Origin of the sequence: Kocuria nitroreducens (assembly GCF_042879195.1) — a bacterium.
Taxonomy (GTDB): domain Bacteria; phylum Actinomycetota; class Actinomycetes; order Actinomycetales; family Micrococcaceae; genus Kocuria; species Kocuria nitroreducens.
The window spans coordinates 55902-113179 of record NZ_JBHZTC010000007.1 but is presented as its reverse complement, the minus strand read 5'-3'; the positions used below and the strand labels follow the sequence as shown (position 1 = coordinate 113179).

At 74.0% G+C, this 57278-nt stretch carries 53 protein-coding genes (1 of these 53 only partly in view); 14 read left to right on the top strand and 39 right to left on the bottom strand.

The features are described from left to right. The 3 genes in view from ACFYE1_RS06565 to ACFYE1_RS06555 are tightly spaced (at most 35 nt apart) and all read right to left on the bottom strand, a layout consistent with a single transcriptional unit that may run on beyond the window. On the bottom strand, positions 1–683 hold the 5' portion of the coding sequence (locus tag ACFYE1_RS06565; protein WP_387741163.1) for a Sir2 family NAD-dependent protein deacetylase. The gene continues 220 nt to the left of window position 1, outside the view; 683 of the gene's 903 nt are visible here — the first part of the coding sequence; its start codon is at positions 681–683; the stop codon falls past the left edge of the window. A 31-nt stretch (positions 684–714) separates the two neighbouring features. After that, positions 715–1173 (bottom strand): peroxiredoxin, encoded by a 459-nt coding sequence (locus tag ACFYE1_RS06560; protein WP_387741162.1) that lies wholly within the window; start codon positions 1171–1173, stop codon positions 715–717. A gap of 35 nt (positions 1174–1208) precedes the next feature. Beyond that, entirely contained in the window at positions 1209–1625 is a 417-nt protein-coding gene (locus ACFYE1_RS06555; RefSeq protein WP_387741160.1) for a DUF3052 domain-containing protein, read from the bottom strand. Positions 1626–2064: 439 nt separating this feature from the next. On the opposite strand from ACFYE1_RS06555, the gene aceE reads away from it, so the two are divergent. The 6 genes from aceE to ACFYE1_RS06525 all read left to right on the top strand — a co-directional run bounded on the left by aceE (position 2065) and on the right by ACFYE1_RS06525 (position 10181). After that, complete coding sequence (gene aceE, locus ACFYE1_RS06550; protein WP_387741159.1) at positions 2065–4803, top strand: pyruvate dehydrogenase (acetyl-transferring), homodimeric type; 2739 nt, start codon at positions 2065–2067, stop codon at positions 4801–4803. A 108-nt stretch (positions 4804–4911) separates the two neighbouring features. Further along, positions 4912–6186 carry a PucR family transcriptional regulator gene (locus ACFYE1_RS06545; protein WP_387741157.1) on the top strand — a complete coding sequence of 425 codons (1275 nt, stop codon included), beginning with the start codon at positions 4912–4914 and terminating at the stop codon, positions 6184–6186. A 78-nt stretch (positions 6187–6264) separates the two neighbouring features. Continuing rightward, on the top strand, positions 6265–7179 hold the full coding sequence (locus ACFYE1_RS06540; RefSeq protein WP_387741155.1) for an ACP S-malonyltransferase: 915 nt from the start codon (positions 6265–6267) through the stop codon (positions 7177–7179). Positions 7180–7290: 111 nt separating this feature from the next. Further along, positions 7291–8358: a beta-ketoacyl-ACP synthase III gene (locus ACFYE1_RS06535; protein WP_387741153.1), complete on the top strand. Its 1068-nt coding sequence runs from the start codon at positions 7291–7293 to the stop codon at positions 8356–8358. 205 nt (positions 8359–8563) lie between these two features. Next, entirely contained in the window at positions 8564–8809 is a 246-nt protein-coding gene (locus ACFYE1_RS06530; RefSeq protein ID WP_387741151.1) for an acyl carrier protein, read from the top strand. A gap of 112 nt (positions 8810–8921) precedes the next feature. Next, entirely contained in the window at positions 8922–10181 is a 1260-nt protein-coding gene (locus tag ACFYE1_RS06525; RefSeq protein ID WP_387741150.1) for a beta-ketoacyl-[acyl-carrier-protein] synthase family protein, read from the top strand. Positions 10182–10303: 122 nt separating this feature from the next. Here the strand turns inward: ACFYE1_RS06525 and ACFYE1_RS06520 are convergent, their stop codons facing one another. The 25 genes from ACFYE1_RS06520 to ftsY form a co-directional block, all read right to left on the bottom strand. Next, positions 10304–10807, bottom strand: coding sequence for a DUF3145 domain-containing protein (locus ACFYE1_RS06520; protein WP_387741148.1), 504 nt, complete (start codon positions 10805–10807; stop codon positions 10304–10306). A gap of 308 nt (positions 10808–11115) precedes the next feature. After that, complete coding sequence (locus ACFYE1_RS06515) at positions 11116–12066, bottom strand: tyrosine recombinase XerC (protein WP_387741146.1); 951 nt, start codon at positions 12064–12066, stop codon at positions 11116–11118. 9 nt (positions 12067–12075) lie between these two features. Then, positions 12076–13287 carry a DNA-processing protein DprA gene (locus ACFYE1_RS06510; RefSeq protein WP_387741144.1) on the bottom strand — a complete coding sequence of 404 codons (1212 nt, stop codon included), beginning with the start codon at positions 13285–13287 and terminating at the stop codon, positions 12076–12078. A gap of 41 nt (positions 13288–13328) precedes the next feature. Beyond that, positions 13329–14900, bottom strand: coding sequence for a YifB family Mg chelatase-like AAA ATPase (locus ACFYE1_RS06505; RefSeq protein WP_387741142.1), 1572 nt, complete (start codon positions 14898–14900; stop codon positions 13329–13331). Positions 14901–15065: 165 nt separating this feature from the next. Then, positions 15066–16367: a hypothetical protein gene (locus ACFYE1_RS06500; protein ID WP_387741140.1), complete on the bottom strand. Its 1302-nt coding sequence runs from the start codon at positions 16365–16367 to the stop codon at positions 15066–15068. A gap of 90 nt (positions 16368–16457) precedes the next feature. Then, complete coding sequence (locus tag ACFYE1_RS06495; RefSeq protein WP_387741138.1) at positions 16458–16826, bottom strand: YraN family protein; 369 nt, start codon at positions 16824–16826, stop codon at positions 16458–16460. Positions 16827–16935: 109 nt separating this feature from the next. Then, positions 16936–17280: a DUF2469 domain-containing protein gene (locus tag ACFYE1_RS06490; protein ID WP_387741136.1), complete on the bottom strand. Its 345-nt coding sequence runs from the start codon at positions 17278–17280 to the stop codon at positions 16936–16938. Next, complete coding sequence (locus tag ACFYE1_RS06485) at positions 17277–18056, bottom strand: ribonuclease HII (RefSeq protein WP_387741134.1); 780 nt, start codon at positions 18054–18056, stop codon at positions 17277–17279. Before ACFYE1_RS06485 ends, ACFYE1_RS06490 begins: the two co-directional genes overlap by 4 nt. Next, positions 18046–18951: a signal peptidase I gene (lepB, locus tag ACFYE1_RS06480; RefSeq protein ID WP_387741132.1), complete on the bottom strand. Its 906-nt coding sequence runs from the start codon at positions 18949–18951 to the stop codon at positions 18046–18048. The genes ACFYE1_RS06485 and lepB (ACFYE1_RS06480) overlap by 11 nt, the downstream gene beginning before the upstream one ends. A 62-nt stretch (positions 18952–19013) precedes the next feature. Beyond that, positions 19014–19694: a signal peptidase I gene (lepB, locus tag ACFYE1_RS06475; RefSeq protein WP_387741130.1), complete on the bottom strand. Its 681-nt coding sequence runs from the start codon at positions 19692–19694 to the stop codon at positions 19014–19016. Positions 19695–19710: 16 nt separating this feature from the next. After that, a complete protein-coding gene (gene rplS, locus ACFYE1_RS06470) occupies positions 19711–20115 on the bottom strand; it encodes a 50S ribosomal protein L19 (protein WP_387741128.1) in 405 nt (134 codons plus the stop codon). A 196-nt stretch (positions 20116–20311) separates the two neighbouring features. Beyond that, complete coding sequence (trmD, locus tag ACFYE1_RS06465) at positions 20312–21154, bottom strand: tRNA (guanosine(37)-N1)-methyltransferase TrmD (RefSeq protein ID WP_387741126.1); 843 nt, start codon at positions 21152–21154, stop codon at positions 20312–20314. Then, entirely contained in the window at positions 21154–21747 is a 594-nt protein-coding gene (gene rimM / locus ACFYE1_RS06460) for a ribosome maturation factor RimM (protein WP_387741124.1), read from the bottom strand. Before rimM ends, trmD begins: the two co-directional genes overlap by 1 nt. A 145-nt stretch (positions 21748–21892) precedes the next feature. Then, positions 21893–22135, bottom strand: coding sequence for an RNA-binding protein (locus ACFYE1_RS06455; RefSeq protein WP_387741122.1), 243 nt, complete (start codon positions 22133–22135; stop codon positions 21893–21895). A 2-nt stretch (positions 22136–22137) separates the two neighbouring features. After that, positions 22138–22572 (bottom strand): 30S ribosomal protein S16, encoded by a 435-nt coding sequence (gene rpsP, locus ACFYE1_RS06450; RefSeq protein ID WP_387741121.1) that lies wholly within the window; start codon positions 22570–22572, stop codon positions 22138–22140. A gap of 175 nt (positions 22573–22747) precedes the next feature. Next, positions 22748–23929 (bottom strand): ABC transporter permease, encoded by a 1182-nt coding sequence (locus ACFYE1_RS06445; RefSeq protein WP_387741119.1) that lies wholly within the window; start codon positions 23927–23929, stop codon positions 22748–22750. Continuing rightward, on the bottom strand, positions 23926–24867 hold the full coding sequence (locus tag ACFYE1_RS06440) for an ABC transporter ATP-binding protein (RefSeq protein ID WP_387741117.1): 942 nt from the start codon (positions 24865–24867) through the stop codon (positions 23926–23928). The genes ACFYE1_RS06445 and ACFYE1_RS06440 overlap by 4 nt, the downstream gene beginning before the upstream one ends. A 162-nt stretch (positions 24868–25029) precedes the next feature. Beyond that, positions 25030–25734: a response regulator gene (locus tag ACFYE1_RS06435; RefSeq protein WP_387741115.1), complete on the bottom strand. Its 705-nt coding sequence runs from the start codon at positions 25732–25734 to the stop codon at positions 25030–25032. Beyond that, positions 25731–27386 carry a sensor histidine kinase gene (locus ACFYE1_RS06430; RefSeq protein WP_387741113.1) on the bottom strand — a complete coding sequence of 552 codons (1656 nt, stop codon included), beginning with the start codon at positions 27384–27386 and terminating at the stop codon, positions 25731–25733. The genes ACFYE1_RS06435 and ACFYE1_RS06430 overlap by 4 nt, the downstream gene beginning before the upstream one ends. A gap of 64 nt (positions 27387–27450) precedes the next feature. Next, entirely contained in the window at positions 27451–28758 is a 1308-nt protein-coding gene (locus ACFYE1_RS06425) for a hypothetical protein (RefSeq protein ID WP_387741112.1), read from the bottom strand. Positions 28759–28829: 71 nt separating this feature from the next. After that, positions 28830–29315 carry an NUDIX domain-containing protein gene (locus ACFYE1_RS06420; RefSeq protein WP_387741110.1) on the bottom strand — a complete coding sequence of 162 codons (486 nt, stop codon included), beginning with the start codon at positions 29313–29315 and terminating at the stop codon, positions 28830–28832. Positions 29316–29322: 7 nt separating this feature from the next. Continuing rightward, positions 29323–30906, bottom strand: coding sequence for a signal recognition particle protein (ffh, locus tag ACFYE1_RS06415; RefSeq protein WP_387741108.1), 1584 nt, complete (start codon positions 30904–30906; stop codon positions 29323–29325). A gap of 200 nt (positions 30907–31106) precedes the next feature. Continuing rightward, positions 31107–31445 carry a P-II family nitrogen regulator gene (locus ACFYE1_RS06410; protein ID WP_017833766.1) on the bottom strand — a complete coding sequence of 113 codons (339 nt, stop codon included), beginning with the start codon at positions 31443–31445 and terminating at the stop codon, positions 31107–31109. Positions 31446–31496: 51 nt separating this feature from the next. Continuing rightward, positions 31497–32810 carry an ammonium transporter gene (locus tag ACFYE1_RS06405; protein ID WP_387741106.1) on the bottom strand — a complete coding sequence of 438 codons (1314 nt, stop codon included), beginning with the start codon at positions 32808–32810 and terminating at the stop codon, positions 31497–31499. Between the two features lie 208 nt (positions 32811–33018). Continuing rightward, positions 33019–34164, bottom strand: coding sequence for a signal recognition particle-docking protein FtsY (gene ftsY / locus ACFYE1_RS06400; protein ID WP_387741104.1), 1146 nt, complete (start codon positions 34162–34164; stop codon positions 33019–33021). Between the two features lie 82 nt (positions 34165–34246). Here ftsY and ACFYE1_RS06395 point away from each other — a divergent pair, with 82 nt between their 5' ends. Continuing rightward, positions 34247–35479 carry an MFS transporter gene (locus tag ACFYE1_RS06395; RefSeq protein WP_387741102.1) on the top strand — a complete coding sequence of 411 codons (1233 nt, stop codon included), beginning with the start codon at positions 34247–34249 and terminating at the stop codon, positions 35477–35479. A gap of 71 nt (positions 35480–35550) precedes the next feature. Here the strand turns inward: ACFYE1_RS06395 and smc are convergent, their stop codons facing one another. Further along, positions 35551–39231 carry a chromosome segregation protein SMC gene (gene smc, locus ACFYE1_RS06390; RefSeq protein WP_387741100.1) on the bottom strand — a complete coding sequence of 1227 codons (3681 nt, stop codon included), beginning with the start codon at positions 39229–39231 and terminating at the stop codon, positions 35551–35553. Between the two features lie 297 nt (positions 39232–39528). Here smc and ACFYE1_RS06385 point away from each other — a divergent pair, with 297 nt between their 5' ends. The 3 genes from ACFYE1_RS06385 to ACFYE1_RS06375 all read left to right on the top strand — a co-directional run bounded on the left by ACFYE1_RS06385 (position 39529) and on the right by ACFYE1_RS06375 (position 44555). Beyond that, complete coding sequence (locus ACFYE1_RS06385) at positions 39529–40554, top strand: 3-oxoacyl-ACP synthase III (protein WP_387741098.1); 1026 nt, start codon at positions 39529–39531, stop codon at positions 40552–40554. A gap of 135 nt (positions 40555–40689) precedes the next feature. Then, positions 40690–43377: an alpha/beta fold hydrolase gene (locus ACFYE1_RS06380; protein ID WP_387741251.1), complete on the top strand. Its 2688-nt coding sequence runs from the start codon at positions 40690–40692 to the stop codon at positions 43375–43377. Then, on the top strand, positions 43374–44555 hold the full coding sequence (locus tag ACFYE1_RS06375; RefSeq protein WP_387741096.1) for an NAD-dependent epimerase/dehydratase family protein: 1182 nt from the start codon (positions 43374–43376) through the stop codon (positions 44553–44555). Before ACFYE1_RS06380 ends, ACFYE1_RS06375 begins: the two co-directional genes overlap by 4 nt. A 22-nt stretch (positions 44556–44577) precedes the next feature. Here ACFYE1_RS06375 and mutM read toward each other — a convergent pair whose 3' ends face one another. From mutM to coaD, 5 genes are all read right to left on the bottom strand, one after another. After that, positions 44578–45519: a bifunctional DNA-formamidopyrimidine glycosylase/DNA-(apurinic or apyrimidinic site) lyase gene (gene mutM, locus ACFYE1_RS06370; protein ID WP_387741094.1), complete on the bottom strand. Its 942-nt coding sequence runs from the start codon at positions 45517–45519 to the stop codon at positions 44578–44580. A 20-nt stretch (positions 45520–45539) separates the two neighbouring features. Beyond that, on the bottom strand, positions 45540–46238 hold the full coding sequence (rnc, locus tag ACFYE1_RS06365; protein WP_387741092.1) for a ribonuclease III: 699 nt from the start codon (positions 46236–46238) through the stop codon (positions 45540–45542). A gap of 5 nt (positions 46239–46243) precedes the next feature. After that, a complete protein-coding gene (gene rpmF / locus ACFYE1_RS06360) occupies positions 46244–46447 on the bottom strand; it encodes a 50S ribosomal protein L32 (protein WP_031282896.1) in 204 nt (67 codons plus the stop codon). 2 nt (positions 46448–46449) lie between these two features. After that, positions 46450–46962, bottom strand: a complete 513-nt coding sequence (locus ACFYE1_RS06355) for a YceD family protein (RefSeq protein WP_387741090.1) — start codon at positions 46960–46962, stop codon at positions 46450–46452. A gap of 169 nt (positions 46963–47131) precedes the next feature. Continuing rightward, positions 47132–47599 carry a pantetheine-phosphate adenylyltransferase gene (gene coaD, locus ACFYE1_RS06350; RefSeq protein WP_387741088.1) on the bottom strand — a complete coding sequence of 156 codons (468 nt, stop codon included), beginning with the start codon at positions 47597–47599 and terminating at the stop codon, positions 47132–47134. A 333-nt stretch (positions 47600–47932) separates the two neighbouring features. Here coaD and ACFYE1_RS06345 point away from each other — a divergent pair, with 333 nt between their 5' ends. The 4 genes from ACFYE1_RS06345 (at position 47933) to ACFYE1_RS06330 (ending at position 50663) form a co-directional block, all read left to right on the top strand. Further along, positions 47933–48496 (top strand): dihydrofolate reductase family protein, encoded by a 564-nt coding sequence (locus ACFYE1_RS06345; RefSeq protein WP_387741087.1) that lies wholly within the window; start codon positions 47933–47935, stop codon positions 48494–48496. A gap of 119 nt (positions 48497–48615) precedes the next feature. Continuing rightward, positions 48616–48945 (top strand): Mu transposase domain-containing protein, encoded by a 330-nt coding sequence (locus tag ACFYE1_RS06340; RefSeq protein ID WP_387741085.1) that lies wholly within the window; start codon positions 48616–48618, stop codon positions 48943–48945. A 10-nt stretch (positions 48946–48955) separates the two neighbouring features. Further along, positions 48956–50188: an aminotransferase class I/II-fold pyridoxal phosphate-dependent enzyme gene (locus ACFYE1_RS06335; RefSeq protein ID WP_387741083.1), complete on the top strand. Its 1233-nt coding sequence runs from the start codon at positions 48956–48958 to the stop codon at positions 50186–50188. 229 nt (positions 50189–50417) lie between these two features. After that, on the top strand, positions 50418–50663 hold the full coding sequence (locus ACFYE1_RS06330) for a hypothetical protein (protein ID WP_344123277.1): 246 nt from the start codon (positions 50418–50420) through the stop codon (positions 50661–50663). Between the two features lie 96 nt (positions 50664–50759). Here the strand turns inward: ACFYE1_RS06330 and ACFYE1_RS06325 are convergent, their stop codons facing one another. The 5 genes from ACFYE1_RS06325 to thiL form a co-directional block, all read right to left on the bottom strand. After that, positions 50760–52085, bottom strand: coding sequence for a UDP-glucose dehydrogenase family protein (locus ACFYE1_RS06325; protein ID WP_387741081.1), 1326 nt, complete (start codon positions 52083–52085; stop codon positions 50760–50762). Positions 52086–52174: 89 nt separating this feature from the next. After that, positions 52175–52774, bottom strand: coding sequence for a 16S rRNA (guanine(966)-N(2))-methyltransferase RsmD (rsmD, locus tag ACFYE1_RS06320; protein WP_387741079.1), 600 nt, complete (start codon positions 52772–52774; stop codon positions 52175–52177). A 94-nt stretch (positions 52775–52868) separates the two neighbouring features. Continuing rightward, complete coding sequence (locus tag ACFYE1_RS06315) at positions 52869–55169, bottom strand: ATP-dependent DNA helicase RecG (protein ID WP_387741077.1); 2301 nt, start codon at positions 55167–55169, stop codon at positions 52869–52871. A 12-nt stretch (positions 55170–55181) separates the two neighbouring features. Next, positions 55182–56141, bottom strand: a complete 960-nt coding sequence (locus tag ACFYE1_RS06310; protein WP_387741076.1) for a DAK2 domain-containing protein — start codon at positions 56139–56141, stop codon at positions 55182–55184. Continuing rightward, on the bottom strand, positions 56131–57237 hold the full coding sequence (gene thiL / locus ACFYE1_RS06305) for a thiamine-phosphate kinase (protein ID WP_387741075.1): 1107 nt from the start codon (positions 57235–57237) through the stop codon (positions 56131–56133). The genes ACFYE1_RS06310 and thiL overlap by 11 nt, the downstream gene beginning before the upstream one ends. Positions 57238–57278: the final 41 nt, after the last annotated feature.

Below are 57278 nucleotides of genomic sequence, written 5' to 3'. Positions count from 1 at the left end.
GCGCGCAGCACCCGGTGCCGGGGCGCGTTCTCCCCGAAGAACACGACGTCGGGCTTCAGGATCCCGCCGCAGACCGGGCAGTCCGGCACCCGGAAGCCGGCCGTGCTGGGCACCAGGGCGTCGGCGTCCGGGGCGAACTCGATGTCATCCGGGGACGAGATCGAGTCGTAGAAGCCGGCGTTGAGCTCGTCGAACAGGTCGGAGAGCACGGCCCGCGGGATGAGAGTGGCGCAGCGCAGGCACCCCACCTGCGTGTAGCGCCCGTGCAGGTCCACGACGTTGAGGGACCCCGCGGCCTGGTGCAGGCGGTCGATGTTCTGGGTGACCACGCCCGTGACGGACCCCGACTCCTCGAGGCGGGCGAGGGCCGCGTGACCGGGGTTGGGCCGGGCACGGGCCAGGTGGCGCCACCCGTACTGGTTGCGCGCCCAGTAGTGGCTGCGCATGGCGGCGCTGCTCATGAACTCGTCGAAGGTCATGGGAGTGCGCGGGGTGGAGCCGGGGCCGCGGTAGTCCGGGATCCCGGAGTCCGTGCTGATGCCCGCGCCCGTCAGGACGGCGGTCCGCCGGCCGCCCAGCAGCGCGGCCGCCTCCGCCAGGCCGACCTCGAGCCCGGTGGCGTCCGGATCGGGGAACTGGTCGGGGTGCTCGGGAGCGCCGTAGCCGGCGCGGACGGTGGGCATCGGTGCTCGATCGGGACCGGGCCGGCGTGGCTCAGCCGTGCAGCTTGGTGAGAGCGGTGCGGTAGGCCCCGATCTCCCGCGGCGTGCCGCGCTCGGACCGGAAGGCGTCGACGGCGACACCCTGCGCATCCAGCACGAACGTGGCCCGCTCCGCCAGACCGGCGACTGGGTCGAACACCCCGTAGCGCTGGGCCACCTCCCCGTGGGGCCAGAAGTCGGAGAGCAGGTCGAAGTCGAACGACTCCTCACGGGCGAACGCCCGCAGCGTGTACTTCGAGTCCACCGACACCGCGAGCAGTTTCACCCCTGCGTCGTCGAACACGGGGAGGCTGTCCTGCAGCCGGCAGAGCTCGCCGGTGCACACCCCGGAGAAGGCGAACGGGTAGAACACGATCGCCACGGGGCGGCCGCGGAGAGCGCTCAGGGTGACCGGCTCGCCGAACTGGTTGTTGAGGGTGAAGTCCGGGGCGGGGGCGCCGATCTCGAGCATGCGTGGTCTCCTGGGATGGGGTCCGTGTCGCCCGGTCAGACGTTGCGCTTGGGCATGAGCCGGGTCGCGGCCCAGTCCGCACTGACTCGTGCGGAGGTGGTCACGTGCAGACCCGCCGTGGGGGCGGCCTCCTGGACCTCTGCGGGCGGCACGTATCCGTCCCGCCCGGCCTTGGGGGTCAGCACCCACACCACGCCGCCGTCCTCGAGGGTGGTCGTGACGTCCACCAGGGTGTCCACGAGGTCCCCGTCGCCCTCACGGAACCAGAGGAGCACGGCGTCGACGACCTCCTGGTCGTCCTCGTCGAGCAGGTCCGACCCGATCACTTCCTCGATGCCGTCCCTCAGGTCGAGGTCGACGTCCTCGTCGTACCCGAACTCCTGGATGTAGTCGCCATCCTTGAAACCGAGCTGGACTACCGCGTCACCCGCGGTGGTCTTGGCCTCGCTCACTGTTCATGCTCCTTCTGGGATCGGGCCGACGAACGACGACCACGCACTGCGTACCGGTGCTGGGCTCCGCCTGCCCGTCGGCGGACCGCGGGGGCACGGTGGCGGGCCGGATACCGGCTTCACCGTCCAGACAACACCGGATCAGGGACTCTTTCAAGCTCCCGCACGGTGAGCGCCCTCGAATCGTGGGGTGACACTCCGTGTGACGGCCCGCCCCGGGTGTGGAAGCATGGTCCCCACAGACACCCCGCACGCCCGGGACGGCCCCGACGGCGCGATCCGCCCGACGGGCCGGCTGCCGGACGTCCGCCCCTCCCGGGTGGCGTCCGGACAGCGGAACGGGCAACGGGTATTTTGAGACTGTCGGACGACCCGGCCGCGTCCTCGCGCGCGTACCCGCCCGGGTTCCGTCGGGCAACTCGACGAAGAGAGGTTGAACGTGCCTTCATCCAGCAACCACCACATCCTCAGTGGCTTGACCAACAACCTGAAGGACTCCGACACCGAGGAGACCCGGGAGTGGATCGAGTCCTTCGAGGGCCTGATCGAGACGCAGGGCACGGAGCGGGCGCAGTACATCATGCGCGCCCTCCTCCAGCACGCCGGCGCGAAGAGCGTGGGCGTGCCGATGGTCACCACCACGGACTACGTGAACTCGATCCCGGTGGACCAGGAACCGGAGTTCCCGGGTGACGAGGACATCGAGCGGCGCTACCGAGCGTTCCTGCGCTGGAACGCCGCCGTGATGGTGCACCGGGCGCAGCGCCCGGAGATCGGGGTCGGCGGGCACATCTCCTCCTACGCCGGCGTGGCGACCCTCTACGAGGTCGGCCTCAACCACTTCTTCCGCGGCCCGGAGCATCCCGGCGGCGGCGACCAGGTCTTCTGGCAGGGCCATTCGGCACCCGGCAACTACGCGCGCGCCTATCTCGAGGGCCGGCTCACCGAGGAGCAGCTCGACGGCTTCCGGCAGGAGAAGACGAAGGCCCCCAACGGGCTGCCCTCGTACCCGCACCCGCGCTCGATGCAGGACTTCTGGCAGTTCCCGACCGTGTCCATGGGCATCGGCCCGATGAACGCGATCTACCAGGCCCAGTTCAACCGCTATCTGCACAACCGCGGGATCAAGGACACCTCCGACCAGCACGTGTGGGCGTTCCTGGGTGACGGCGAGATGGACGAGCCGGAGTCGCGCGGCCTCCTGCAGCTGGCCGCCAACGACAAGCTGGACAACCTCACGTTCGTGATCAACTGCAATCTCCAGCGCCTGGACGGGCCGGTGCGCGGCAACGGCAAGATCGTCCAGGAGCTGGAGGCCTTCTTCCGCGGCGCCGGCTGGAACGTCGTCAAGGTTCTTTGGGGCCGCGAGTGGGACGACCTGCTCGCCAGGGACGAGGACGGCGAGCTCGTGCGGATCATGAACGAGACCCTCGACGGCGACTTCCAGACCTTCAAGGCCGAGTCCGGCGGGTTCATCCGCGACCACTTCTTCGGCAAGTCCCCGGCCACCAAGGAGCTCGTCGCGGACATGAGCGACGACGAGATCTGGGAGCTCAAGCGCGGCGCGCACGATTACCACAAGGTCTACGCCGCCTACAAGGCCGCGACCGAGCACGAGGGCCAGCCGACCGTGGTCCTGGCGCAGGGCGTCAAGGGCTACGGCCTGGGCAGCCACTTCGAGGCCCGCAACGCGACCCACCAGATGAAGAAGCTGACCCTGGAGGACCTCAAGGTCTTCCGGGACCACCTGCGCATCCCCGTCTCGGACGAGGAGCTGCAGAGCGACCTCTACGGCGCCCCGTACTACCACCCCGGCAAGGACTCGCCCGAGGTGAAGTACCTGCTCGAGCGCCGGAAGGAGCTCGGCGGCTTCGTCCCGGACCGCCCGCACGAGCAGCACGAGATCGCGCTGCCGTCCGACGCCGCGTACAAGTCCGCGAAGAAGGGCTCCGGCAAGCAGATGGCGGCCACCACCATGGCCTTCGTGCGGATCCTGAAGGACCTCCTCCGGGAGAAGGAGTTCGGCCACCGGATCGTCCCGATCGTCCCCGACGAGGCCCGGACCTTCGGCATGGACTCGTTCTTCCCCACGGCGAAGATCTACAACCCCAACGGGCAGAACTACCTCTCCGTGGACCGCGAGCTGATGCTGGCCTACAAGGAGTCCCCACAGGGCCAGATCCTGCACGCCGGGATCAACGAGGCCGGTTCCGTGGCGGCGTTCACCGCCGCGGGCACCGCCTACGCCACCCACGGTGAGCCCATGGTGCCGGTGTACATCTTCTACTCGATGTTCGGGTTCCAGCGCACCGGCGACTCCTTCTGGGCCGCCGCCGACCAGATGACCCGCGGGTTCATCATCGGCGCCACCGCCGGGCGCACCACGCTCACCGGCGAGGGCCTCCAGCACGCCGACGGCCACTCCCCGCTGCTGGCCGCGACCAACCCCGCGGTCATCCACTACGACCCGGCCTACGGCTACGAGATCGCCCACATCGTGCGCCGCGGCCTCGAGCACATGTACGGCACGGGGGACGAGGACCACAACGTCATGTACTACGTGACGGTCTACAACGAGCCCTACCAGCAGCCGGCCGAGCCGGAGGGCGTCGACGTGGAGGGCATCCTCAAGGGCATATACCTGCTGAAGCCCGCCGAGAACGAGGGGCCCCGCGCCCAGCTGCTCGCCTCCGGCGTGGCCGTGCCGTGGGCGCTCGAGGCCCAGCAACTGCTTGCCGCGGACTGGGGCGTCTCGGCCGACGTGTGGTCGGTGACCTCGTGGGTCGAGCTCCGCCGCGACGGCCTGGCCGCCGAGAAGGAGGCGTTCCTCAATCCCGGTGACGGGACGCGGACCCCGTACGTGGCCCAGCAGCTGGCCGGGGCCACGGGCCCGGTCGTGGCGGTCTCGGACTTCAGCGCGGACCTGCCGGACAAGATCCGCCAGTTCGTCCCGAACGAGTTCGCGTCCCTGGGCGCCGACAGCTTCGGCTTCTCGGACACCCGCGCCGGCGCCCGCCGGCACTTCAAGATCGACTCCCACTCCATGGTGGTCCGTGCCCTGGAGATGCTCGCCAAGCGCGGCGAGGTCGACTGGCGCGCTCCCGGCGAGGCGATCGAGAAGTACGCGCTGAACGACGTCACCGCCGGCACCTCCGGCAACGCGGGCGGCGACGCCTGAGCCCAGCCCTCCGGTGCACCACGGCGCCCCGCCCACCCGCGTCCGGGTGGGCGGGGCGCCGTCGTCGTCGGGTCGGGGGCGGCGATCCGGTGCTCTAAGCTCGGTGGCATGGCTGGACAGGACGGGAACACCACGACGCGCTGGCTGCGCCCCTCGCGCAGGCGCTCCACCGACCGGCCCCGCCCCGCGGTCCCGCCCCATCCCAGGACGCTCGAGAACCTCAAGGCGAACCTGGGCGCGATCTCCACGGTCGCGACCCGCCGACTCGAGACGGACCTCGGCTGGTTCGAGGAGCTGCGCGCCGACGAGCGCTCCGAGCTGGGTCTCGTGGCCCAGCGGGGCATCTCCTCCTTCGTGCGCTGGTACGAGGACCCGGAGGAACCCCTGTGGGTGCTCACCCAGGTCTTCCGCGGCGCCCCCACGGACCTGACCCGCTCCATCTCCCTCCAGCACGCCCTGCAGCTGCTCCGGATCGTCGTCGACGTCGTCGAGGAGAAGGTCCCGGAGCTCGCCAAGCACCACGACGAGGCCGCGCTGCGGGAGGCCGTGCTGCGCTACTCGCGGGAGATCGCCTTCGCCGCCGCCGACGTCTACGCCCGCGCCGCCGAGAACCGCGGGTCGTGGGACGCCCGGCTGGAGTCCCTCGTGGTCGACGGGATCCTCCGGGGAGAGCACTCCGACTCGCTGCGCTCCCGCGTCGCGGCCCTGGGGTGGGCGTCGTCGGGCCCGGTGACCGTGCTCACGGGCTCCGCGCCCGAGGCCGCCGGCCCGTCCACCGTGGCCCGGCTGCGGCGGCTCGCCGGCCGCCATGCGCAGGACTCGCTCGTCTCCATCCAGGGCGACCGGCTCGTGCTCATCCTCGGGGGGCTGTCCGACCGGGACCTCGCCCTCGAGAAGCTGACCGCCGCCTTCGGGCCGGGACCGGTGGCCTACGGCCCGGAGTCCCCCACGGTCTTCGCGGCAGGGCGCTCCGCCCGGCTCGCCCACGCGGCCCTGTCCGTGGCACCCGCCTGGCCCGCGGCGCCGCGTCCCGTGCACTCCGAGGACCTGTGGCCGGAGCGGGCCATGGCCGGGGACGAGAGTGCGCGCACGGCGATGGTCGAGTCGGTGTACCGGCCGCTGACGCGCTCCGCGACCGGGCTCGTGGAGACCCTGTCCGCCTACGTCTCCGTCGGCCACTCCCTCGAGGCCACCGCCCGGGAGCTGTTCGTGCACGCCAACACGGTGCGCTACCGGCTGCGCCGGATCAGCGACCTCACCGGCTGGGACCCCCTGGTCCCCCGTGACGCGTTCGTGCTGCACTGCGCCCTCGTGGCGGGCCGGCTCGCGGACTCGTGCGCTCCCATCGACACGTCGGCCCCCGCCGTGGGACCGGTCTTGTAGCATCCCTACAAACACCGCCGCCGCGCTTGGTGCCCTCCGGGCCACCGCACAGTGCCGCATCCTTGGGAAGCTGTAGCGGTGATCGCGATCGTCTGCCCCGGACAGGGCTCCCAGAAACCCGGCTTTCTCACCGACTGGCTCGCCCTCGACGGCGTCCGCGCCCACCTCGAGGAGCTGGGCGAGGCCGCGGGGCTCGACCTCGTGCACTACGGCACCCAGGCCGACGAGGACACCATCAAGGACACCGCGGTGGCCCAGCCCCTCATCGTGGCCGCGGGCCTCGTGGCAGGCCGGCTGCTCGGCGACCGGATCGGCCCCGGCCGGGACGACCTCCTCTTCGCGGGACACTCGGTCGGTGAGATCACCGCCTCCGCCCTGGCCGGCGCCCTCACCGAGGCCGACGCCATGGCCTTCGTGCGCACCCGGGCCAACGCCATGGCCCAGGCGGCCGCCGCCGCCCCCACCGGCATGAGCGCTGTGCTCGGGGGCAAGGAGGACGAGGTCCTCGCCGCCATCGAGGCCGCGGGCCTGACGCCCGCGAACGCCAACGGGGGCGGGCAGACGGTGGCCGCAGGCACCCTCGAGCAGCTGGCCGCGCTCGCCGAGGACCCTCCGGCCCGTGCCCGGGTGGTCCCCCTCAAGGTGGCCGGTGCCTTCCACACCGAGCACATGGCCCCCGCCCTCGAGCCGCTGCGCGAGCTGGTCCCCCGGCTCTCGCCCGCCGAGCCGGTGCACCCCCTGCTCTCCAACGCCGACGGCGGACCCGTGGCCGGCGGCGCCGAGAACCTCGAGGCGCTCGTGGCCCAGGTGTGCCGGCCCGTGCGCTGGGACCTGTGCACGCGGACCTTCCTGGAGCGCGGTGTCGAGCAGCTGGTCGAGCTGCCCCCGGCGGGCACCCTCGTCGGTCTGGCCAAGCGCGGCATGAAAGGCGTGCCGGCCCTCGCCGTGAACTCCGCGGCGGAGCTGGAGCAGGCCAAGAGTATTCTTGACTGACGTCCGCGCGCGCACCTCGTGCGCCGCCCGTCCCGAGGCCGGAGCAGCCGTTCCGCCCCACCCAGCCGGCCCGTCCGCCCCGCCCGGCCGCACGAAGGAGCAACGACCCCCGTGGTGACCCTGAAGCAGCAACAGACCAACGCGCACTCCCGGATCCTCGGCCTGGGCGTCTACCGTCCGGACGTGGTCGTGACCAACGACGACGTGTGCCAGTGGATCGAGTCCTCGGACGAGTGGATCCAGCAGCGCACCGGCATCAAGACCCGGCACCGCGCCGCCGAGGACGTGAGCGTCCTCGACATGTCCGAGCACGCCGCCCGGGACGCGCTGGCCGACGCCGGCATCGAGGCCGCGCAGCTCGGGGCGGTCATCGTCTCCACGATCTCCTTCCCCTACCTGACCCCGTCCGCCGCCGCGGCCCTGGCCGACCGTCTGGACGCCACCCCGGCGCCGGCCTTCGACATCTCGGCCGCCTGTGCCGGCTACTGCTACGGCGTCGCCCAGGCGGACGCCCTCGTCCGCTCGGGAGCGGCCGACTACGTGCTGGTCATCGGTGTGGAGAAGCTCTCCGACGTCATCGACAACAGCGAGCGGTCCATCTCGTTCCTGCTCGGCGACGGCGCGGGCGCCGTGGTCATCGGCCCCTCGGACACCCCCGGCATCGGGCCGTCCGTGTGGGGCTCCGACGGCTCCAAGTGGGACGCCATCCGGATGACCCACCCGCTCACCGACATCAGGGCGGTGGAGCTGGGGCACGAGCGGTCCCAGTCCCCCGACCTCCTCGACCCGGAGACCGGTGAGGTGCGCGAGGACGCCACCCTCTGGCCGACGCTGCGCCAGGACGGCCAGACGGTCTTCCGGTGGGCGTCCTGGGAGGTCGCCAAGCGGGCGCAGGAGGCCATGGACGTGGCCGGGGTGCGGCCCGAGGACCTGAGCGCCTTCATCCCCCACCAGGCGAACATGCGGATCATCGACCAGATGGCCAAGACGCTCAAGCTCCCCGAGTCCGTGGTCATCGCCCGGGACATCGCCGACTCCGGCAACACGTCCGCCGCGTCCGTGCCCCTCGCCACGCACCGCCTGCTGACCGAGCACCCGGAGCTGTCCGGAAAGCTGGCCCTGCAGATCGGCTTCGGAGCCGGCCTCGTCTACGGGGCGCAGATCGTCGTCCTCCCCTGACCTCCACCGGCGCGGGCCGGGCCCCGGAGTCCTGCCCACGTGTCGGTGCCGCCGCGGGCCCCTGCGAGTCGTCGTAGGGTTGAACCGCACACCCGATGTCCCCCGGCCCGGCCTTCCGGCCTGACCGGGACAGATGCACCCGGCACCTGCCCGGGGCGCACGCCACCACCGGCTGCTCCGGCAGCCGCAGAGAAAGGAAGCCACCATGGCGAGCAAAGACGAGATCCTGACCGGCCTGGCCGAGATCGTCAACGAGGAGACCGGCCTCGAGACCGAGGCCGTCCAGCTGGACAAGTCCTTCACCGAGGACCTCGACATCGACTCCATCTCGATGATGACCATCGTGGTCAACGCCGAGGAGAAGTTCGACGTGACCATCCCCGACGAAGAGGTCAAGAACCTCAAGACCGTCGAGGACGCCGTCAACTTCATCGACAACGCCCAGGCCTGATCCGGCCGGTCGGTGCGGGGCGCGGCAGACCGCAGGATCCGCCGCGCCCCGCCCGACCCGCGACCGGGCGGGCCGCCCGCCGCTTCACCCCAGGACACGAGGAAGTGCAGTCATGACCCGCAAAGTAGTCGTCACCGGTCTCGGTGCCACCACCCCGATCGGGGGCACCGTCCCCGAGCTGTGGCGCAGCGCCACCACGGGCGTCTCCGGCGTGAGAGCCATCGAGCACGACTGGGTGGACACCTACGATCTCGGCGTGCGGATCGCCGCGACGGTGTCGACCCCGGCGAGCGAGGTGCTCAGCCGGGTCGAGGCCAAGCGCTTGGACCCGTCGGGGCAGCTCTCCGTCATCGCCGCCCGTGAGGCGTGGGCCGATGCCGGCTTCTCCGGCAACAACGCGGAGTCCTCCGACGAGGTCGATCCGGACCGCTTTGCCGTGGCCTTCGGCACCGGCATCGGCGGGGTCTGGACACTGCTGGACGCCTACGACACCCTGCTGAAGCGCGGGGCCCGGCGGATCATGCCGCTGACCGTGCCCATGCTCATGCCCAACGGCAACGCCGCGGCCGTCGGCATGGACCTCAAGGCCCGTGCCGCGTCCATCACGCCGGTCTCGGCGTGCGCCTCCGGCACGGAGGCCTTCTACCAGGGCATGAACCTCATCCGTTCCGGCAAGGCGGACCTCGTGGTGGTGGGCGGCGCCGAGTCCGCGATCCACCCCGTGACCATCGCGGCGTTCGCCTCGATGCAGGCGCTGTCGAAGCGCAACGACGAGCCCGAGCGCGCCTCCCGCCCCTACGACACCGCCCGCGACGGGTTCGTGATGGGCGAGGGCGCCGGGGCCGTGGTGCTCGAGTCGGAGGAGCACGCGAAGGCCCGCGGCGCACGGATCTACGCCGAGCTCGCCGGCGCTGGCCTCACCGCGGACGCCTACCACATCACCGCACCCGACGAGGAGGGCCGCGGGGCGGCCCGTGCCCTCGCCGAGGCCATGGAGACCGGGGAGTTCGAGCCGGCCGACGTCAAGCACGTCAACGCCCACGCGACCTCGACGCCCAGGGGAGACGCCCCCGAGGCCGGTGCCCTGCGCCGTGCGTTCGGCCCTGCCGTGGACGACATGTGCGTTTCGGCGACGAAGTCGATGACTGGTCACATCCTGGGCGGCTCGGGCGCCGTGGAGGCCGTGCTCACCGTGCTGGCCGTCCACCACCGCACCGCGCCGTGCACCATCAACCTGGAGAACCAGGACCCGGAGATCGACCTCGACGTGGTCACGGACGCCCGCGACCTCACCTCCGGAGAGTTCGTGGCCGTGTCCAACTCCTTCGGTTTCGGCGGTCACAACGCGGTCGCCGCGTTCCGCACCGTCTGAGCGCACACCTGTCGAGCCCACGTCGTCGGGCGCACGCGGAGGGCCGTCCCACTGGTTGCGGGACGGCCCTCCGCGTGCTGCAGGCCCCGTGCCCCCCGGAGGCGGGGCGGGCCTGTGGGTCCTCAGCCGACGCGGTGCAACCAGCGCACCGGTGCGCCCTCCGCGGCGTGCCGGAACGGCTCGAGCTCTTCGTCCCAGGCCTCTCCCAGGGCGAGCGAGAGCTCGTTGATGACGAGCAGCGGGTTGCCGGCCGCCGTCTCGTAGGCGTAGCGGATCCGGTCCTCGGAGACCATGATGTTGCCGGCGGCGTCCGTGGTCGCGTGGAAGATCCCGAGGTCGGGGGTGAAGGACCAGCGGGCGCCGTCGTGGCCACGGCACGGGTTCTCGGTGACCTCGAACCGGAGGCGGCCCATCGTGCGCAGCGCCGAGGCGAGGAGGGCTCCGGTGCCGGCAGGTCCGGACCACTCCAGCTCGGAGCGCACGGATCCGGGCTCGGCGTTCTGCTGGGTCCACTCGAGTTCCGTGCGCTGGCGCGCGACCGACTCCAGTGCCCACTGGATGTGCGGGCACAGGGCTCGCGGGGCCGAGTGCACGTACAGCACTCCGCGCGTGGTGGGTGAAGACATGACCTGTTCCTCCGTCGTGTAGGTACGTCTTCCCCAACGCCCTGCACGGAAGCGGCCCCACCCGCCGGGTCGCGGCGATCGTGCCGCACCCGGACGATGCTGTTGTCCGGGTTTCCGCCCGCCGCGGGGATTCGAGGCCCGCACGGCGTCCGGTCGACCGGGTGCCGCACCCGTCGTGCCGGCCGGTTCCCAGCTCGTTGCCGTGTCCGGTACGTCGAGTACAATACGCCACTCATTCAACTGCAAACATTCCACGGGCGTCAACCCGGGGCGCCGTGTTGCCCTCCGATCCCGCTCCGGTGCCCAGGTCAGGCCCGGGGGTGGGCCTGACGGTAGACCGTTCCCAGGCGGTCCACGGAGACGTGGGTGTAGATCTGGGTGGTCGCCACGGAGGCGTGCCCCAGCAGCTCCTGCACGGTGCGCAGGTCGGCGCCGCCGTCCACGAGGTGCGTGGCCGCCGAGTGCCGCAGGGCGTGCGGACCCCTCGCCGCGGTGTCGGGGACGGTGCCGAGCTCGCGCTCCACGACCCGCCGGACCTGCCGGGCGTCGATCCGACCGCCCCGGGAGCCGAGGAACAGTGCCGGACCGCTGCCCGCGGCCGCCAGGACGGGCCGGCGGGCCAGCCAGAGCTCGAGCGCCTGGTCGGCAGGGCCACCGAAGGGAACCGTGCGCTGCTTGTCGCCCTTGCCGACCACCGTGAGGACGCGGCGGGAGCGGTCGACGTCGTCGACGTCGGCGCCCGCGAGCTCGCCCACCCGCGCGCCGGTGGCGTAGAGCAGCTCGACGAGGGCGCGGTCCCGGGCGACGAGCGCCGCGTCCGCGCCGCCGGTCCCGGGCGCGGTGGACCGCGCGGCGAGGTCGTCGAGCAGATCCCGCATCCCGTCGGCGGGCACGACGTCCGGGAGGTGGCGCCGGCGACGGGGCGCGACGAGCCGGAGACTGGGATCTGCCCCCAGTAGGCCTGTGGCGGCCGCCCAGCCGAAGAACCCGCGGACCGACGCCGTCCAGCGAGCCATGGACGAGCGTCCCGCCCCCTCGGCGTGCCGGGCGGCCAGCCACGCCCGGAGCATGTCCAGCTCCACGGCGGCCGGCGCGGCGACCCCGTACCGGGCGTGCAGCCAGGTGAAGAGCGCGCGGAGGTCGCCCGAGTAGGCGTCCACGGTGCGGGGACTCCGGGCCAGCTCGTGCACCAGGTGGTCCGTGTACCGCTCCAGGGCCCGGACCACGGCCGGGGGCAGCGGGGCGGCGTCGCTCGTCATGGAGTGATTCTAGCGACGGCGGCGCCAGCCCTCCCCCGACTCCTCCGCCAGGCCGCGCTCCTCGAGCCGGCGCAGCCCGCCCAGCACCTCGCGGGCGGACAGTCCGGCGACGCGGGACAAATGGTCCGGGCGGCTGCGCACCGTCAGGGGCAGCGCGTCGAGGAGCACGCGGTCGCGGTCGGGGAGTCCGTCGACGACGGAGACCGGGGCGGGGCGGTCGGGCGCCGGCGCAACGCCGAGCGGCTGGACCAGCTCGAGCACCTCGTCGACGTCCGTGACCAGGACGGCGGTGCCCTCCCGCACCAGCCGGTGGCAACCGGCGGAGGTGCCGGCGTGGACGCTGCCGGGCACCGCACCCACCGGGCGGCTGAGCCCGTCCGCGTGGTGGGCGGTGTTCTGCGCCCCCGACCGCCACCGGGCCTCGACCACCACGGTGCCGGCCGAGAGGGCCGCGATGATCCGGTTGCGCTGCAGGAAGCGGTAGCGGCTGGGCGTGCACCCCGGGGCGACCTCGGCCAGCAGCAGCCCGGCGGACTCGACCCCGCGCAGCAGCCCGTGGTTGCCCGGCGGATAGAGGCGGTCGATCCCGCACGCCATGACCGACACCGTGGCCGGGTGCGCGGTGCCGGTGGCCAGCGCGGCCGAGTGCGCGGCCTGGTCGATGCCGTAGGCGCCGCCGGAGACGACCGTCCAGCCGCGGGCGGCCAGGGCGCCGGCCAGGTCCAGGGCGACCTGCCGGCCGTAGGTCGAGCAGTCCCGGGAGCCGACGACGGCGACGGAGCGGGCGGCGGGGAAGCCGAGGAACCGTCGGTCACCGCGGCCCCACAGGCCCACCGGCTGGAAGAGGCCCAGGTCGGCGAGCGCGGCGGGCCAGTCGGGGTCCTCGGGGATCGCGAACCACGCCCCCGCCCCGGCGGCCACCGCCAGGTCCTCGGAGGGGTCGAGGTCCGCCGCCCGGGGGGCCCAGCGGGCGAGCGCGCGCCGGAGGTCGACCTGCCGGGGACCGTATCCGGCCTCGGCAGCGGCGCGCACGAACACCGGGTGCTCCCCGGCACCGATGGGGCGTGCCCCCGTGGCGATCTCGAGCGCGGCGACCGGTCCGAGCGCCGCCAGCAGGAGCATCGCGGTGGGGTCCGTGGGCTCCACGAGCCGGGACAACCCGGCCCGGGCCAGGAGCAGCGGGTCGTGGCCGGGGCGCGGGGCGGACGGGGAGGAGTGCATGACGGGGTCTTCCTGTCGCGGACGGGCGGACGCGGCGGCGCTCAGGCCGGTACGAGGGCGCGGAAGTACAGCGCGGTGTCGACGTCGTCGAGGACCGGGACGCCACGGCCCTCGAGGTCGGCCAGCGTCCAGGCGACGCGGAGCACCCGCTGGTGCCCGCGGGCGGTCAGCGAGCCGCGGTCCATGGCCCGCTCCAGCGGAGCGGTGACCGGCCGCGGAGGGCGCAGGGCGCCGTGCAGGAGGCTCCCCCCGAGCTCGGCGTTGGTGCGCAGGCCCAGGCCCCGGAGGCGCTCCGTCTGCGCCGCCCGCGCGCGGGCGACGCGCACGGCGACCTCCGCCGTGCTCTCCCCCTGACCCGCCCCGGCGGCGAGCTCCCCGTAGGTGACCTTCGGTACGGCGATCTGCAGGTCCACCCGGTCCAGCAGCGGACCGCTCAGCTTGCCGAAGTAGCCGCGGCGCACCCGTGGGGTGCAGGTGCAGTCGGCCCCGCGACCCCCGGACTGCCCGCACGGGCAGGGATTCGTCGCGAGCACCAGCTGGAAGCGGGCCGGATAGACGGCCGAGGCCGCGGACCGGTCGATCACGATCCGGCCGTTCTCGAGGGGTTGGCGCAGCGCGTCGATCACGCCGCGGTCGAACTCGGGGGCCTCGTCGAGGAACAGGACGCCGCGGTGGGCCCGGGAGGCGGCGCCCGGCCGCGGGATCCCCGCACCGCCCCCGAACAGCGCTGCCGTCGAGGCGGTGTGGTGCGGCGCCTCGAACGGAGGGCGCCGCATGAGGGCTGTGCACCGCCCGGCGGCCCGGTAGAGGGAGTGGACGGCCGTGACCTCCATCGCGGCGTCGTCCTCGAGATCCGGAAGCAGGCCGGGGAGGCGCTCGGCGAGCATCGTCTTGCCGGATCCGGGCGGGCCGACCATGAGCAGGTGGTGCCCTCCCGCGGCGGCGATCTCCAGGGCCAGGCGGCCGTCCGCCTGGCCGGCGACGTCGGCGAGATCCGGTGCGGCGTGCGGCGCCGGGTCCGTCACGACGCCGTCCGGCCCGGCACCGCCCGCCGCCGCCCCGCCCGGTCCGAATCCCGCGGGTGCCGGTCGGCGCAGACCCGCGGGATCCACCCCTGTGGCGGCGAGCACCTCCGCGAGGCAGCCGAAGGCCTCCACCCGCGCCCCGGGGACCAGTGCCGCCTCATCCGCGTTGGCCGCGGACACGACGATGCGCTCGTGCCCGGCGCGCACGGCCGCCATGACCGCCGGCAGGATGCCGCGCACCGGCCGCAGCGCCCCGTCCAGGCCCAGCTCGGCCAGGAACACGGTCCGCCCGGTGGCGGGCACGTCACCGGCGGCCTGCAGGGCGCTCATCACGATCGCGAGATCGAACAGCGATCCGCGCTTGGGCAAGGTCGCCGGGGTCAGGTTCACGGTGAGCTTGCGCGGGCTCAGGGGCGTCCCGCTGTTGCGCGCCGCCGCCCGCAGCCGTTCCCTGGCCTCGTTGAGCGCCGCGTCCGGCAGACCCACGATGGTGAACGCCGGGAGGGTCTGGCCGATGTCCGCCTCGACCTCCACCATCGACCCGTCCAGCCCGACGAGAGCCACCGCCCAGGTGCGCGCGAAGCCCATCAGCGCACCCCCGAGCCGGGTGCGGACGGATCCCGTGGGCGGCGCCCGGGGACAGGGGACGGATGGCAACGACGACGGTGCATGGGGACCTCCTGGCCCCCATGCTGGGCAACCAAGGCGCCGGGCGGCAGACCGATCCGCCCGGCGGTGGAGAAGACCGCAGGATCAGGCCAGCTCGGCCTCGCTGGGGAGCGCGGGTGGAGGCTCCGACGTCGCGGTGGGCGACGGAGTGGGCGACGGAGTGCCGGCTGAGCCCGAAGGCGTGGACGTCGGCGTGGACGTCGGCGTGGACGTCGGCGTGGATGTCGGCGCGGGCGTCGGCGTGGGCTCCGGGCGCGGAGGCCAGTTCCGGCGCCAGGTGGGGCTCGACGAGGGTGAGGCCGACGCGCCGGCCGTGGGGCCGCCCGACTCCGTGCCCTCGCCGTTGTTCCCTGCGGTGCCGGCCGGGGGCTGCGTGGGCGTGGGTGTGGGAGTCGGAGGGGGTTCCACGATCGGGCCGGTGGTGGGCTGCGGGGTGGGCGCGGGTGCCGGTGCGGGCGGCGGCTCGACGACCGGGGCGCAGACCGCGTTCCAGGCCGCCTCCTGCACGGGCCCGGACGGCTGCGCCGGGTCCGCGCAGTCGGGCGAGTACACGGGCTCCGGGTCGGGGGCCGGTGCGGGCTCGGCGGTGGCCGGCGCGGCCGGCACCTGCGGGGGCTGCGCGGCGGGCCGAGCGGGTTCCGGTGCTGCCGGTGCCGGCACCGGCTCCGCCTCGATCCTCTCCCGCGGCTCCGTGCTCGGCGCTCCCGCCCGGTACTGGCGCTGCTCCGGTCCGTGCCCCACCGGGGCCGGGTCCTGGGAGCGGTCGTTCGGATACGGGGACAGCTCGACGTCGTCGAAGGTCCGAGGGAGGCCCTCGAAGTCGCCGACCATGAGCTCACGGCCGGTGGCACCGACCGGTACGGCCCCGGTGTACCGGGCGATCAGCTCGTTCGTGCGGGCATCGAGCCGGGCGCCCTCCTGCGGTTCCAGGCGTGAGCCGTCGGCGCTCCAGAAGTCGCCCTCCCCGGAGCGGTTGGGGTCCCAGTCGACCAGGACCTCGGCGACCGGCTCGAACGGGAACTGCCCGCCCTCGTGGCTGATCACCTTGAGGTCGTCGATCTGCACGGTGCGGGCACCCTCGGTGTTGTCGATGTGCAGCTCGACGTAGGTCACCGGTTCCACGTCCAGGTCTCGCCGCAGCTGCTCGACCTCGTCGTCCGGGGCCGGCACGGTGGGCAGGTCGAAGGTGATGACCGCGCCCTCGTCGGTGGTGAGGGCGTAGGGGCCCGGGCTGAGCCCGCTGGGCGCGGTGGTCACGGTGCCCGGTTGCGCGAGCGTGTCGGGCTCCGAGGCCTTCAGCACGCCGCACCCGGTGGCGGTCAGCGCGACGGCTGCCGCAAGAGCCGCGGCGCGTCGTGGAGCGGCGAGCGGTCCCGCAGCGACCACAGCACACCTCCGTCGTTCTCCCGGATATCGACGGTTCAACAGTGGCACGTCGCACGAGGCATGTCACGTGGGTCGCTGGCGCGGCGCGTCTCATTGGATCTGCTGCAGGACCTCGATCCCGGGCACCCCGTCGTGTGCGAAAGTAATTGCAACGGCATCGACCCTGATCACCCGGGGATCGCGGTCGTGGGCCCGTGCCCAGGCGGCCGCCAGGCGGTGCAGACGGTCGATCTTCTGCCGCGTAATGGACTCGAGCGGATGCCCGTAACGCAGGCTCGATCGGGTCTTCACCTCGACGACGACCACCCATCCCTCGTGCTCCGCGACGAGGTCGGCCTCCCCCCGCAGGCCGTCCCGCGAGGGCCGTGCGCGCCAGTTGCGCTCCAGCACGTGATACCCCCGCGTCTCGAGGTGGGCGGCCGCCAGCCGTTCGCCGCGCTCGCCCAGTCCCTCGGGCACGGGACACCTCCTCGGTCGGCGGCCGTCCCGGCAGCAGCCGGGCAGGTGCCCCAGCGTGCGCCGGGACGGCCGCCCGCCGCCGGGTCCCGGACGCCGTGTGCAGGGCGGATCAGGATGCCGCGGGGCCCTCCGGCACGGGCCCGGCCGCGCCCGGCACGGAGAAAGGGTCCGCGTGGGCGAGCTCCTCCACGTTGACGTCCTTGAAGCTCATGACGTGCACGTGCTTCACGAACCGGGCGGAGCGGTAGACGTCCCACACCCAGGCGTCCTTGAGCTCCACGTCGAAGTAGAGCCCGTTCTGCGTCTCGACCGGCTCGATCCTGACCGAGTTGGCCAGGTAGAACCGCCGGTCCGTCTCCACCACGAACTGGAAGAGCCCGGCGACGTCCCGGTACTCGCGGTACAGCTGCAGCTCGAGGTCCGTCTCGAAGTTCTCGAGCTCTTCGGCGCTCATGTCGTCCCCTCTCCGATCGTGCCGGGCCCGGCCGTGGGCGGCGCCTGCGTGAGCCGCCAGCTGAGCCGGTGGTGCGGCGTGGTCCCGTGCTCCTGGAGGGCGCGGCGGTGCCGGGCGGCGCCGTAGCCCTTGTTGCCGTCCCAACCGTACTGCGGCCACCCGTCCGAGAGCTCGCCCATGATCCGGTCCCGCTCCACCTTGGCGAGCACGCTGGCCGCGGCGACGGACGCGCACGTCAGGTCCGCCCGGACCCGGGTCACCACGGTCCCGGCCCAGTCGGGCCCGGAAGCGGGATCCGGCCCGGCGGCGCCGGCCGGGAAGGCATCCTGCGGGAGCGAGAGCCAGTCGTGGCCTCCGTCCAGGAGCACGACCTCGGGCGGCGCGCCCCCGTGCTGCGCGGCAGCCGCGATCGCCCGGCGTCCGGCGAGACGCAGCGCGGCCGTCAGGCCGAGTCCGTCGATCTCCTGCGGCGAGGCATGGCCGATGCCGACGGCCGCGCACCACGCGAGGATGCGCGGGACGAGCGCTTCGCGCCGGGCGGGGCTGAGCAGCTTGCTGTCCCGCAGCCCGGCAACGCCGCGCTCCGTGCCGGGACGCAGGACGACCAGTCCGGCGGTGACCGGTCCGGCGAGGGCCCCGCGGCCCACTTCGTCCATCCCGCCCACGAGGCGCCCGTCCGGCTCCTGCAGGGACCGCTCGACCCCGAGACCCGGGGCCCGGCCCCGTGTCGGCGCCGCGCGCCGGGCCCGCCGGGCCCGCCGGGACTCAGGAGCCACCGGTGGACCGGTCGGCGACATCCGCGAAGACCTCGTCCGGGTTCTGCAGCAGCTGGAACCGGTCGAGCGGCCAGGCGATGACGAACGCGGTGCCCACGACGTCGTCGTGGCTGATGAACGCACCGTTGTCCGCGATCTCGGCCAGGTGCACCCGGGCGTCGGCGGACGCGTCCCGGTGGTCGCCCAGCACGAAGTAGTGGTTCTCGGGAACCTCGACCTCGAACTCGAAGTCCGAGGGCGCGGACCCGGGGTGGAGGTAGGCGTCCTGCTCCTCGAGGGGCTCGCCGTTGACCGTGACCTGCCCCGAGGCGTCGCAGCAGACCACGGTGTCGCCCCCGACCCCGATGACGCGCTTGATGAGGTGCTGGTCGGTGCGGTCGGGCAGCACGCCGACGAAGGCCAGGGCGTCGTAGACGGCGTCGGTGGGGCCGCCCCCGCTGTCGGGCTGCGCGGGGAGCCAGCCCTTGGCGTCCTCGAAGACCACGATGTCGCCGCGCTCGAGGGGCCCGAAGGTGGGCTCGAGCACGTTCACGAAGATGCGGTCGTTGAGCTGGAGGGTGTTCTCCATCGACCCGGACGGGATGTAGAACCCCCGCACGAGGAGGGTCTTCACGACGAAGGCGATGAGCACGGCCCAGACCAGCACGAGGAGGATCTCCCGGACCGAGCCCCAGAGCGTGTCGGGACGCTTCTTGCGGGAGCGCCCGGACGCCGAGCGCCGGCCGGCGCGGCGCCCGGACGCCGCGTCCTGCCCGTCCTCGGTGCCGTCGAGGGGGACGGTGGCGCGCTCCGCACCGGCGGTGGGCGCTGCCGGGACGGGAACGGCGGCGTCGCTCGGGACGCCGTGGTTCTCCTGGGGCACGCCGTCGCCGGCGGGCTGGGTCCTGTCAGCCACTGCTCTCGTCCTTCCTGGGCGGACGCCGGTGGGCGTCCGGATCCGGATTCGTGCGGATCCCGTCAGAGCTGCCCGGCCCGGTCCCGGGGCCACAGAACAGCAAGGGGTTCTCCGATGACCTTATCCGCTCGGACCAGTCCCCCACCGGGCGCGCCGAGCAGACTTCGGGAGTCCACCGACACCGACCGGTGGTCACCCATCAGCCAGAGCCGGCCCTCGGGGACCACCGCCGTGAACTCGACCTCGCTGGGGCGGTCGCCGTCGAGGACGTAGTCCTCGGTGATCTCCTCGCCGTCGACCTCGAGACGACCGGAGGGACCGCAGCAGGCGACGGTGTCCCCCGGAATGCCGATGACGCGCTTGAGGTACACGCTGTCCGAGCCGGTGAGCCCGCTCCACCGGCCGAGGCTCTGCAGGACCTGCGCGGGCCACGGGTCCTCGCTGCGCAGCGGGACGAAGCTTCCCCGCCCGTCGAAGACCACGAGGTCGCCCCGTTCGAGGCCGGTCTCGTCGACGAGCTTGCCCACGAGCACCCGGTCCCCCGGTTCGACCGTGGGCTGCATCGAGTCCGACCCGATCCAGTAGACGTCCACCACGAAGGCGCGCAGCAGACCGGTGACCAGCACGGCCACCAGGAGGGCGAGGACGACGGAACGCCAGCCCCGAGCACGGGGCTGGCGTTCTCGCCGAACGGCGTGGGACCCGGTGGTGCGGGTGTCCCGTGCGCGGGTTCCGGTGGGCACCGAAGCGCGCGCAGTCCTACTTGCCGGACTTGCCGGACTTGACGGCCTTGCCGGACTTCGAGGACTTGGCCGTGGTGTTGTCGCGCTTCTCGCGGATGCGAGCAGCCTTGCCGTGGCGGTCGCGCATGTAGTAGAGCTTCGCGCGGCGGACGTCACCGCGGGTGACGACCTCGATCTTGTCGATGACCGGGGAGTGCACCGGGAAGGTGCGCTCCACGCCCACGCCGAAGGAGACCTTGCGGACGGTGAAGGTCTCGTGCACGCCGGCGCCCTGGCGGCCGAGGACGAAGCCCTTGAAGACCTGGACACGGGAGCGGCTGCCCTCGACGATGTTGACGTGCACGTTGAGGGTGTCGCCCGGACGGAAGTCGGGGACGTCGCTGCGCAGCGACTTGGCGTCGAGCTGGTCGAGAATGTTCATGCTGGCTCTCCTGGTGAACGCCGCAGGTCGTTCACGTGGGTCGGCACGGATCCGTGGCGGCGGGTCGGTGCCCGTTCCGGGTGCGGAATCCGCAAGACGTGGTGACAGGTGCCCCGTGCGGGGTTCCCGGGTGTCCGGCTGTTGGTCGCTCATCCCCCTGCGGCAGGGGCGTGCCCAGCAGACACACAGCTGAACATTATGCCACAGGTTGCCCGCGGGCGCCGTCCCCGGCGCGCACCACGCGTGCGCCCGAGACGACCCAGCCCACCTCGGCCAGGACGGCGCGGTCCGCACGGTCCAGGCCCGCCGGGTCGAGGGACGAGACGAGGTCGGGGCGGCGGGCCGCGGTGCGCTGCAGCTGCCGGTCCCGCCGCCACCGCGCGATCCGGCCGTGGTGGCCCGAGAGCAGGACCTCGGGGACCGGCCGGTCCCGCCACAGCGCGGGTTTGGTGTAGACGGGGTACTCCAGCAGACCGTCCGCGTGGGACTCCTCCACGAGGGACTCGGGATTGCCGACCACGCCGGGCACGAGCCGCCCGATGGCCTCGACCATGGCCAGCACGGCGACCTCCCCGCCGTTGAGGACGTAGTCGCCGAGGCTCATGGGCCGGACCTCGAAGTGCTCCCGGGACCAGTCGACGACGCGCTCGTCGATGCCCTCGTAGCGCCCGCACGCGAAGACGAGATGCTCCCGCAGGGCCAGGTCGCGGGCGGTGGCCTGGGTGAAGACCTCACCGGCCGGGGAGGGCACGACCAGCACCGGCCGCTCCCCCGCGGTCCCGGGACCAGCAGCCGGCGCGGGCGCGGGACCGCCTTCGAGAACGGCCCCGAGCGCCGCGGCCCACGGCTCCGGCTTCATGACCATGCCGGCCCCGCCGCCGTAGGGGGTGTCGTCCACGGTGCGGTGCCGGTCCGTCGTGAACTCGCGCAGGTCCGACACGGTCAGGTCGAGGAGGCCCTGCTGCCGGGCCTTGCCGATGAGCGAGAGGTCCAGGGCCGAGAGGTACTCGGGGAAGATGCTGACGACGTCGATGCGCATCAGCGCCCGTCCTCCGGCGCCCCGTCCTCCGGGTCCCCACCATCGGGCTCCCTGTCGTCGAGGCCGAGCTCGAGCAGCCCCGGCGGCGGGGTCACCACGACGAAACCCCCTTCGGGGTCGACAACCGGCACGATCTCCTCGACGAAGGGCAGGACGGCCTTGCGCCGGCCCTCGTCGAGCTCGATCTCCAGCAGGTCCTGGACCGGCAGGGTGCGCAGACCGGTGACCACGCCGATCCGCGGCCCCGAGCCGTCCTCGGCGCCGGTGCGCACCTCGAGGCCGACCAGCTCGTGCTCGTACCACTCGTCGCCCTCGGGGTCCTCCTCCAGCGCCTCGGCGTAGAGGCGGGTGCCGCGCAGGGTCTCCGCGCCGTTGCGGTCGGGGACCTCCTCGAGGGCCACCACGAGCACGGCCTTGTTCCAGCGCGCCCCGCGCACGGTGACCACGCCCTCGGGGGCGAGGGGGACGGACGGCTCGAGCAGCAGCCGGGCGCCGGGGGCGAAGCGCTCCTCCGGGGCGTCGGTGAACAGCTGGACGGTGACCTCGCCCCGGATGCCGTGGGGCTTGCCGACGCGGGCGACCTGGACCTTCATGGATCTCCTGGGGGTCGGCGGCCGGGTGGCCGCGGGGACGGGGTGCGGTGGCAGGGAGGCGGAAAGCCGACGGTCCCCGCATCCGGTGCGGATGCGGGGACCGTGCGGGCGGCGGAGCCGGACGCCGGGGCGACCGGTGCGCGCCTCAGCGGGCGCGGTCGGTGTCGACGACGTCGATCCGGACCGGGCCGTCCTCGGCGAGCGCGCCCACGACGGTGCGCAGCGCCTTGGCCGTGCGGCCCTGGCGGCCGATGACCCGCCCGAGGTCGTCGGGGTGCACCCGGACCTCGAGGGTCTCCGACCGGCGCCCGCTCCTGACACGGACGTCGACGTCATCGGGGCTGTCCACGATCCCGCGGACCAGGTGCTCCAACGCGTCGGCGAGCATGACTACTCGGCCTTCTCGGCGTCAGCCGCGGGGGCGTCGTCGGAGTCGGCACCGGCGGCGGGCTCGGCGGCCTTCTCGCCCTTGGGGGTGATCGCCTCGGGGACGATCACGGAACCCTTGTCGGGGGCGACGAACTCGCCCTTGGGCTCGGGCCGCCGGAGGGTGCCCTCGGCGCCCTCCTCGCCCTGGAACCGCTGCCAGTCGCCGGTCACCTTCAGGATGGCGGCGACGGCCTCGGACGGCTGGGCGCCGACGCCGAGCCAGTACTGGGCCCGGTCCGAGACGACCTCGATGTAGGAGGGGTGCTCGGTGGGGTGGTACTTGCCGATCTCCTCGATGACGCGGCCGTCGCGCTTCTTGCGGGAGTCGACGACGACGACGCGGTAACGGGGATCGCGCATCTTGCCCATGCGCTTGAGACGGATCTTAACAGCCACTGGTGTGGACTCTCCTGGTTCTGGGATGAGGTGAACGCCCTGGTCTCGCTCCCGTGGGGCGGGCCGGTCACAGGGGTTCTGTGGACACGAGAAACGTGCGGCGAGAGGGACCGCACGCATCGAGTACCCGTCCAGTATGCCAGACGTCGTCAAGTCCGTACGGCGCACGGCCCGTTCACTGCTCGAGGCGCGCCGCCTCCCGCCACGTGAGGGAGCGTCCGCCCTGGAACACGGCGCGCTGGTAGATCCGCTCCCCGAGGCGCAGCAGCACCCAGGCAGCGGCGAGGGCGACCGCGAGGGACAGCACGGGCTGCCACCAGGCCACGCCCCCGTCCAGCATCCGGATGGGCATGGCCACCGAGGAGACGACCGGCACGAAGGACGCGGCCGTGAGCCACGCTCCCTCGGCGTAGAGGCCCACGAAGAGGGCTCCGATGAGCACGGTCATGATCGGCCCGGTGTTCGTCTGGAGGTCCTCGGAGCGGGAGGCCAGGGAGCCGAGGACCGCCCAGACGGAGGCCTGGGCGGCGAAGCCCGCCACGAAGAAGGCCACGAACCAGCCGGAGGCGGCGAGGATCCAGCCGACGTCCGCGGCGGCGCCCGTGACGTTGACGCCGACGAGGCCGACCGCCGCGTAGAGCCCGATCTGCGCGAACGCGAGCAGGGAGTTGCCGAGCACCTTGCCGTAGAGCAGCTGCCGGACCGGGACTGCGGTGGCCAGGATCTCCACGACACGGTTCTGCTTCTCCTCGAGCACGGAGTTGGCGATGGCCATGCCGAAGAGGATGGCGGCCAGGTAGAACAGGAACGCGAAGACGAAGCCCACGACGAGCCGCGCGGGGCCGCGGTCCGGCCCGCCGGACAGCAGCTCGGTGCGCACCTCGGCGCCCGCCGTGAGCTCCTCGGCGGTCGTCCCTGCGGCCCGAGCGTTGGCCTCCAGGGTCTCCTCGGCCACCGCCTGCTCGAGGACCCGGGCGAGCCCGGGATCGACGTCGTCCTGGCCGACCACCGTCCATCCGTCGAGGCCCCGCAGCAGCGCGGCGTCGGCGGTCTCGTCGGTCACCGCCCGGCGGGCCGCGTCCGGTGAGCCGGCGGAGTGCACGGTGAGGGTGTCGTCGCCGCTCTCGGCCAGCGCCTGTGCTGCCCGCGCCGCGACGGGCGCGGCCTCGGGCGCCGCGGTCGCCAGGACGTATTCGGCGGCCCGGCCGCCGAACAGGGCCGAGGCGGCGATCGAGGCGGCCACGAGGAGCACCGTGACCACCGTGGAGAGCAGGAAGGACCGGTCGTGCAGCTTGACGGAGATCTCGCGGGCCGTGACGATCCACCAGGGACGGGCGGCGGGCGGTCGGGTGCTCATCGGGTGGCCTCGCGGTAGACGTCGGACAGGGCGGGGACGATCTCGGCGAACTCGAGGAGCCCGCGGGGCACGGCGGCCTCGAGCACGCGGCGGCGGGCGTCGTCGTCGTCGAGCTCGAGCACCGCGGCCGGTCCGTCGACGTCGACGACGCGCACGCCCTGCAGGTCCCGCACCCAGCCGGCGTCCTGCTCGCAGCGCAGCCGGTGCCGCCGGGGGCCGGTGCGGCGCAGGTCCTCGGCCGTGCCGGCGGCCAGGACCCGTCCGCCGGAGAGGACGACCAGGGAGTCGCAGAGCCGGTCGACGAGGTCGAGCTGGTGGCTCGAGAAGAGCACGGGCACGCCCTGGGCCATGTGCTCGCGCAGCAGCTCGACCATGGAGTCCACCGCCACGGGGTCGAGGCCGGAGAACGGCTCGTCCAGCACGAGGGCGGCGGGTCCGTGCAGGAGCGCGGCGGCGACCTGCACGCGCTGCTGGTTGCCGAGGGAGAGGGACTCCAGCTTGTCCCTCCCGCGGTCGGCCAGGCCGAAGCGCTCCAGCAGCCGCCCGGCCTCGGCAAGGGCGTCACGGCGGTCCATGCCGTGGAGCCGGCCGAGGTAGCCGAGCTGGTCGAGCACCGGCTGCTTGGGGTAGAGCCCCCGTTCCTCGGGCATGTACCCGAAGCCGGCGCGGTCCGCCGCGGTGGCGGGGCGGCCGTCCCACAGGACCTCCCCGGAGGAGACCCGCAGCACGCCCATGAGCATCCGCATGGTCGTGGTCTTGCCCGCGCCGTTGGCGCCGACGAAACCGGTCATCCGGCCGGGCTCGACCCGGAAGGAGACGTCCTCGACCACGGTCCGGCCGCCGAAGGACCGGCTCAATCCCCGCGCCTCCAGGACGTGCCCCTCCGGGCGGCTCCGGAAGCGGGTGGTGGTCGCCGCTGGGGTGGTGCTGGTGCTCATGGGCCCGGGGTCCTCTCGGGGTGCGACCTCCCGGTGGGTGCCGGGCGGCTCGCTTCCCAGCCTATGGACGCGGGGGCCCCGGGGAATCCCCACCCGGGCGGAGTGCGGGCGCCGAGCGCCCCGGGCTCAGGCCGGCGGCCTCCGCCCCGGGGCGGAGCCGGCTCAGCCGACCAGGCCCGCCCGGTGGGCGAAGACGACGGCCTGCACCCGGTCCCGGGAGCCCGTCTTCGCAAGGATGTTCGACACGTGGGTCTTGACGGTGGCGGGCCCGAGGAACAGCCGCTGGGCGATCTCCGCGTTGGACAGCCCGTCCGAGACCAGCAGCAGCACCTCGTGCTCCCGCTCGGTGAGGGAGTCGAGGATCCGGCGCCGCGCGGGATCGGCCGGCGCCGGATGGACCGGCGCGGGATCGGCGGCCGCGGGGGCGGCCTCGGGGACTGGGGGCGGGCCGTCCGCGGTCAGGGCCCTGATGACGCGCAGCGTGGCCTCGGGGGCGAGCAGCGCGTGGCCGCCGGCCACGGCGCGCACGGCCTCCACGAGGTCGTCCGGGTCGGCGTTCTTCAGCAGGAATCCGCTGGCCCCGGCCGCGAGCGCGTCGAAGAGGTAGTCCTCGCGGTCGAACGTGGTGACGATCACGACCTTCGCGCACCCGGTCCCCACGATCCGGCGGGTGGCCTCGATGCCGTCCATGACGGGCATCTGCACGTCGAGCAGGGCCACGTCCACCACGCCGTCGCGGGCGGCGGCGACGGCCTCCGCGCCGTCGGATGCCTGGGCGACGACTTCGATGTCGTCCTCCACGGACAGGACCATGGCGAAGCCGGAGCGCACCAGGGCGTGGTCGTCGGCGAGCAGGACGCGGATCATGCCTCCGATCCTCGCAGAACCCCGTCCGGGGCGTCTTCCCCGGTGCCTCCGGGGGGCAGGGGGCACCGGGCGCGGACCCGCCAGCCCGGCCGGCCCGAGCGCGGCCCGATCTCCGCCTCCCCGCCGTGCAGGCGGACGCGCTCGCGCAGTCCCCGGAGGCCGAACCCGGTGCCGGCGGTGCCGCGGCGGGGCGAGCCGTCGTCGAGCACCTCGAGCTCGAACCACGGCCCCTCCGGGCCGCGGCCGGTGCGCAGGGTGACGGACGCCGTGGTGGCCGTGGAGTGGCGGATGACGTTGGACAGGGACTCCTGGGCGCACCGGAAGGCGGACAGGCCGAGCGCCGGGGGGATCCTGTCCAGGTCACCCGGGACGTCCTCGACCGTGCGGACGTCCACCGCCAGCCCGTTGTCGGCGTGCCGGCGGGCGAGGGCGGCGATGTCGGCGAGGCCGGGGTCCGGCCGGCGCGCGGCGGCGGTGCCCCCGCTGGGCCCCTGGGCGCCTTCCTCGCCCTCGGCGCGCAGCACGCCGAGGAGCTGGCGCATCTCCCCCACCGCGGTCCGGCTGGACGCCTCGATGGTCCGCAGCGCGGTGGCGGCGGCGGCGGGGTCACGGTCCAGGACCTTGCGCGCGGCCCCGGCCTGGATCCCGATCACGGACACGTGGTGGGCGACGACGTCGTGCAGCTCCCGGGCGATGCGCAGCCGCTCGTCGACGACGGCGCGGCGGGCGATCTCCGCGGACTGCTCACGGATCCGCTGCGCCTGGGCCGCGAGGCGGTGCTGCTGGAGCGCGGCCCGCCAGGACGCGCGCCCGGTCAGGACCGCCCCGCCGAAGTACACGGCGTTCACGAGCAGGGTGAATACCGCGTAGGAGGGCAGCTGGGGCAGCGGCCCGTCGACCTCGCCCAGACCGGTGAGGAATTCCGCGTAGGCGTTGGTGATGGTGAAGGCGCCGAGCAGCCACAGGCCCATCGTCCCCACGACCACCGACATCGCCACCCACAGGGCCTGGCGGTCGCGCGACCAGGCGACGGCGGCGTAGAGGGCCGCGAAATAGGCGCCCTGGAAGGGCAGCGTCATGGCGGCCGTGGGGCTCGCGTAGGTCAGGCCCAGGAACAGCGCGGAGGACGCGACCACGACCGGCAGCGGGAAGCGCCGGCGCAGGGCCAGTGGCACCACGATGAGCACGGTGCTGAGGTAGAAGCGCCAGGGCTCGTCCCCCTCCGCCAGCCCCGCGTAGCTGTGTACCAGCACGGAGGCCAGGAGCGCGACCAGCAGGAAGCCCAGGGCGGCCAGCACGTCGTTGCGCCGCTGGGCCGCCGTGGGCGCGGGCCGGGACCAGAACGGGTCCTCGGGGTCGTTCAGCCAGGCGGAGACGCGCGCCGCCAGCGGAGCCCGCGGCGCCGCGCCCGCTCCCACGTGCGGGTCGGTGTCCGCTCCCACGTGCGGGTCGGTGTCCGCTCCCACGTGCGGGTCGGTGTCCGCTCCCACGTGCGGGTCGGTGTCCGCTCCCACGTGCGGGTCGGTGTCCGCTCCCACGTGCGGGTCGGTGTCCGCTCCCACGTGCGGGTCGGTGTCCGCTCCCATGTGCGGGTCGGTGTCCGGCCCGGCGTGCGGGACGGTGTCCGGGTCAGTGGTCGGTCGGGTGTGCACGCCCCCACGGTAGCCCGCGGCGACGGCGCGGGACCTCCGCCCCGCGGGGGATCCTGCGGGGCGCTCAGCCGCGGTGCAGGCCGAAGAAGCGGCGCAGCCGCGCTCGCGAGCCCGGGACGGGGGACGTCTCCGGGAGCTGGGCGGTGGGCCCGGCGGCCGGCGCCCGCTCCTCGCTCCGCCGGCGGCGCGCGCCGCGCAGGGCCGCGTAGTAGGCGCTCTCCGCGGCGGCGTCCGCGAGCAGCGCCGCGGAGAGGGTGCCTAGCACGCGCGCCCCGGCCCCGCCGCGCCGGGCCGCCCCGGCGAGCCCCACCCCGAGGGCGGTCTCGGTGCCCGCGACGGCCAGGAGCAGCTCCGGCCGGCGGACGAGGGCCCGCTGGTACCGGGCGAACAGCCCGTCACCGGTGGGCGCGATGGTCATCCCCCGCAGGAGGGCGGGGCCCACGCCCGTGGGCTCGTAGTGCTCGGCGTCCTCCGTCCCCGTGAGTTCCCGGTGGCCCTCGACGACCTTGGCGGCGAGCACGGGCAGGCCCAGGAGCTGCAGGACGGACTCCAGGACCAGGTCGGTGGACTCCCCCAGCACGTAGTTGCGGAGCCGGTTGGTCTCGGCCGGGTCGAGGTCGAAGACGGAGGCCACGGACTCGATCTGCAGGTCCGAGGTGCTGCCCGAGCACAGCCGGACGAGGTCGCGCTCGAACCGGGCGGCCGGCGTCTCCTCGGCCTCGCCGGACAGGCCGCCCGCGGGGAGCCAGTCGGGGCCCCACTCGAGGGCGCACACGGCGTCGGCCGCCTCCAGATCGGTGACGGCCGCGGGGTCCTCCCCGGCGAGCAGGACCTCGAAGGAACGGGTGGCCCCGTCCGAGGACAGCGCCACGGCGGTCTCGGCGAGACCGGTGCGCACGGCCCAGAAGTCGACCTCGGCGTCGAAGGCCACCACGGACCAGCCGTGCCGGGACACGGCGGTGAACCCGGTGCCCGACAGGGCGGCCAGCACGGGCAGCTCGGGGGCGTCCAGGCGCACGAGCAGCACCCGGCGCAGCCCGGGGTGCTCGGGCTGGAGCTGCTGGCCGGTCATCTGCACGAGGGTCGCGGAGAGCTCGTCGAGGGTGCACCCGGGCTGCACGGAGCCGTCCTCGGCGGCCTGCGCGAGCCGGCCCTCGGCGTCGGCGAGGAACATCAGCTGCGTGGCGGCGGGGCCCTCGGCGTAGGCGCTGATCAGGCGGTGGTGGGCGACGACCTCGCGCATCCCCTCGCAGGTGGGGCGCAGCCCGGTGCCGTCGGACGCGGTGGCCTCCGTCGCGCACAGCACCGTGGCGGGGACCAGGTCCCACGCGGAGGTGGGGGATGCGATGTCGTCGGCGGGGAGTGAGGTCATGGCGTCCATGCTACGCCGTCGCCGCGGCCGCCCCGAGGGTGCGGGGAGGGTTCCCGGTCGCGCCGATCCGCTCAGCGGGGCCCGTCGACGAGCTCGGCCGTGCTGCCGTCCTCGAGGGCGGCCAGGCCCGCCCGCAGGCGGCGGGCCAGCGCGGGACGCAGGTACCGGTCCAGCTCCTCGGAAGCCGTCCAGCGGTGGCTGAGCAGCTCCGCCTCCTGGATCGTGATGGGCGTGTCGGCACCGATGACGCCGCCGTCGTAGACGAAGGAGACCGAGTCCCCCCACAGGCCCATGGCCACGCCGTGGTGGACGACGAGGAGCCGGCCCTCGGGCAGGTGCAGGCCGACCTCCTCGACGACCTCGCGGAAGCACCCGGTGCGGGGGTCCTCCCCCGCCTCGACGGTGCCTCCGGGCACCGTCCAGTCGGACTTGTAGTTGGGCTCCACGAGCAGCACGCGGCCGTCGGGGTCGCGGATGAGGGCCTCCGCGGCGAGGCGGCGGGTGGGCAGCGAGTCGACGAACCGCTTCAGCTCGGTCTCGGACAGGTAGGAGCTCACGAGGCGATCACTGTCCCAGGAACTTCTCGAAGCCCTTGGGCAGGTTCAGGTCGGCGGGGTCCGGCTGGCCCGGGGCGGCGCCGAACGCCGACCCGGCCGGCGCCTTCTGCTTCCGCTGCTGCTCGAGGGCCGCGTTCTCCTGCGCCCGCTTGGCGGGGTTGCCGGAGCGGGACCCGCCCTTCTTCGCGGAGCCCTTGCCCTTGCCCTTTTTGGGGCCCCCGCCCGCGCCGGGCATGCCGGGGATGCCGGCGGGCATGCCGGGCACGCCCTTGCCCTGGGCGAGACGCTTCATCATCTTCTGCGCCTGGGCGAAGCGCTCCATGAGCTGGTTCACCTCGGAGACGGTGACGCCCGAGCCCTTGGCGATGCGGGCGCGGCGGGAGCCGTTGATGATCTTGGGCGCCACCCGCTCGTGCGGGGTCATGGAGCGGACGATGGCCTCGACGCGGTCGATCTCGCGCTCGTCGAAGTTCTCGAGCTGCTCGCGCATGCCGGCGGCTCCCGGCATCATCATGAGCATCTTCTTCATCGACCCCATCTTGCGCAGCTGCTGCATCTGGGCGAGGAAGTCCTCGAAGGTGAAGTCCTCCTGGTCGGTGAACTTCCGGGCCATCTTCTCGGCCTCGTCGCGGTCCCACTGCTTCTCGGCCTGCTCGATCAGCGTGAGGACGTCGCCCATGTCGAGGATGCGGGACGCCATGCGGTCCGGGTGGAACTGCTCGAAGTCGTCGACGTTCTCCCCGGTGGAGGCGAACATGATGGGCTTGCCCGTCACGGAGGCCACGGACAGCGCGGCGCCGCCGCGGGCGTCGCCGTCGAGCTTGGACAGGACCACGCCCGTGAAGTCGACGCCCTCGTTGAAGGCCTGGGCCGTGTTCACGGCGTCCTGGCCGATCATCGCGTCGATGACGAAGAGGACCTCGTCGGGCTGGACCGCGTCGCGGATGTCGCGGGCCTGCCCCATGAGGGCCTCGTCGATGCCGAGACGGCCGGCGGTGTCCACGATGACCACGTCGTGCAGCCGCGCGCGGGCCTGGGCCACGCCGTCCCGGGCGACCTGAACGGGGTCGCCCGTGGGGTCGTCGGACTCCGAGGTGGTGCCCGGGTGCGGGGCGAAGACCGGCACCCCGGCACGCTCGCCCACGACCTTGAGCTGGGTGACCGCGTTGGGCCGCTGGAGGTCGGAGGCCACGAGCAGGGGGCGGTGCCCCTGGCCCTTGAGCCACTTGCCGAGCTTGCCGGCCAGGGTGGTCTTGCCGGCGCCCTGGAGGCCCGCGAGCATGATGATCGTGGGGCCGGTCTTGGCCATCCGGATCCGGCGGGTCTGGCCGCCGAGGATGTTCTGCAGCTCCTCGTTGACGATCTTCACGACCTGCTGGCCGGGGTTCAGCGCCTCGGAGACCTCGAGCCCGAGGGCGCGCTCCTTGACGGCGGCGGTGAACTCCCGCACGACCGGCACGGCGACGTCGGCGTCGAGCAGCGCGCGGCGGATCTCCCGCACGGTGGCGTCGACGTCCGCCTCGGTCAGGCGTCCCTTGCCCTTGAGGTTCTTGAAGGTGGCGGTCAACCGGTCGGACAGTGAATTGAACACGGGTCGAAAGCTGCTTTCGTCGAGGGAGGCGGCCGGTGCGCCGCGGTCTGCGCCGCGGGCCACGGCCCGGCCCGGTGTGGCGGGTCAGTGTCCAAGGTTAGCAACTCCGGGCGGTGCGGGGCCCGCCCCCGCCGCCGCACGGGGACGACGGCGGCCGGTCCCCTCCACCGGGAGGGGACCGGCCGCCGGGACCGGTGGGCTCAGAGCGCCGTCTCGTCGCGCTCTCCCGTGCGCACGCGCACGGCCTGGTGCACGTCGGTGACCCACACCTTGCCGTCACCGGCGCGGCCGGTGTTCGCGGAGGAGACGATGACGTCCACGATGTCCGTGGCCTGGTGGTTGTCCACGAGGATCTCGACCCGGACCTTCTCGAGCAGGTCCACCGTGTACTCCGCGCCGCGGTAGACCTCGGTGTGCCCGCGCTGCTGCCCGTAGCCGTGCACATTCTGGACCGTCATGCCCTGGACGCCGTAGGACTCGAGGGCGGACTTGATGTCCTTGAACTTCTCGGGGCGCACGATCGCGGTGACGAGTTTCATGGGAGGGATGCCTTTCGTGAGGGAGGGATGCGTCGGAGGTCGCCGCACGGCTCAGTGGTGCACCGGCTCGGAGCGGCCGGGCTCGAAGGACGTGGCGCCCTCTCCCGCGGCGTGCCGGCCCGGGCTGAAGGAGCCCGTGGCGTCGCCGGCCAGTGCGTAGCCGGACTCGGCGTGCTGGGTGATGTCGATGCCGTCGATCTCGTCCCGCTCCGGGATCCGGAAGCCGATGGTCTTGTCGATCACGATGGCGATGACGAAGGTGAGCACGGCGCAGTACAGGACCGAGACGAGCACCGCGACCACCTGCGTGAGCAGCAGGCCGAAGCCTCCGCCGTAGAACAGGCCCGCGGTGCCCTCGGAGGGCAGCGCCACGAAGCCCAGGGCCACGGTGCCGACGACGCCGGAGACCAGGTGCACGCCGATGACGTCCAGGGAGTCGTCCATGCGCATCCGGTACTTGAGGCCCACGGCGAGCGCGGAGCAGATGCCGGCCACGAAGCCGATCACGATCGCCCAGACCGGGGAGACGTTGGCGCAGGCCGGGGTGATGGCCACGAGCCCGGCCACGGCGCCGGAGGCGGCGCCCAGGGACGTGGCGTGCTTGTCGCGGATGCGCTCGGTGAGCAGCCAGCCCAGCATGGCCGCGGAGGGGGCCACGAGGGTGTTGATCCAGATGAGCCCGGCCTGCTCGGCGGTGCCCGCGGCGCCGGCGTTGAAGCCGAACCAGCCGAACCACAGGATCGCGGCGCCGAGCATCACGAGCGGCAGGTTGTGGGGGCGCTGGCTCGGGTCCTTGCCGAAGCCCTGGCGGGCGCCCACGATCAGGATGAGGATCAGCGCGGCCACTCCGGCGTTGATGTGCACCACGAGGCCGCCGGCGAAGTCGATGGCCTCGCCGATCGCGGAGCCCACGGCGCCGTCCTCGGTGAGCAGCCCGCCGCCCCAGACCATGTAGGCCAGGGGGGCGTAGACGAGCGTGGCCCAGAGGGGCACGAACACGGCCCAGGCGCCGAAACGGGCGCGGTCGGCGATCGCCCCGGAGATCAGGGCGACGGTGATGATGGCGAAGGTCCCGCCGTAGGCGGCGCCGAGGAGGTCCTCGGTGCCCATGATGTCGGCCAGGGCGAAGGACGGCACGGGGCTGCCCGTGAGCCCGCCGAGCAGCGGGTCCCCGCCGCTCATGGAGTAGCCCCACAGGACCCACACCACGGAGACGAACGCGATGGAGATGAAGCTCATCATCATCATGTTCAGGACGCCCTTGGCGCGGGTCATCCCTCCGTAGAACAGGGCCAGGCCGGGGGTCATGAAGAAGACCATGGCGGCCGCGACGATCGTCCACACGTGTCCAGCGGTGATTTCCACGATGTGCACCTCTCTCTCAGGTTGTCAGGTCACCGGTGCCACTGGCCCGTTCCCCGTGGGGTCGTCCGGTGCTCACCGTTTCCCTATCGAGTGTCCGAGAGAGATGTTTCGCCCGCGGCCGCACGAGGTTGCCGGGATGTTTCACGCCCGCCGCACGGGTTACACGTGTGTGAACTGCGGCGGGCGTGTGGGGCGATGGGGGGACGGATCAGTCGAGCAGGGCGTCCACGAAGCTCTCGGGCTCGAAGGGCGCGAGGTCGTCCGGTCCCTCGCCGAGGCCGATGAGCTTGACCGGCACCCCGAGGCTCTTCTGGATGGCGACCACGATGCCGCCCTTGGCGGTGCCGTCCAGCTTGGTGAGGACGATGCCGGTGACGTCGACGACCTCGGCGAAGACCCGCGCCTGGGTCAGGCCGTTCTGCCCGGTGGTGGCGTCGATGACGAGCAGCACCTCGTCGACCGTGGCCGCCTTCTCCACGACCCGCTTGATCTTCCCGAGCTGGTCCATCAGGCCCGCCTTGTTCTGGAGCCGGCCGGCGGTGTCGATCATCACGACGTCCACCTCGTGCTCGATGCCGGCGGTCACGGCGTCGTAGGCCACCGAGGCGGGGTCGGCGCCCTCGACCTGCGAGCGCACGGTGGGCACGCCCACGCGGGCGCCCCAGGTGGAGAGCTGGTCGGCGGCCGCGGCGCGGAAGGTGTCCGCGGCGCCGAGCACCACGTCCTTCTCCTCGGCGACGAGCACGCGGGCGAGCTTGCCCACGGTGGTGGTCTTGCCGACCCCGTTGACGCCCACCACGAGGACGACGGCGGGGATCGGCCCCTTGCGCCCCACGGCCAGGGACCGGTCCATCGACGGGTCGACCAGCGCGACGAGCTCCTCCCGGAGCATGGCCTTCACGTGGGCGGGGTCGTTGGTGCCCTCGACCTTGACCCGGCGCTGGAGGGCCTCGACGAGGTCCATGGACGAGTCCGTGCCGAGATCGGCGAGCAGCAGCGTCTCCTCGATCTCGTCCCACACGTCCTGGTCGATGCGGTCGCGCGAGAGCAGGGCCAGCAGGCCCTTGCCGAAGACGTTGTTGGACTTGGACAGCCGCCCGCGCAGCCGCGCCATCCGGGACGCGGCCGACTCCGGGCGGTCGAGGGCCGGCCGGGCGTCAGCGGGCGGGGCCGGGGCGGTGCCGGGCTCCAGGTCCCCGGGGGCCGCGACGGGACCGCCCTCGAGGTCGTCCGGGTCCCGCGTGGAGGGGTAGCCGCCGCGGGGCGCCTTGGGCCCCCGCAGCAGGACCAGCCCGAGCAGACCGAGGACCACGACGGCGATGAGCACGTAAGCGAGAACGGGTATCGAATCCACGTCGCCCAGCTTCTCACACCGCCCGGATCCCGGCCCGGTGGCCGCGGGACCGGGCTGCCGCCCGGCGTCCTAGACTCGACGGGTGCCCGTTCAGTCCGCCGCCGCGCCCGAGCGCGAGCGCGTTCCCCAGCAGATCACGGTGCTCATCGCCGCCGCCTTCGTCATCGCGATCGGCTACGGCATCGTGGCCCCGGTGCTCCCCCAGTTCGCCACGACCTTCGGGGTCGGTGTGGCCGCCGCCTCGGCCGTGATCAGCGTCTTCGCCGTGGCCCGCCTCCTGTTCGCCCCGGCGGGCGGGCGGATCCTGAACCGGATCGGCGAGCGCCCGACCTATGTGACCGGCGTGCTCATCGTCGCCCTGTCCTCGGCGGCGACCGCGTTCGCCCAGACCTACTGGCAGCTGCTGCTGTTCCGGGGACTCGGCGGGATCGGCTCGGTGATGTTCACGATCTCGGCGATGGGGCTGATCGTGCGGCTGGCCCCGCCGCGGATGCGCGGGCGGGTCTCGGGCTACTACTCCTCCGCGTTCCTGGTGGGCGGGGTGCTCGGCCCCGTGGTCGGCGGCCTGCTCGCCGGCTTCGGCATGCAGGCGCCGTTCCTGATCTACGCGGTGTCGCTGCTGGTGGCCGTGGCGGTGGTGCACTTCCGGCTCAAGGACGAGGTGCTCGGCGCGGGCAAGGACCGCCGGAACCAGCCGGTGATGACCGTGGCCGAGGCGCGCCGGGTGGGGGCCTACCGCTCCGCCCTGGTCTCCAGCTTCGCCCACGGGTGGACCGCCCACGGGATCCGGGTGGCCCTCGTGCCGCTGTTCGCGGTCGCCGTGCTCGGGGCCGGTCCGGCCGTGGCCGGACTGGCTCTGGCGGTGTACGCCGCGGGCAACGCGATGACCCTGCCCGTCATGGGCCGGCTCACGGACCGGTTCGGGCGCAAGCCCCTCGTGCTCAGCGGTCTGGTGCTCAACGGCGTCGCGACCATGGGGCTGGGCTTCGTCCAGGACGTCCCGTGGTTCGTGGTCCTCTCGCTCGTGGCCGGCATGGGCTCCGGGACTCTGAACCCGGGCCAGCAGGCGACCGTGGCCGACGTCATCGGACCGGACCGGGCCGGTGGGCCGGTGCTCGCCCGGTTCCAGATGAGCGCCGACGCCGGGCAGATCCTCGGTCCCGTGGTGGCCGGTGCGCTCGCCGACGCCGCGGGCTTCGGCTGGGCCTTCGGGGTCTCCGGGGCGATCATGCTGCTGGCCGCCGGGGCCTGGCTGCCGGTCAGGGACACGATGGAGCGGTCCGGCACGCCGCCCGTGGGCGGCGCCGGGCAGTAGCACCCAGGAGTCCGGAGCGCCGCCGCGGGCCGGAGCACGGGTCTGTCCGGTGGATCCGCGCCCCGCCGGGCTCAGCGCAGCTCGGCGAGGCGCTGCCCGATGACGGTGGTCACGCCGTCCCCGCGCATCGCCACCCCGTAGAGGGCGTCGGCGATCTCCATGGTCCGCTTCTGGTGGGTGATGATGATCAGCTGCGAGGTCTCCTGGAGCTGGCGGAAGATGCTCAGCAGCCGCCCGAGGTTGCGGTCGTCGAGGGCCGCCTCGACCTCGTCCATGACGTAGAAGGGCGAGGGACGGGCCTTGAAGATCGCCACGAGCAGCGCGATCGCCGTCAGCGACCGCTCCCCGCCGGAGAGCAGGGACAGCCGCTTGATCTTCTTGCCGGCCGGGCGCGCCTCGACGTCGATCCCGGTGGTGAGCATGTCCGTGGGGTCGGTGAGGCGCAGTCGGCCCTCCCCGCCCGGGAACAGTGTGGCGAAGACGCCCTCGAACTGCCGGGCGGTGTCGGCGTAGGCCTCCGCGAAGACCCGCTCCACGTGCTCGTCGACGTCGCGGATGATGCTGCGCAGGTCCTGCCGGGAGCGCTTGAGGTCCTCGAGCTGCTCGGCCAGGAAACGGTGGCGCTCCTCGAGGGCCGCGAACTCCTCCAGCGCCAGCGGGTTCACCCGCCCCAGGGAGGCGAGCTCCTTCTCGGCCCGGCGCAGCCGTGCCTCCTGCTCGGCGCGCACGTAGGGGGCGCCCGCCGCGGCCTCGGCCGGGGCGCCGGACACCGCGCCGAACAGGGCGTCCTGGCCGTCGTCGGCCGCCGGCGGTGCGGTGTCCGTGCGCTCGGCGTCCTGCGGCGCCCCGGAGCCGGGGCCGGGGATCGACAGGTGCGGCCCGTAGTGCTCCACGAGCGAGTCCGGGGTGAGTCCGAGCTCCTCGAGGGAACGCTCCTCCAGGGACTGGATCCGGGCGCGCTGCTGGGTGCGGGCCAGCTCGTCCCGGTGCACGGAGTCGGTGAGCTCCGCGAGCCGTGCGGCCAGCCGGTCGTTCGCGGCGCGAAGGTCCGTCAGCTCCGCGTCCAGCCCGGCGCGGACCGCCTCGGCCCGGTCCCGCTCCGCGGCGGCGACCGCCCCGGACGCCCCCACGAGCCCGAGCAGCTGCTCGGCGCCGGCAAGCACCGCCTCGGCGTTGCGGGCCTGGATCCGACGGCGCCGCGCCCGGCGCTCCGCCTCCTCCCGCGCCCGGCGCTCGGCGGCAGCAGCCCGTTCCTGGGACGCGGCCCGGTTGCCGAGGGCGCGGGCCTGCTCCTCCAGCGAGCGCAGGGCGAGCCGGGCCTCGGTCTCCGCGGTGCGGGCCGTCGTGGCGGCCCGGTGCAGCTCGTCGCGGCGGGCGGCGGCCTCGAGCTGGACGGTCTCGGCGTCCTCCACGCCGTGCTCCTCCGCGGCCTCGAGCCGCTCGGCGGCCTCGCGAAGCCGCTCCTGCTCGTGGGCCAGGTGCTGCCGTGCGGCCGCGACCTGCTCGTCGAAGCGCCGGGTCTCCGCCTCGGCGGAGTCGAGCACCGCCCGGACCCGGGAGAGCTCGGACGCGGCCCGGTCCGCCGCACGCTCCGCGGCGCGCAGGACCGCCGCGGTCTCCTCGGCGGCCCGGCGGGCGGCGTCCCGGGTTGCGGCCGCCGCGCGGGACGCGGCGCGCGCCCGGTCGAGGGCCGTGGCGAGCTCGGCCCGCTCGGTCTCGGCAGCCTCGGCCGCGGCGCGGGTCTCCAGCGTGCCGGCCGCCTCCGCGGCCCCGCCCCAGGCGCTGGTGCCCGTGAACACGTCGCCGCCCCGGGTGACGGCCGTCAGATCGGGCCGGGCCGCCACGATCCGGGCCGCCGTGGCGGCGTCCTCCGTGAGCACGGTCCCGGCGAGCAGGGCACGGACGGCGGCCGCGCCGCGCCGGGCGTCGTCGTCGCCCGGGCCGGTGCCCTCGTCGGTGGCGCCCCGCAGCACGGCGGCGGCGGGCCGGACTCCGGGCCGGTCGGAGACCGCCGCGGGCGTGCGGGACCGTTCCGGGGCGGCCGCGGCCACCAGCAGGTGCACGCGGCCCACCCCGTCGGCGCGCAGGGACTCCAGGACGGAGACGGCCGCGCCGTGGGAGCGCACGGCGAGGGCCTCGGCGAAGGGGCCCATGGCGGCCGTCACCGCCCGCTCCCACCCGGGCTCGACGTCGAGGAGGTCGACGACGGCGCCGAGCACGGCGCCGGCGTGCCGCTCCAGGACCGCCGCGGAGCCGTCGGGCTGGCGCAGGGCGGCGCGCAGGGTCTCGGCGCGGGCGCGCTGGGCGTCGTGGGCGCGCAGCAGCTCCTGGGCCGCGGACTCGGCCTCCCGCGCGGCGGTGCGGGCCCCGGCGGCGGCCTCGGCGTCCCGCTCGTGCCGCGTGCGGGCCCGTTCGGCGGCGCCGGCTGCGTCCTGGGCCGCGAGCGCCAGCCTGTCGGCCTCGGCGCCGGCCTGCACCCGGCGCCGCCCGGCGTCCGCGTGGGTGGTGTGCAGGCGGGAGAGCTCGTTCTCGGCGGCCTCCACCCGCGATCGGGCCGCCACGACCGCGCCGGTGAGCCGGGCCGCGCCCTCCCGGCGGTCGGCGGCCGCCCGGAGCAGGCCGGTGACCACGCCGTCCTGGTCCCGGGCCGCGGCCTCCGCGTCCTCGCGCTCCTGGATGGCCTCGGCGAGGGCGTCGACGGCGTCCTCGACCTGCTCGAGGAGCTGGTGCTGCTCCTCGCGGGTGCGGGCCGCCTGGGCCTCGAGCCGGTCCGGGTCCCGTGCCGGCTCCGCGGGCTCGGCCGCGGAGCCGAGCAGCCGGCGCCGTTCGGCGGCGAGCGAGGCGAGCGACCGGTAGCGCTCCTGCACGGCCGTGAGCTGGTACCACGTGTCCCGCGCGGCGTTGACGGCGGGGGTCGCCTGGGCGGCGCGGGCCTCGACGTCGGCCTGGCGGGCCCGGCCGGCGTCGAGGGCCTGCTCGGCCTCGGCGCGCTCGGCGCGCAGCCGGCGCTCGACGTCCTCGTCGACGGCGAGGCTCGCGCGGGCCTGCACGAGGTCGTCGGCCAGCAGCCGGGCGCGGGCGTCACGGACGTCGTGCTGGATCCGCTGGGCCCGCCGGGCCGTCCTGGCCTGCCGGCCCAGCGGGGTGAGCTGGCGGCGGATCTCGGCGGTGAGGTCCTCGAGCCGGTCGAGGTTGGCCTGCATCGCCTCGAGCTTGCGCAGCGTCCGCTCCTTGCGGCGGCGGTGCTTGAGGATCCCCGAGGCCTCCTCGACGAAGCCACGGCGCTCCTCCGGGGTGGCCTGCAGGACGCGGTCGAGCTGTCCCTGGCCCACGATGACGTGCATCTCCCGGCCGAGCCCGGAGTCGGAGAGCAGCTCCTGGATGTCGAGCAGCCGGCACGGCCGGCCGTTGACCGCGTACTCGGAGCCCCCGGAGCGGAAAAGCGTGCGCGAGATCGTGACCTCGGAGTACTCGATGGGCAGCGCGCCGTCGGCGTTGTCGATGGTCAGCGACACGTGGGCCCGCCCGAGCGGGGCCCGGCCGGCGGTGCCGGCGAAGATGACGTCCTCCATCTTCCCGCCGCGCAGCGACTTCGCCCCCTGCTCCCCCATCACCCACGCCAGGGCGTCCACCACGTTGGACTTGCCCGACCCGTTGGGCCCGACGACGGCGGTGACCCCGGGCTCGAACTCGAAGGTGGTGGCCGAGGCGAAGGACTTGAACCCCCGCACGGTCAGGGTCTTCAGGTGCACGGGGGTCCGGTCTCCTGGTGTGGGCGTGTCGGGCGGGGGTCGCCCCCACTGTACTCGCGCGCCCGGACGGCGCCGCGGCCGCCGGTCGGGCGGCGCTCCCGGCGGGGAGCGGCGAACCGCCCGCACGAAGGACGGGCGGAGAAGATGATCAGCCTACAGAGAAACGTCCCGGCCCGGGCCGCCGCCGCGGAACCGGCCGGTAGACTGGCCGCGACCAGCACGACCTCCCCTCCCGGCGACCTCGCCCTCCGTGGGCGGGCCGGGGCGTCGGCGAGACCCTAACGAAAGCCAGAGACCTTGACCGGTAATTCCTCGATCCGTCACCGCAACGCCGCCCTCCTGGCCATCACCAAGGTCGAGGCCGACGAGGCCGTGCCCTCGTCCCACGCCGACGAGGTCCTGTCGGACACGTTCGCCCGGCTCAAGATGCCCAAGGGCCTGCTCGAGCGGCTCGCCGGCGTCAACGAGCGGCGCGTCTGGGCCCCCGGTCGCCACTTCACCGACGGTGCCGTGGAGGCGGGCGAGGCGGCCCTCTGCCGGGCGGGCGTGCGCCCGGACCAGGTGGGGCTGCTGATCAACGCCTCGGTGACCCGTGACGGCTACGAGCCCGCGGTCTCGGTGTCCGTGCACCACCGGCTCGGCCTGGCCCCCTCCGCCCTCAACTTCGACGTCACCAACGCGTGCCTGGGCTTCGTCAACGGGCTCACGATCGCCTCCACGATGATCGACTCGGGCGCGATCGACTACGCGGTCGTCGTCGCCGGCGAGGACCCGACGCCCTGGCACCGCGAGACGTACGAGCGGCTGCAGGGCCCGGACGTGACCCGGGCGGACGTGGTGCGCGAATTCGCCACCCTGACCCTCGGCTGCGGCGCGGCCGCCGCCGTGGTCGGCCCGTCCGACCGGCACCCCGAGGGCCACCGCATCGCGGGGTCCGTGACCCGTTCCGCGACCGAGCACCACGGGCTGTGCATCGGCGGCTTCGACGGCATGTACACCGACGCCACGGGGCTGCTCAAGCACGGCGTGGGGCTGCTCGCGGACGCGTGGCACGACGCGCACGAGGACGGCTGGGACTGGGCGGACATGGACCGCTACATCGGCCACCAGGTCTCCATGTCCCACACCAACAAGCTGTTCCAGGACGTCGGGATCGCCCCGGAGAAGTTCCCGCTGACCTTCCCGTTCTGGGGCAACGTCGCGGCCGCCGCGCTGCCGATGACCCTCGCCCTGGAGGCCGAGCGGCTCCGGACGGACGAGCGGGTGCTGCTGCTCGGCGTGGGCTCCGGGCTCAACGCGACCTACATGGAGATCGACTGGTGAACCGCCGACGCTGACGCCGCGCCCGCCCGAGACGACCCCGCCCGAGACGCACCTTCGAGGAGCCCCACGACCATGGCACGCAGACGACCGTCCACGACCCCGCAGCCCGGAGGGCCGGACGCGGCGCGGCTGCCCATGACGGAGGTGCCCCTGCCCGGGGTGGACCCGATGTGGTCCCGCACGGTCACGGTGGCCTCGACGGCCCCCGTGGAGCCCGTTGCCGGCCGGCGGCGCCGCTGGCACGTCCTCGACAACGCGGCCTCCCTGGAGGTCGCAGGCCTCACGCCGCGCGGCACGGTCCTCGCCGTGCACGGCAACCCCACCTGGTCCTATCTGTGGCGCGACGTGCTGGCCGCCGGGACGGACCCCGCCAACCCCTGGCGGGTCGTGGCCGTGGACCAGCTCGACATGGGTTTCTCCGAGCGGACCGGGCTTTTCCGCCGCCTCGACGACCGGGTCCGCGACCTGGGCGACCTCACGGCCGAGCTCGGCCTCGACGCGGGCTCCGGCCCCGTGGTGACCCTCGCCCACGACTGGGGCGGGCTCGTGTCCTCCGGCTGGGCCCTGGAGCACCAGGACGTCCATCGGGCCACTGTCCTCACCAACACCGCCGTCCACCACGACGACGCCGAGCAGATCCCCGCCTCCCTGCGGCTGGCGCTGACCCCGGCCGTGCACGGACTGCTCACCGAGCGGACCACGAGCTTCCTCGACGTGGCTCTCGCCCTCGCGGACCCGTCCCTGCCCCGCGACGTGCGGGCGGCCTACCGGGCGCCGTACGCCACGCGCGCCCGGCGCGAGGCGATCCGCAACTTCGTGGCCGACATCCCCGTCGCCCCGGACCACCCCTCCCATGCCCGCTACGAGCAGATCGCCGCCGGCGTGGCCGCCCGCGACGTCCCCGCGCTGCTGCTGTGGGGCATCGGTGACCCCGTGTTCCAGGAGCGTTACCTGCAGGATCTCGTGCGCCGGATGCCCCACGCCGACGTCCACCGCTACGAGGGCGCCCTGCACCTGCTGCCCGAGGACCGGGACGTCGCGGCGCCGGTCATGGCCTGGCTCGCCGACCGCTTCGGCCCCGGCCCCGACCGCCGCGAGCTGCACCTGCAGCGGCGCGCCACGTCCCGCGGCGACCACGTCCCCTTCCCCGCGGAGCTCGACGCGCGGCGGGCCGACCTGGGCCTCGCCGTCGTGGACATGGCCCGCACCTCCGACGACGCCGGCGCGGCGGCACGCGCGGCCCCGGTGCGGACGAGCCTGAGCTGGGCGGAGCTCGCCGACCGGGTGGACCGCCTCGCCGCCGGGCTCACCGGCATCGGCGTGCGCCCCGGGGACCGTGTGAGCCTCATGGTGCCGCCGGGGTCCGACCTCACCGCGCTGCTCTACGCGTGCCTGCGCATCGGCGCCGTCGTGGTCGTGGCGGACTCCGGCCTCGGCCCCAAGGGGCTCACCCGGGCGCTGCGCGGAGCCGGGCCGGCCTGGCTCGTGGGCATCCGCAAGGCGCTCGTCGCCGGCCGGGCCCTCGGCTGGCCGGGCACCCGGATCTCCCTCGAGACCCTCGACCCCGTGTCCCGCCGGGCCCTCGGCGCCGCGCACGACGTCCCCGGGCTGCTGGCGTCCACCCCGCGCCCGGACCTGCCCGCGCCGGACCCGGACGCGGACGCCGCGGTGCTGTTCACCTCCGGGTCCACGGGCCCGGCCAAGGGCGTCGTCTACACCCACCGCCAGCTCTCCGCCATGCGGGACGCCGTGCGCGGCACGTACGGACTGACCGCCGGCACGGGGCTCGTGGCGGGCTTCGCGCCGTTCGCGCTGCTCGGGCCCGCCATGGGGGCCACCTCGGTCACCCCGGACATGGACGTGACCGCCCCGAAGACCCTCACCGCCCGAGCCCTGGCCGACGCCGCCTCGGCCATCCAGGCCACGGCCGTGTTCCTCTCCCCCGCGGCGATCACCAACGTCCTCGCCACCCGGCACGAGCTGGACGAGGGGCAGCGGCGGGCCCTCGAGCTGGTGGAGCTGGTGCTCTCGGCGGGGGCCCCCCTGCCGGAGCCTCTGCTGGAGCAGCTGCAGGAGCTCGTGCCCGCGGCCTCGCTGCACACCCCCTACGGGATGACCGAGGGGCTGCCCCTCACGGACGTGACCCTCGGGACCATCCGGCAGGCCGGCCGGGACAGCGCGGGAGCCGCCGTGGCCGGTGCGGGCAACGGCGTGTGCGTGGGCACCGCCGTGCACGGCGCCGAGCTCGGGGTCACCCCCCTGCGCCCGGACGGCACCGCCGGCGACGAGATCACGACGGAGCCCGGGGTCACCGGCGAGATCCTCGCCCGCGCCCCGCACGTCAAGGACCGCTACGACCGGCTCTGGCACACGGAGCACCTCAGCACCCAGGTGCCCGGCTGGCACCGCACCGGGGACGTCGGCCACTTCGACGCCGCCGGGCGGCTGTGGGTCGAGGGCCGTCTCGCCCACGTCGTCGTCTCCGCCGGCGGCGTGCTGACGCCCGTCGCCGCGGAGCACTCGGCGCAGACCGTGCCCGGGGTCGGCCGCGCCGCCGTCGTCGGGGTCGGCCCGGCGGGCACGCAGGTGCCCGTGGCCGTCGTGGAGACGGTCCCCGCGGCCCCGCGCCCGGGCCCCGCCGACCCGCTGCTCTGCGGGGCCGTGCGCGCCGCCGTGCTCGAGGCCACGGGCCTGGACCTCGCGGCCGTGCTCGTGGTCCCCGAGCACCCCACCGACATCCGGCACAACTCCAAGATCGACCGAGCCCTGCTGGCCGGATGGGCGGACTCCGCCCTGGCCGGAGGAAGGATCAGGAACCCGTGAACGGCAAGCACCGCCAGGACGGCACGCACGACGACAAGGTCCCCGCCTACGACGCCTCCGTGGCGGAGGGCGCCCCGCCGGACGGCACCGGCAGCCACGAGGTGGAGCGCGGGCGGCAGGAGCTGACCGGTGAAGGGCGTACGGTGCTCGTCACCGGCGCCTCCGGGATGCTCGGGGAGCACGTGGCCCGGCTGCTCGCGGCCCGCCACTGGACGGTCCGGCTGCTCCAGCGCCGGCACGCGCCGCTGGCCGACCAGCCGAACGTCGAGGAGGTCCTGGGCTCCGTCACGGACCCGGACGCCGTCGCGCGGGCCATGGAGGGCGTCGACGACGTCGTCCACCTCGCCGCCAAGGTCTCCTTCGCCGGGGACTGGGACGAGTTCCTGCGGACCAACGTCACCGGCACCCGCGTGGTCCTGGAGACCGCGCGGCGGGCCGGCGTGGACAACGTGGTGTTCGTCTCCTCGCCGTCGGTCGCCCACACGGGCCACTCCCTCGTGGGCGAGCCCGCCCGGACGGCCGATCCCGTGCACGCGCGGGGCAACTACGCCCGGTCCAAGGCCGCGGCCGAGCTGCTCGCGCTCGAGGCGGACGGCCGCGGGCTGCGCGTCACGGCCGTGCGCCCGCACATCGTGTGGGGCCCCGGCGACACCCAGCTGGTCGAGCGGATCGTCGACCGCGCGGCCACGGGACGGCTGCCGCTGCTCGACCACGGGGCGGCGCTGATCGACACCACCTACATCGACAACGCGGCCGAGGCGGTCGTGCGCGCGCTGGAGCGGATCGAGTGGGCGCACGGGCGGGCGCTGGTGGTCACCAACGGCCAGCCCCGCACCGTGGGCGAGCTGGTGGCGGGCTTCTGCCGGGCCGCCGGGGTCGAGCCGCCGGCGCGCAGGGTCCCGGGCGCGCTGGCCCGCCTGGCGGGCACGGTCATCGAGAAGGTGTGGGCGCTCCGTCCGGGGGCGGACGAGCCGCCGATGACGGCCTTCCTGGCCGAGCAGATGTCCACGGCCCACTGGTTCGAGCAGCAGACCACCCGGGAGGTGCTCGACTGGACGCCTTCCGTGACGGTCGAGGAGGGCATGGCACGGCTGACCGAGTACTACCGGACCCACCCGCTGGGCGCCGACGACGCCCCGATGCCCGCCACCGGGTCCACGGCCGCCGGGGGCTCCTGAGCACGCCCCGCGCGGCGCCCGGTCAGAACCGGGCGTTGCGGGGCGTGCGCTGGCAGACGGGGCAGCGGTAGGAGGAGCGGTTCATGAACTGCTCCCGCACGATCAGTGCGCTCCGCCCCTCCTCCGCGCAGCGCGGGCAGGGCCGTGCGGCCCGGCCGTAGGCGGAGAGCGAGCGGGCGAAGTACCCGGACTCGCCGTTGACGTTGACGTAGAGGGAGTCGAAGCTCGTCCCGCCCGCCGCCAGGGCCCGGTCCATGACCTCGCGCACCGCCGCGAGGAGGCGCAGCGTCTCGGGCCGCCGGAGCGTGTCGGTGGGCCGGGCCCAGTGCAGGCGCGCCTGCCACAGGGCCTCGTCCGCGTAGATGTTGCCGATCCCGGAGACCAGCGACTGGTCCAGCAGCGCGCGCTTGAGCCCGGTCCGGCGCCGGCGCAGCCGGTCGTGGAAGCGCTCCGCGTCGAAGGCGGGGTCCAGCGGGTCCCGGCCGATGTGGGCGGCCCGGGCGGGCACCAGCGGGGCGCCCGTGGCCGAGCGGCCGCCCGGGGCGCCGTCGCCGGTGGGCACGAGGCGGTCGAGGAGCATGCCGCCGAAGATCCGCTGGTCCACGAACCGCAGCTCCGCCGGGGTGCCGGGGCGCTCGGACAGGCCGAGCCGCACCTTCAGGTGCTTCTCGTCGGGCAGGGCGGTGTCCTTGACCAGGAGCTGCCCGCTCATCCCGAGGTGCACCAGGAGCGCCTCCTGCGGCGGGGCGCCGTCCGTGCCGGTCAGCGGCAGCCACAGGAACTTGCCGCGGCGCACGGCATCGGCCACGACCGCGCCGTCGAGCTCGTGCCCGAAGGAGACGGGGCCGGCCTCGTGGCGGCGCACCGAGCGCGGGTCCAGGACCTGCACGGACTCGATCCGGCGGCCGACCACCCAGCGCTCCACGCCGCGGCGGACCACCTCGACCTCGGGCAGCTCAGGCACGGTCGCTCCGGGGCGCGCGCTCAGCCACCGCGGCGGGCCACCAGGGTGGCGTAGGCCTGGGCAGCGGCGGAGCGCTCGGCCTCCTTCTTGGTGGTGCCGGTCCCCGTGCCGTGGTCCTGCCCCCCCACGAGCAGGTGCGCCTCGTAGCGGCGGTCGTGGTCGGGGCCCGTGCCCTCCACGGCGTAGCGGACGGAGCCCAGGCCGCGGGCCGCCGCGAGCTCCTGGATCTCGGTCTTCCAGTCCCGGCCCTCGCTCATCACGAAGCCGTCCTCCAGGAGGGGCACCACGAGCCGCAGCACGAAGGTGCGGGCCGCTTCGAGCCCGGTGCTCACGTACACGGCACCGATCAGCGCTTCCATGGTGTCGGCGAGGATCGAGGCCTTCTCGTGCCCGTTGGTGCGCACCTCCCCCTTGCCCAGGCGGATGTGGGGACCCACGTCCAGGGAGCGTGCGAGGTCGGCGAGCGTGCGGGTGCTCACCACGGCCGAGCGGATCTTCGCGAGGTTGCCCTCGGAGTCGTCGGGGTAGCGGTGGAAGATCTCGTCGGTGACCGCGAGGCCCAGCACGGAGTCCCCCAGGAACTCGAGCCGCTCGTTGTGGCCCTGCCCCTCGTGCTCGTAGGCGTAGGACCGGTGGGTCAGGGCAAGACGAAGCGTCCCGGCGTCGATGTCGACGCCGAGACGCTCCAGCAGGTCCTGAGGGGTCGCGGTGGAGGTCACCGTGGTCAGGCGTCGGCCACCTTGCGGCCCTTGTACTCCAGGAACAGCGCGGTCCCTGCGGAGTCGGTCACGACCTTGGCCTGGTGCGGCAGGCTGTAGGTGACCTTGCCGTTCTCGACGGTCTTGACCAGCTTCGGCGCGGTCGCCTTCCACTGCGAACGGCGCGCACGGGTGTTGGCGCGGGACATCTTCCGCTTCGGAACAGCCACGGCTATCTCTCTTCTCTCGGTTCGGTCGTCTGGGTCGAGGTGTCCTGCTCGAGCAGCCCCGACAGGGCGCTCCAGCGAGGATCGAGCACCTCGTGGTGGTGGCCCGGGTCGTCCTCCAGGCGCGCGCCGCACTGGGCGCACAACCCCTGGCAGTCCTCCCGGCACACCGGTTGGAACGGCAGCTGCGTGATCACTGCGTCCCGAAGCATGGGTTCGAGGTCGATGGTCTCGTCCTGAACGTCATACATCTGGTCGTCCTCGGACTCCTCCCCGCCGCCGGCGGCGGGGTCGAAGACGTAGAGCTCCTGCACGTCGACGTCCAGATCGTAGTCGATCGGGTCGAGGCACCGGCTGCACTCGCCGTGGATGGCCACGACGGCCGTGCCGGACACCAGGATCCCGTCGTGGACGGATTCCAGCCGGAGGTCCAGATCGATGTCCGAGCCCTCCGGGGCGCCGATGAGTGCGTTGCCGAAGTTCTTCGGCGCGGGCACAACTTCCTCCAGGCGTCGCATCGTCCCCGGGCGGTGCTCGAGGTCCCGGACACCGACGGTGAGGGGCGAACTGTTCTCGCGAGTGATGACTGACTCCTGGTGAAATTCTGACCGACAGACCATGTTAGCGTGCCGCGCCGCGCGTTCTCAAACGGGCGGGGTGCGGGCGCGCCGGAACGGGGAGGACCCCTCAGCCCTGCAGGGCCCGCAGCACGGGCGCCGGCACGAACCCGGAGACGTCGCCGCCGAGACCGTGGACCTCCTTCACCAGCGTGGAGGACAGGTGCAGGAAGCGGGGGTCGCCGGGCAGGAAGACCGTCTCCACCCCTGTGAGGTGGCGGTTCATGGTGGCCATCGGCACCTCGTACTCGTAGTCCTCACCCGAGCGCAGCCCCTTGACGAGGGCCACCGCCCCGCGCTGCGCCGCGTACTCCGCGAGCAGGCCTGCGCCCATGGGCTCGACGACGACACCGGCGACACCCGCGAGGCTCTCCTCCGCCAGGGCCAGCCGCCGGTCCGCGTCGAACCGGTAGCGCTTGTGCGGGTTGGTGGAGACCGCGACGACGACCTCGTCGAAGAGGGCCGCGGCGCGCGCGACGACCTCCACGTGGCCGTTGTGGAGGGGGTCGAAGGAGCCGGGGCAGATCGCTCGGTGCATGGGTGCCATCCTAGGGGCGCGCCGTTCCCCGGCGGCGCACCACGGGGCCCCGGGCATCGACGTGGTCGCCGGCGCCGAGCTGGTGCCGGACCTCCCGGCATTCCCCGAGGGGCCGGCCGGGACCCTCGTCCGGCCCGGCACCGGGCCGCCACCACCGGGTGTCACCGATGCCCCAGGACATCCGAGAGATGTTCGTCCGGTGGTGATCGGTCCGCGTGGGCGACACCGTGCCCCGAGTACGAGGACCACCTGCGAGCCGGATCGAGCACCGATCAGTCTCGTGCGCTGAACCGGTCTAAGCTTCCGAGACCGGCTGACGGAAGGCATGGCGCGATGCGGAAACTGATCTACGGCATGAACCTGACACTGGATGGCTACGTCGCCGCGCCCGGTGACGACCTCGGGTGGAGCACGCCGAGCGACGAGCTGTTTCAGTGGTGGCTCGATCAGGAGCGGGCGATCGGCCTTCTCCTGTACGGGCGCAAGCTGTGGGAGACCATGAGTTCCTACTGGCCGACCGGCGACCAGCAGCCCGACGCCACCCCGGCGGAGATCGAGTTCGCGCGGAACTGGCGGGACACGCCGAAGGTGGTGTTCTCCTCGGCGATGGTAGAGGTCGACTGGAACACCCGCCTGGTCACCGGCGACGCGGTCGCGGAGATCACCCGGCTCAAGGCTGAGGACGGCGAGCCGATGAGGGTGGGTGGTGCAACGCTCGCCGGGGCGGCCATGCGGGCCCGGCTGATCGACGAATACACGATCGTGACCCATCCGGTCCTGGTGGGCGGCGGCACGCCGTTCTTCACCGCGCCGGACAGCTGGGTGAACCTGTTCCTGGTGGAGACGCGGACGTTTCCCGGCGGGGTGGTTCTGACCAGGTACGAGACGAGGCGCTGAGCGCGTATCCTCCACGCGGCCGAGGAAGTGACGAGGGCAGTGCCGGCCCCACGGGCTCGAACGCGGAATGGGTTCCAGGAAGTTCAGGACCCACCACGATCGTCGGAGGACGATGCGCTGTGTGCTGCTTGTCCGAGGGAGCGGCAGCATGCCCCGGGAGCAAGGTCGAGCTGTCCGCTGCGATCCGGCGGGACCCGGTGCCGGTCCGGTCGATCGGCGGGCAGGTCCGGATCCGGCTGCACGCCGACGACCTGGTGATTTTCGACGGCCACCAGCAGGTCGCTCGACACGACCGTCTCTCCGGCCGGCTCGAAGCCCACCTCGAACTCGACCACTACCCCGGGGCACTGATCCGCAGGCCGGGCGCGTTGCCCGGCGCCACAGCACTCGAACGAGCCCGCGCCGCGGCGGGACCTCGTGTCAACAACCTCCGGAGAGAACGCACCTAGACTGGCCGCCATGGATGCCACCGACGCCGCCGTCCCGTCCACGCCCCTGTCCGGCCCCCCGTGGGGGCGCATGGCCCGCGGGGGCGGTCTGCTGACCGGCACCGGGGAGCTCGCCGGAACCGTCTTCGAGGAGATGTCACGGCTGGCCGCGCGGACGGGCGCCATCAACCTGGGCCAGGGCTTCCCGGACGTCGACGGGCCGCAGGAGATGCTCGACGCCGCGACGGCCGCGCTGCACGGCGGCGGCAACCAGTACTCCCCGGTCGCGGGGTTGCCGCTGCTGCAGGAGGCCGTGGCCGCGCACCAGCACCGGTTCTACGGGATCGACCTGGACCCGGGCTCCGGGGTCGTCGTGACCGTGGGCGCGTCCGAGGGCCTGGCCGCGAGCCTGCTCGCGTTCCTGCGCCCCGGGGACGAGGTGGTGGTCTTCGAGCCGCACTACGACCTCTACGGCGCCGTCGTGGAGTTCGCGGGCGCCCGGCTGGTCACGGTCCCCCTCGAGCCGCCGCGCTTCACCCCCGACCTCGACCGCCTCGCCGCCGCCTTCGGGCCCCGCACCCGCATGGTCATCCTCAACGACCCGCACAATCCCACGGGGACCGTCTTCGACGACGCCGTCCTGGCCCGCGTGGCCGCCCTCGCCGCCGAGCACGACTGCGTGGTGGTCACCGACGAGGTCTACGAGCACCTGCGCTACGCCGGCGCGCACCGGCCGCTCGCGGCGCTGCCGGAGGCCTTCGGGCGGACCCTCACCGTCTCCTCCGTGGGCAAGTCCTTCTCGGCCACGGGTTGGCGCGTGGGCTGGGTCAGCGGGCCGGCACACCTGGTGGGCCCAGTGCGCGCCACGAAGGCCTATCTCACGCACAGCGCCGCCACGCCGCTGCAGATCGGGGCGGCCACTGCCCTGGGCCTGCCCGGTGCCTTCTACGAGCAGCTCACGGAGGACTTCCGGCGGCGCCGCGACGTGCTCGTGCAGGGGCTGGCCGCGGCGGGCGCGGAGCCGTTCGAGCCCCGGGGCACGTTCTTCGTCGTGGCGGACGTGGGCGGGCTGTGCGAGCGGTACGGGGTCGAGGACGCCGCACACCTGGCGCCGGTGCTGGCCGAGCGGGCCGGTGTGGTGGGCGTGCCCGTGCCGTCCCTCGCCTCCGCGGAGCACCGGGGGCTGTACGCGTCCTGGATGCGATTCTCGTTCGGCAAGCGCCTGGACGTCCTGGAGCAGGCCGGACAGCGTCTGGCGGGCTGAGCCGCATCACTCCTGCCCCAGGCCCGTCACATATGGTCAGCACCCTTGGCGCCGCGGGAACAGGTGTCTAGCGTGGAGCTGACGCGCGGCGCCCGTGGACATCCAGGGCACCGCGTGCCGGGCGGTCCGACGACGACCGCCGTCAGTGGGAGGCCGGACCGTCTCGCCGGATCCGCCCGGCACGCGGTCGCCGGCTTCCTTCCGAAGGGATGTTTCCGAAGGGGGAGCCATGCCAGCAGGACAGGGCAAGAACATCCGGCGCGTCACCAGCGTCGACGTGATCCGCAGCACGCAGGGCGAAGGGAGCGCCGGATCGTACACGTTCGAGCTGACGCTCGACGACGGCGTGGAGGAGTACCTGCTCGTCGTGCCGGAGGACGAGGCGAGCACGGTGGCCCGTCTCATCCAGCACAGCAGCTCGATGCAGCTGGACAAGAACACGGACGACCTGATCTTCGAGAAGTACGGGGACTGAGTCCCCCGTCCGTCAGGCGCACGGCCGCCGTGGCAGCGGCGGCCGTGGCCCGGCACCACCGGCGCAGAGTTCCGGGCGGCTCCCGCCGGACGGGGCTCAGACGGAGGCCGCCCGGCGGCCCAGGGCCCGGTAGGTGAAGCCGGCGGTGGTCCAGCGGTCCGGGTCGAGCACGTTGCGGCCGTCGAGGATCTGCGGGGCGGCCACCAGCGGGTGGAGCTGCTCCGGGGTCATCGCCTTAAACTCGGGCCACTCGGTCAGCAGCACCACGACCTCGGCCCCGGTGACCGCGGCCTCGAGGCAGTCCACGTAGTCCAGGCGGGGATAGCGCTTGGCGGCGTTGGCGTTGGCCTTGGGGTCGTAGACGGCCACCTCGGCGCCGATCGAGTGCAGCCGGGCGGCGATGTCGAGGGCCGGGGAGTCGCGCACGTCGTCGGAGTCCGGCTTGAAGGCCGCGCCGAGCACGGCGACCTGCCGGCCCACCACGGAGCCGCCCAGCATCTGGGTGACCGTCTCCACCGTGTGGCCCCGGCGGCGGACGTTGATGTCGTCGACCTCGGCGAGGAAGCGCACCGACTGCTCCACCCCGAGCTCGGCGGCCCTCGCCCGCAGGGCGCGGATGTCCTTCGGCAGGCAGCCGCCGCCGAAACCGACGCCGGCGTTGAGGAACTTGCGCCCGATCCGCTCGTCGAGGCCGATCGCGTCGGCCAGGGTGCGGATGTCGCCGCCCACCGCCTCGGTAAGCTCGGACAGGGCGTTGATGAAGGAGATCTTGGTGGCCAGGAAGGCGTTGGCCGCGACCTTCACGAGCTCGGCGGTCTCGTAGTCGGTGACGATCAGCGGGACGCCGGCCTCCAGCTGCCGGGCGTAGACCCGGCGCATCACGGCCTCCGCGGCCGGCTCCTCGGCGCCCAGCACCATCCGGTCCGGGGTCAGGGTGTCCTCCACGGCGTAGCCCTCGCGCAGGAACTCGGGGTTCCACACCAGGGCCACGTCCACCCCGGGACGGGCGGAGGCCTTCGCCAGGTCGGCCAGGCGGCGGGCCGAGCCCACGGGGACCGTGGACTTGCCCGCGATCACGCAGTCCTTCGTGGCGGCCGCGGCGATCGAGCCGACGGCGGCGTCGACGTAGCGCATGTCCGCCGCGAAGCTGCCGGCCCGCTGCGGGGTCCCGACCCCGACGAAGTGGACGTCACCGAAGGCGCCGGCCTCCTCGTAGCTGGTGGTGAAGCGCAGCCGGCCGGTGCCCACGTGCTTGCGCAGCAGCTCGCCCAGGCCCGGCTCGTGAAAGGGCAACTCGCCGCGGGACAGGGCGTCGACCTTCTCCGGGTCCACGTCCAGCCCCAGCACCTCGAAGCCCATCTCCGCCATCGACGCGGCGTGCGTGGCCCCCAGGTAGCCCGTTCCCAGAACCGTGATCCTCATGGACGTCCTCCGTCTCTCCCGGGCCGGGGCCCGTGCTCGATGCTGCCTGTCGAATCTTGTCAAACCGGGTGCGCGCAGCGGCGCAGGTGTCAGTCCGGCGCGCCGGGCGGTGACGGGGATGTGACGTCCGACTCGGCGAACCACATGGTGGTCTCCCCGTGCCGCTTCTGCTCGAAGCGGCGGAGCCCGGCCGGCCAGACGGGCTCCGGGGACCGGGTGGAGCGCTCGACCACGAGCACCCCGCCCTCCCGCAGCCGGCCCACGAGCGGGACGAGGACCGCGGCGAGCTCCGCCTCCGGGAGCGGGTAGGGCGGGTCGGCCAGCACCAGGTCCCACGGCCCCTCGGTGGGATCCGCAAGGTAGGCGGCCACCGCCCCGTGCCGGACCTCGACGACGTCGTCGCGCCCGAGGCCCCGGTGCACCGTGCCGGCGTTCGCGCGGCACACCCGCGCCGCCCCCGCGTGCCGCTCCACGAGAGTCACGGCGGCCGCGCCGCGGCTCGCGGCCTCGCAGCCGAGGGCCCCTGAGCCCGCGAACAGGTCGAGGACCCGGGCGTCCCGGAGCATGCCCCACGCCTCGAGCCGCGCGAAGAGCGACTCCTTGACCCGGTCGGTCGTGGGCCGGGTGTCGCGGCCCGGCACGGACTGCAAGCGCAGTCCTCCGGCGGCCCCGGCGATGATCCTGCTCACGCGTGCTCCTCTCGAGGGCTCGGCGGCCCCGCCCACTGCGGCACGGGGCCCGGTGGTGCAGGCCTCTGCGGGGCGCGGCTCCGCGGCACTCGGCTCAGCCCCGGTCCAGGAACGCCTCGGCGTCCGGGTCGAGGTAGCGCTCGATGGCCTCGGCCAGCTCGGGGTGCTCGAGCAGCTGCGGGTCCTCGCCCAGGATCGTCACGGCGTCCCGGCGGGCACGTTCGATGAGCTCGGCGTCGTCGAGGGCCCGCAGCAGGCGCAGGGTCGAGCGGCCGCCGGACTGGGCGGCCCCGAGGATGTCGCCCTCACGCCGCAGCTCGAGGTCCGCCCGGGCCAGCTCGAAGCCGTCCGTGGAACCGGCCACCACCTCGATCCGCTCCCGCGACGGGTGCTCGGCGGGGCGCCGGGTGACGAGCAGGCACGTCCCGGCGTGCCCCCCGCGCCCGATCCGGCCGCGCAGCTGGTGCAGCTGGGAGATGCCGAACCGGTCGGCGTCGACGATGATCATCAGCGTGGCGTTGGGCACGTCCACGCCGACCTCGACCACGGTGGTGCACACGAGCAGCTGTACGCCCCCCGCCGCGAACTCCTCCATGAGGCGGGACTTGCGGTCCGTGTCGAGCCGGCCGTGCAGCACCTCGGCGCGCACGCCCGCCAGAACGGGCTCGGCGGCGACGACCTCCGCGAGCCAGGTGACGGACGCCATCGGCGCCTCGGTCTCCTCGTCGTCGGCGGCCGCGGCGAGGGCCGACTCCGCGAGGGAGGCGTGGGGCCGGGGCTCGTCGTCGTCGTCGCCGATCTTGGGCGCGACCACGTAGACCTGGCGGCCCGCGTCGATCTCCTCCCGGGCGCGCCGCCACAGGCGCCGCTCCCAGCCCGGGTGCTCCACGAGCCCCACGGTGTGGGTGGCGATCGGCTGTCGTCCCGCCGGGAGCTGGTCGAGGACGGAGACGTCCAGGTCCCCGAAGACGGTCATCGCCACGGTGCGCGGGATGGGGGTGGCGGTCATCACCAGCAGGTGCGGGGGGCACCCGGCCTTGTCCCGCAGCCGGTCGCGCTGCTCGACGCCGAAGCGGTGCTGCTCGTCCACCACCACCAGCCCGAGGTCGGCGAACTGGACGACCTCCGAGAGCAGGGCGTGGGTGCCGATGACGATCCCGGCCTCCCCCGACGCGATCCGCAGCAGGGCCCGCTTGCGCGCCGCGGCGCCCATCGACCCCGTGAGCAGCACGACCTGCGTGCCGTCCGGGTCCCCGCCGAGCAGGCCGGCCTGCGCGAGCGGGCCCAGGGAGCGCACCACGGAGCCGTGGTGCTGGGCGGCGAGGACCTCGGTGGGGGCCAGCAGCGCGGCCTGCGCCCCGGAGTCGACGACCTGCAGCATAGCGCGCAGGGCCACGAGCGTCTTGCCCGAGCCGACGTCGCCCTGCAGCAGCCGGTTCATGGGGTGGGTGCCGGCGAGCTCCGCGGCGAGCTCCTCCCCCACGGTGCGCTGCCCGGCGGTGAGCTCGAACGGCAGCCCGGCGTCGAACTGGGCGAGCATCCCGTCGGGGGCGCCCGGCCGGGCGGTGGTGGGGTGCGCGGCGAGCTCGGCGCGGCGGCGGGCCAGGGCGCACTGGAGCAGGAACGCCTCCTGGTAGCGGAACCGGCGCCGCGCCTCCCCGTGGGCGCGGGTGTCCCGGGGGCGGTGGACCTGCCAGTACGCCTCCTCGAGGCCCATGAGCCCCTCCCGCTCCCGGATCCCGTCCGGCAGCGGGTCCGGGACCGCCCCGAAGTCCACGATGGGCAGCAGCGAGTGCACGGCGCGGGCGATCTTGTCCGTGGTCAGCTTGGCCGTGGCCGGGTAGATGGGAATGGGCCGGCCCGCGCGCTCCTCGGCGGTCTCCCCGGCCTCCGGGGCGTCCGGGTCGAGGATCGCGTAGTGCGGGTTGGTCATGGTCACGGCGCCGTTGTACACCCCGACCTTCCCGGAGAACAGGGCGTGCGTGCCCGGGGGCAGATCCCGGGCGGCGGTCCAGGCGTTGAAGAAGCTGAGCCGCATCGTCCGGCCCGGGCCGGGGTCGTCGTCCGCGAAGAGCCGCAGCGGGTCGGAGGAGGCACGGTCGGTGATCACCACGTCCGTGATGGACCCGCGGCGGGAGCGCATCTGCCGGGTGGAGGCGTGCACGACCTCCGCCACGATGGTCACCTGCTGGTCGAAGCGCAGCTCCGAGAACGGGGTGAGCTCGCCCCGCGGCATGTACCGGCGGGGGAAGTGGTCGAGCAGCTGCCCGATCGTGGACACTGAGAGCTGCCGGGCCAGCTGGTCGGCCGTGGTGCGGCCCAGCAGCCGGGCCAGCGGCTGGTCCAGCTCGGAGACCGGGTCGGGGAACGCCCCGCCGCCCTGGGATCGCGCCATCTCAGTCGTGCCTCATCCGTCCGCCTCCGAGAGGGACGTCACCGTGAGGTTGACGGCCTTGCCGCGGGCGCCGATCACCGTGAGGGCGTCCTCGGGCCGCGGCACGTGGACGTGGACGCGCCACCGGTAGCCGTCCCCCGTCTCGGTCACCGCGCTCATGATCACGCTGGTGCCCACCTCGCTGAGCTCGTGGCGCAGCTCCGCGGCGTCCAGCGGGGTCAGCTCCACCGTGCACATCACCTCCACGCCGCCGTGCACGGCGTGCGGGGCGTCCTCGGCGCCGGCAGCCCGGGCCTCGGCGGCGTCGATCAGCGCGTCGAGGGCGTTCTCGTCGCCGGCGTCGTCGCCCCCCACGGTGCGGGCCAGCGCGTCGAAGACCACGAGCATGCCGAGCGCGCCGGCGTCGACCGTGCCGGTCTCGCGGAGGATCTCGAGCTGGTCCGGGGTGACCAGGACCGCGGCGCGTGCGGCGGTGCTGACGCCGGCCAGGAACTCCTTCAGCTGCTGGTTGGACCCGTCCTCCACGCCCTGCGGCACGGGGACGGCGGCGGCCGCCTCCAGGACGGAGAGCATGGTCCCGTCCACGGGGTCGGTCAGGACGCTCCAGGCGCGCACGTGACCGGCGTGGAGGGCCAGCCGCACGGACTCGGCGGTCATCCTGGTGCTTCCCTCGAGGGAGCGTCCGACGGCGGTGAGGAAGACGGAGAACAGGGTGCCCGAGTTGCCGCGGGCCTCCTCGAGAGCGGCCTGGCCGGCGAGGGAGAGCAGCTCCCCGACGTCGCCGGTCTCGAGCACGGAGGCGGCCTCGGCGGCGGCGCGCACGGTGGTTGCGAGGTTGGTCCCGGTGTCGGCGTCCGCGACCGGGAAGACGTTGAGGGCGTTGAGGACGGGGCTGTGGCGCACGAGATCACGGTGGGCCAGGTCGAGCCACCGCCGCATGACGGCCGCGTTCGATCCGATCCTATGGTTCAAAGTGATCCCATCCTTCGCCGACCGGGTGCCCGAGAGCGAGGTACGGCGCTCGTCCGTCGAGCAGCACCCGCGGGAGGGTGTCGTCGTGCGCGGGGGGCGCGGGCGCACATGAGCCTATCGCACGGAACGTGCCGGGCAGCGGCACGCCCTGTGGGAACACGGCGAGCAGCCCGTGGTCCTCGCCCCCGGTCAGGACCCAGTCGCGGGCGTCCGCCCCGAGGAGACGGGCGGCCGGGCGGAGGGGCTCGGCGAGGTCGGCCACGGCCGCGCCGTCGAGGTCGACGACGACGCCGCTGGCGGTCGCGACCCTCCCGGCGTCGCGGAGCAGGCCGTCGGAGAGGTCGATCATCGCGGTGGCCCCGGCGCGGGCGGCCGCGGGACCGGCGGGCACGGGAGCGCACGGCCGCAGCTGCGCGGCCGCGAGCCCGTCCAGGATCTCGTCCTGGCCGGCCCGGTACCGGCGGTCCTCGAGCAGCGCCACGCCCGCGGCCGCCCGCCCGGTGGTCCCGGCGAGCGCCACCGTGCCGCCCTCCCCCGCCCCGGACCGGCGCACCGGGTCGCGGCCCTCGAGGTCGCCCGTCACAGTGGCCGTGACCGACAGCTCCCGTCCGGCGCCCAGGTCCCCGCCGACCACGGCGCAGCGGTCCGCTCCCATGGCCGCGAACCCGGCCACCAGGCCGCGGGCGAAGTCCTGGGGCCAGGACACGGGCGTCCCGGGCGGCAGGGTGAGCGAGACGACGACGGCCGAGGGGACGGCGCCCATCGCGGCGACGTCGGCGAGGTTCTGCGCCGCGCACTTCACCCCGGTGTCGTAGCCGGTCGTGACGACGCCGCCGGCCCAGGCGAGCCGGAAGTCCTGGTCCTGCACCTGGGTGTCCGTGGTGATCACGTACCGCCCGTCCGGGGCCGCGACCACGGCGCAGTCGTCGCCGGGGCCGAGCAGCACCTGGTCCGCTCCGGGACGCGAGGCGGCGGGACGCAGGAGCAGCGGGAGCACGCGCTCGAGCAGCTCGGCCTCGGAGAGCTCCCCGACGGTGGGGCCCTGCCCGGGCGGGGCATCGGGCACGGGGGGCTGCTCCGCTGGGGGTCGGGTCATGGCGATCATCCTAACGACGGCCCCGGACGCGGGAACGGGGC

Bases quoted from the DNA above. Each gene is read 5' to 3' on its own strand.
- rplS (WP_387741128.1), bottom strand. From the start codon at position 20,115: ATGAACATTCTCGACCAGCTCGACGCCAAGTCGCTGCGCAGCGACGTC.
- ACFYE1_RS06560 (WP_387741162.1), bottom strand. From the start codon at position 1,173: ATGCTCGAGATCGGCGCCCCCGCCCCGGACTTCACCCTCAACAACCAG.
- ACFYE1_RS06530 (WP_387741151.1), top strand. From the start codon at position 8,564: ATGGCGAGCAAAGACGAGATCCTGACCGGCCTGGCCGAGATCGTCAAC.
- ACFYE1_RS06545 (WP_387741157.1), top strand. From the start codon at position 4,912: ATGGCTGGACAGGACGGGAACACCACGACGCGCTGGCTGCGCCCCTCG.
- ACFYE1_RS06425 (WP_387741112.1), bottom strand. From the start codon at position 28,758: ATGACCTCACTCCCCGCCGACGACATCGCATCCCCCACCTCCGCGTGG.
- rimM (WP_387741124.1), bottom strand. From the start codon at position 21,747: ATGAAGGTCCAGGTCGCCCGCGTCGGCAAGCCCCACGGCATCCGGGGC.
- ACFYE1_RS06325 (WP_387741081.1), bottom strand. From the start codon at position 52,085: ATGAGGATCACGGTTCTGGGAACGGGCTACCTGGGGGCCACGCACGCC.
- ACFYE1_RS06410 (WP_017833766.1), bottom strand. From the start codon at position 31,445: ATGAAACTCGTCACCGCGATCGTGCGCCCCGAGAAGTTCAAGGACATC.
- coaD (WP_387741088.1), bottom strand. From the start codon at position 47,599: ATGCACCGAGCGATCTGCCCCGGCTCCTTCGACCCCCTCCACAACGGC.
- ACFYE1_RS06515 (WP_387741146.1), bottom strand. From the start codon at position 12,066: ATGACGAGCGACGCCGCCCCGCTGCCCCCGGCCGTGGTCCGGGCCCTG.
- ACFYE1_RS06455 (WP_387741122.1), bottom strand. From the start codon at position 22,135: ATGCTCGCCGACGCGTTGGAGCACCTGGTCCGCGGGATCGTGGACAGC.
- ACFYE1_RS06315 (WP_387741077.1), bottom strand. From the start codon at position 55,169: ATGGCGCGATCCCAGGGCGGCGGGGCGTTCCCCGACCCGGTCTCCGAG.
- ACFYE1_RS06445 (WP_387741119.1), bottom strand. From the start codon at position 23,929: ATGAGCACCCGACCGCCCGCCGCCCGTCCCTGGTGGATCGTCACGGCC.
- thiL (WP_387741075.1), bottom strand. From the start codon at position 57,237: ATGACCCGACCCCCAGCGGAGCAGCCCCCCGTGCCCGATGCCCCGCCC.
- ACFYE1_RS06525 (WP_387741150.1), top strand. From the start codon at position 8,922: ATGACCCGCAAAGTAGTCGTCACCGGTCTCGGTGCCACCACCCCGATC.
- ACFYE1_RS06510 (WP_387741144.1), bottom strand. From the start codon at position 13,287: ATGCACTCCTCCCCGTCCGCCCCGCGCCCCGGCCACGACCCGCTGCTC.
- ACFYE1_RS06505 (WP_387741142.1), bottom strand. From the start codon at position 14,900: ATGGGCTTCGCGCGCACCTGGGCGGTGGCTCTCGTCGGGCTGGACGGG.
- ACFYE1_RS06345 (WP_387741087.1), top strand. From the start codon at position 47,933: ATGCGGAAACTGATCTACGGCATGAACCTGACACTGGATGGCTACGTC.
- ACFYE1_RS06435 (WP_387741115.1), bottom strand. From the start codon at position 25,734: ATGATCCGCGTCCTGCTCGCCGACGACCACGCCCTGGTGCGCTCCGGC.
- trmD (WP_387741126.1), bottom strand. From the start codon at position 21,154: ATGCGCATCGACGTCGTCAGCATCTTCCCCGAGTACCTCTCGGCCCTG.
- ACFYE1_RS06440 (WP_387741117.1), bottom strand. From the start codon at position 24,867: ATGAGCACCAGCACCACCCCAGCGGCGACCACCACCCGCTTCCGGAGC.
- ACFYE1_RS06490 (WP_387741136.1), bottom strand. From the start codon at position 17,280: ATGAGCGCCGAAGAGCTCGAGAACTTCGAGACGGACCTCGAGCTGCAG.
- ACFYE1_RS06355 (WP_387741090.1), bottom strand. From the start codon at position 46,962: ATGCGACGCCTGGAGGAAGTTGTGCCCGCGCCGAAGAACTTCGGCAAC.
- ACFYE1_RS06380 (WP_387741251.1), top strand. From the start codon at position 40,690: ATGACGGAGGTGCCCCTGCCCGGGGTGGACCCGATGTGGTCCCGCACG.
- ACFYE1_RS06520 (WP_387741148.1), bottom strand. From the start codon at position 10,807: ATGTCTTCACCCACCACGCGCGGAGTGCTGTACGTGCACTCGGCCCCG.
- ACFYE1_RS06330 (WP_344123277.1), top strand. From the start codon at position 50,418: ATGCCAGCAGGACAGGGCAAGAACATCCGGCGCGTCACCAGCGTCGAC.
- ACFYE1_RS06335 (WP_387741083.1), top strand. From the start codon at position 48,956: ATGGATGCCACCGACGCCGCCGTCCCGTCCACGCCCCTGTCCGGCCCC.